The organism is Amycolatopsis kentuckyensis (genome assembly GCF_041679295.1).
GTDB classification, from domain to species: domain Bacteria; phylum Actinomycetota; class Actinomycetes; order Mycobacteriales; family Pseudonocardiaceae; genus Amycolatopsis; species Amycolatopsis kentuckyensis_A.
Map to the genome: position 1 here is coordinate 827,046 of NZ_JBGDMD010000002.1, position 57,671 is coordinate 884,716.

Here is a 57,671-nt window from a genome sequence, read left to right on the forward strand (position 1 = left end):
TGGCCGGCGCGCGCGGTGAGCTGGAGAAGCTCACCACGCACTACCGCACCGCGACGACCATGACCGGCGCCAAGGCCACCGTGAAGTCCGTGCTGCGCGCGATGGACGGCGCCAAGCTCGCCCACTTCGCCGCACACGGCGCGCACGAGCCGGAGAACGCGCTGTTCTCCCGGCTCGAACTCGCCGACGGCGCCCTCTTCGGGCACGAGATGGCCGGGCTGCGGCAACCGCCGCGGCAGGTCGTCTTCGCCGCGTGCGAGCTCGCGCTCAACCGGATCCGGCCCGGCGACGAAGCCCTCGGCTTCGCCAGCGCCCTGCTCGCCAGCGGCTCCCGCACGGTCATCGCGCCGCTGTCGCGCGTCGGCGACCTGGCCTCGGCGGCCGCGATGGACGACTACTACCGCGCGCTGGCCGTCCGGGACAGCCCCGCGCTGGCGCTGGCCGACGCGATCGCCGTGGACCCGTTCCGCCGCCCCTTCGTCTGCCTCGGCTCAGGCTGAGTACGCGGGAGGAGACCACACCAGCCGCGGGTCGGTCTGGACGAAGCTGCCGAGCAGGTGGTCGACGCGGGTCAGGACGTCGAGGTCCAGCCGGACGCCCGCGGCCTTCGCGTTCTCGGTGACCTGCTCCGGCGTGCTCGCGCCCACGACCGCCGACGCGACCGTCTCGTGCTGCAGCGTCCACGCCAGCGCGAGCTGCGCCATCGTCAGCCCGGCGTCGTCGGCGACGCCCCGCAGCATCTCGACCCGCTCGAGCAGCTCCGGCAGCAGCAGCGGCCGCGCGTGGGGCTTCCCGGCCGCGCGTGAGCCCGCCGGGACGCGCCCGTCCCGGTACTTGCCGGTCAGCACGCCCTGCGCCAGCGGCAGCGACGCGAACTGCCCGACGCCGATCCGCTCGCCCACCGGCATCACCTGCGCCTCGGGGACCCGCCACAGCATCGAGTAGTGCGGCTGGTTGCTGATCAGCGGGACGTCGTACCGCGCGGCCGCGTCGTGGGCCTGCAGCAGCTGCTCGGCCGTCCACTCCGCCGTGCCGACGTACCGGATCTTCCCCTGCCGCACCAGGTCCGAGAGCGCGAGGAACGTCTCCGCGACCGGTGTCCGGTAGTCGAAGCGCAGCAGCTGGTAGACGTCGACGTGGTCGGTGCGCAGCCGCCGCAACGAGCCTTCCAGTGACGCGATGACGTGCTTGCGGCTCAGCCCGGCGTCGTTCGGGCCGGGACCCTCGGGCCAGAACACGCCGGTGCACAGCACGAGCTCGTCGCGGCGGACGCCGGAAAACGCTTGCCCGAAAGCGGTTTCCGCCGCGCCGCCGTCCCACGCGGCCGCCGTGTGGAACGTCGTGACGCCGGCGTCCAGCGCCGCGGCGACGCAGCCGGGAGCGTCGTGCGTCAGCCAGTTTCCGTAGGCGATCTCGCTCACGGCGAGGCCGCTCGCGCCGATCCTGCGGTACTCCACTCCTCAGCCTCCCTGGACGGCCATTTCGTCGATCCACGCGTCGACCGCGCCGGCCTTGCGCAGGAACGCTTCCCGCACCGAAGCGTGCGGCAGGATCAGGAACTCCTCCTTGCCGAGCCCGGCGACGACCGCCTCGGCGACGTCTTCGGGTTCGAGCAGCGGCGCCGCCGCGGCGATCGCCAGCGCGGCCGGGTGACCGGCGGCGATGCCGGGTTCGAGCAGCGCCGTGCGGACGCCGAGCGGGCACAGCGCGCTGACCCGCACCCCGCGCGGCCGGTAGGTGATCGCCAGCCACTCGGCGAGGCCGACGGCCGCGTGCTTGGTGACCGAGTACGGCGCGTCGCCGGGCGTGCCGAGCAACCCGGCGCCGGACGCCGTGATCAGCAGGTACCCCTCGCCGCGCGCGAGCATCGCGGGCAGCACGACCTGCGCGGCGTGGACGTGCTGCATGACGTTGATCTCCCACGACTTCGCCCACTGCTCGTCCGCCGCGTGGACACCGGTGCCGAAGGCCGCGCCCGCGTTGGCGCAGAACAGGTCCACCTCGCCGAACTCGGCGCGCGCCGCCGCGACCAGCGTCTTGAGGTCCTTTTTGGACGTCGCGTCGGCGGTCACGGCGATCGCGCGCCCGCCCGCGCCGGCGATCTCGTCCGCCACCCGGCCGGCGCCGGCGGCGTCGAGGTCGGACACGACGACCCCCGCCGCGCCTTCCGCGGCGAAGCGGCGGGCCATCGCCGCCCCGATTCCGTGTGCCGCGCCGGTCAGCACGACGACCCGTCCGGTCAGTTCCACGTGGGCTCCCGTATTTTTCGAGCCATTGTTACGCAGGTGAGTGAATGGTATTTTCCGGTTAGAAGCCATATGATAAAAGTGCTGGTCAGGGCGGTGATCGTGCCGTGTTGCACACTTTCGCACCTTAGCACGAGTATTGCTTTTTCCGGCCCTGGTGCGTTATTCCTGTGATTGGTCTCGTGAAGATCACCCCACCCCGCACAGGAGGTCCGCCGATGGCCGAGCTCGTCCCGCCGTCGCACGCTCGACGGCTGCGGTGCCTCGGCATCGGCGACCCCGGCGCGGTGGCGGCCGTCGCGCGCGGCGGGGGCCTCGGGATCCTCGACGGCGCCGATCCGGCCGAGCTCCGGCTCGTGGCGGCGCGGGTCCGGGTGCCCTACGGTGTGCGCACGGACGGCCCAGTGCCCGAGGGGGCGGCCTTCGCCGTCCGCACGACGGCGCCGTGGACCGGCGCGCTTGCGGAGGTGTCCGACGTCGCCACGGCCGCGGAAGCCGTCGCGGGTGGTGCGCTGGGCCTTCTCGCCCGTGGGGGCGAGCTGAGCGACTTCGTTCTGCTGCAACAGCTTCTCGGCGCCTTCGACGTGCCGGTGTGGGGCCGCGTGGCCGGGCCGCGGACGGCGGTGGGAGCGTTCGCCGGGGGTGCGGCGGGGGTGCTCATCGAGTCCCCTGTTGAGTCGGACACAGTGGAAGCGGACGTCCGCCGGGTCGTCGGTGCCTCGGTCCCGGCGGTGCCGTCGTCGGATCGGCTGTGCCGGACGCTGGGCAGCGCGCTGCCGGTCGTCCAGGGGCCGATGACGCGGGTGAGCGACCAGCCCGGGTTCGCGGCCGCGGTCGCCGACGCGGGCGGGTTCCCGTTCGTCGCGGTGGCCACGTCGAACGGCACACGCACCACGGACTTGCTCACGCGCACCGCCGAGCGGCTCGGCGACCGGCCGTGGGGCGCGGGGATCCTCGGCTTCGTGCCCGACGACCTGCGTGCCGAGCAGCTCGCCGCGATCCGGGCCGTCCGGCCTCGGTGCGTGCTGATCGCGGGCGGAAAACCGGGACAGGTCAAGGCTTTGGAGGCCGACGGGATCGCGACGTTCGTGCACGTGCCGTCGCCGGTCCTGCTCGGCCAGTACCTCGAAGCCGGGGTCCGCCGGTTCGTCTTCGAGGGCGCCGAGTGTGGCGGGCACGTCGGCCCGCGGCCGAGTTTCGAGCTGTGGGAGGAACAACTGGCCGTGCTCGGCGCGGCCAAGGACGTCGAGGTGCTGTTCGCCGGCGGGATCCACGACGCGCGTTCCGCGGCGATGGTCACCGCGATGGCGGCGCCGCTCGACGCGGCCGGCGTCCTGATGGGCACCGCCTACCTGTTCACCGAGGAAGCCGTGGCGCACGGCGCGATCACCGGGCTGTTCCAGGACCGGGCGCTCGCCGCCGGCGCGACGGTCACCCTCGAAACCGCGCCGGGCCACCGCACGCGCTGCCTGCCGAGCCCGTACACGGCGGAGTTCGAGCAGGTCAAGGCCGGCTTGCGGGACGTGCCGGCGCAGGAAGCCTGGCAGCGGCTGGAAGAGCTGAACACCGGACGGCTGCGCGTCGCGAGCAAGGGCGTCCGCCGGGACGGCTCGCCGCTGGACGAAGAGACGCAGCTCGCCGAGGGGATGTTCATGGCCGGTGAGGTCGCGGTGCTGCGCGACCGCCGGACGACCATCGCCGAGCTGCACCGGGACGTCACGTCGGGGAAAACCTTTTCCCGGCAGGGGGAACCGGAGCCGCGGGAGAGCCGGGACATCGCCGTGATCGGGATGGCCTGCACGTTCCCCGGGGCGCCGGACCTGGAAGCGTTCTGGTCGAACGTCCTGCGCGGCGAAGACGCCGTCACCGAGGTGCCGCCGGAGCGGTGGGACCCTGCTGTCTACTTCGGACAGTCGACGTCGAAGTGGGGCGGGTTCCTGCCGCCGGTGTCGGTCGACCCCTTGGACTACGGCATCCCGCCGTCGGCGATGGGCAGCATCGACCCGGCGCAGCTGGTGTCGCTGGAGACCGCGCGGCGGGCGCTGGCCGACGCGGGGTACGCCGAGCGGGAGTTCGACCGCGAACGCACGAGCGTCGTGTTCGGCGCGGAGGCGGGCGGCGACCTCGCCAACGCGGGCACGGTGCGTTCCCTGCTCGACGGCTACCTCGACGAGGTGCCGCCCGAACTGCTCGCCCAGCTGCCGGAGCCGACCGAGGACACGTTCCCCGGCACGCTCGCGAACGTCATCTCCGGCCGGATCGCGAACCGGCTCGACCTCGGCGGCGCGAACTACACGGTGGACGCGGCGTGCGGTTCTTCCCTGGCCGCGCTGGACCTGGCTTTGAAGGAGCTGCGCGCCGGGACGAGCGAGCTGGTGCTGTGCGGCGCGGTCGACCTGCACAACGGCATCCACGACTACTTGATGTTCACATCGGCGGGCGCGTTGTCACCGACGGGCCGCTGCCGCCCGTTCGACGCGGCGGCCGACGGCATCGCGCTCGGCGAGGGGGTGGCGTGCCTGGTGCTGAAACGCCTGTCCGACGCCGAACGCGACGGCGACCGGATCTACGCGGTGGTCAAGGGCGTGGGCGCGGCGAGCGACGGCAAGGCGCTGGGGTTGACCGCGCCGCGGCCGGAGGGTCAGCACCGGGCGCTGGAACGGGCTTACCGGGACGCGGGTGTGTCCCCTGTGGACGTGGGACGGGTGGAGGCGCACGGAACGGGCACGGTGGTCGGCGACGCGACCGAGCTGCGCACGTTGACGGGGTTCTTCTCGTCGGCGGGGGCCGCGCCGGGATCGTGCGTGCTGGGGTCGGTGAAGAGCCAGATCGGCCACACGAAGTGCGCGGCGGGCCTGGCGGGGCTGATCAAGGCGGCGCTGGCGTTGTGGCACGAGGTGGTGCCGCCGACGCTGCACTTGACCGCGCCGAACGCGGCGTGGGACGCGGAGACGAGCCCGTTCACGTTCACGACAGCGGCGAGGCCGTGGGCGGAGCCGGCCCGGTTGGCGGGGGTGAGCGCGTTCGGCTTCGGCGGGACGAACTTCCACGCGGTGCTGGGCGCGGGCCCGGTGGCCCCGGACCGGCGGCACGGGTTGAGGGACTGGGCCCCGGAGGCGGAGGCGGCGCTGGAGGACCTGCGCCGCGTGCTGGCCGAGCGCCCGACGCGGCGCGCCGGCGGCGGCCCGGCCGGGTTCCGGCCGGCAGCTGCCGAACCCGGCAAGGTCGGCGCAGGACCGGCCGGCCCGGTCCGGTCCGGCGAGTTCGGCGCGGTGGAGCGGCCCGGGGTCCGCGGTGGCGAGGCTGGTGCCGGGCGGTCCGAGCCCGGCGATGCCGAGCCGGCCGGGTTCCGGCGGGCAGCTGCCGAACCCGGCAAGCTCGGCGCAGGACCAGCCCGCCCGGCCCGGTCCGGCGAGTTCGGCGCGGTGGAGCGGCCCGGGGTCCGCGGTGGCGAGGCTGGTGCCGGGCGGTCCGAGCCCGGCGACGCCGGGCCGGCCGGGTGCCGGCGGGCCGATATGGCCTCCGGCAAGGCCGGCGGAGGCGCGGCCGCCGCCGACCTTGGCAAGGTCGCCTTCCTCTTCCCCGGCCAAGGCAGCCAGCGCACCGGCATGCTCGCCGACCTCTTCGTCCACTTCCCGGAACTCGCCGACTACCTCCGGCTCGCCCCCGACGTCGCCGCGAAAGCGTTTCCACCGCACGCCTTCCACGCCGCCGACGCCCAAGAACGAGCCCTCACCGACACCCGCGTGGCTCAACCCGCGCTCGGGCTCGTCGAAACCGCCGTCGCCAAGCTCCTCGACCAAACCGGTGTCCGGCCGGACTTCCTCGCCGGGCACAGCTACGGCGAACTCGTCGCGCTCTCCGTCGCCGGGGCCTTCGACACCGAGACCCTCCTGCGCCTCAGCCGGGCCCGCGCGAACTCCATCGCCGACGTCGCCGAGCCCGGGACCATGGCCGCCGTCAAAGCACCTCGGGACCGGCTCACCCCCACCCTGATCGGCCCGGACGTCGTCGTCGCCAACCACAACGCACCCGAACAGGTCGTCCTCTCCGGACCGGTCGCCGCCGTCGAACGCGCGGTCCGGCGGCTGCGCGAGACCGGTGTCAGCGCCCAGCGGATCCCCGTCGCCTGCGCCTTCCACAGCCCGCTGGTCGCCAAAGCCGAGGACCTCTTCGCCTACGAACTCGCCCGGGAACCCATCCGCGATCCGCGGCTGCCGGTGTGGTCGAACCGCACCGCGAAACCGTACGCGGGCGACGTCAAAGGCGAACTCGCCGCGCAGATCGGCGCGCCCGTGCGGTTCCTCGACCAGATCGAGGCCATGTACGACGCCGGCGCGCGGACGTTCGTCGAGGTCGGCCCGGGACGCGTGCTCACCCGGCTCGTCAAGGACATTCTCGGCGACCGCCCGCACACCGTCGTCGCGTGCGGTCCCGATCTCACGGCCTTCCTGACCGCGCTGAAAACCCTCGCGCAAGCCGGGGTCGACGTCCGTCCCGAACGGCTGACCAGGAACAACCGCCCGGCACCGGCCCCGACCGCCTGGGCCGTCGACGGGCGGTCCGCCCGCGCTCCCGGCGCCGAAGCGCCCGCCCTGTCCCCGGCCCGACGAATCCGGAGTTCCGCCATGACCCAGCCCGCTTCCGGCCGCGACCAGGCCGTCGTCGACTTCCTGCGCACCACCCGCGAACTCGTCGCCGCGCAGCGGGAGGTCATGCTCGGCTACCTCGGCAGCGCACCCGCGCCCGTCGTGGTTCCCGAACCCGTCCGGATCCCGGAACCCCAGCCCGAACCACAGCCGGAACCCGAAGCCGACGTCCTCACCACCGTGATCGGCGTGATCAGCGAACGCACCGGCTACCCGGCCGAGATGATCGCCGGTGACCTCGATCTCGAAGCCGACCTCTCCATCGACTCCATCAAGCGCACCGAGATCGCCGGGACGCTGCTGGGCCGCCTCGGCCTCCCCGCCGACGACCGCACCGACCAGCTCAGCCGCGACCGCACCGCGAACGCCCTGACCGCGCACCTCGAGAGCTGGCTGAACCCGACGCCGGCCGCGGCCGCGCCGACGCGGTACCGGCTCGAGCGGGTGCCCGTGCCGCTCGACCCCGATCCCGGACGGCTGCGCGGCAAGTCCGTCGCGATCATCGGCGACGACGAGTCCGTGCGCGCCGCGTTCATCGGAGCGGGCGCCGAGATCGTCACCGAGAACGCCGGCATCACCGTCATCCTGGCTTCGGACGTCCCGGAAGTGTTCACCCACCTCAAGAACGCCAAGGGCACGGTGCTCGTCGCGGCGAAGCCGGGCACGCCGGGCCTGCGCGGCCTGGTCCGCTCGGCCGCGCTGGAACGCGACGGCGTGACGCGGCTCGTCGAGGTCAGGCAAGACGTCGCCAAAACCCTCGTCGACGAGGCCCTCAGCGACGGCCCCTCGGTCGTCGGCCACGACGAGACCGGCCGCTTCACGATCGAGCCGCGGCCGGCGGACCTCCCGTCGATCGCCTACTCCGGTGCCGGGCCGGGCGGCGGGGAGCTCGCGGCACTCGGCCTCGGGCCGGACTCCGTCGTCCTGCTGGTCGGCGGGGCGCGCGGGATCGCCGCCCGTGCGGCGATCGCGTTCGCCGCCTCCGGCTGCCGGCTCGAACTCGCGGGCCGGACGCCGTGGCCGGGCGAGCCGGACGACCTGCCGGCCGACCCGACGGCGATGCGCGCGGTGCTGGCCGGCCGCGGCGGCTCGGTCGCCGAGATCGAACACCGCGTGCGGACCGTCCTGGCCCAGCGCGAAATCGGCCGCACCCTCGACGAAATCCGCGCCGCGGGGGGAGAAGCCGGCTACACCTCGCTCGACGTACGCGACCCGGATGCCGTGCGACGCCTCGTCAAGAACCTGCCCAGCCGGCTCGACGGGGTCGTCTTCGCCGCCGGCGTCATCGACGACAAGCTCATGGCGGACAAGGACGAGGCGTCGTTCCGGACCGTGTACGAGACCAAAGTGGACGGCGCACAGGTCCTGCTCGACGCGCTCGACGCCGAACCCGGGTTCGTCACGTTCTTCGGCAGCATCGCCGCGGTGCTCGGCAACCGCGGCCAAACCGACTACGCCGCCGCGAACGACGCCTTGGAAGCACTCGCGACGAGCTGGCCGGGGCGCGCGGTGACCGTCCACTGGGGACCGTGGGCGCCCGCGGCCGACCACAGCGGCATGGTGTCGCCGGAACTCGCGCGCGAGTACGAGCGCCGGGACATCAGCCTGCTCGACGCGGACGCGGGCACCGCCGCCCTGCTTCGCGAACTCGCCTACGGCACCGACCGCGCGGTCCTCTACACGGCGTCGCTGTGGTGAGCCAGGAGCCGATCGCCATCGTCGGCATGGGCGTGTTCCTGCCCGGCGCGTCCACAGTGGACCAGTACTGGCGCAACCTCGTCGGCGGCGTCGACGCCGTCACCGAGATCCCCGCGCACCGCCGTGACCCGGCGTTCCACGGCCACGACGGCACCGCCCCGGACCGGACCCACGGCCGCCGTGGCGGGTTCGCCCCCGACCTCATCGAGTTCGACCCGGTCGCCCACGGCGTCCCGCCGACGTCCCTGGAAGGCACCGAGCCGGACCAGCTGACGGCGCTGGCCGTCGCCGTCGACGCCGTCGAGGACGCCGGTGGCCTCGGCCGGCTCGGCGATCCCGAACGGATCGGCGTCGTGCTCGGCCGCGGCGGCTACCTCTCGCCCGGGCTGCAGGGCTTCGACCAGCGGGTTCGCACCGTCCGGCAGATCACCCGCACGGTCGGCGAGCTGCTGCCGTCGGCCGGCCCGGACGTCCTCGACCGGCTGCGGACGGCGCTGCTCGAACCGCTCGGGGAGTTCCGGCCGGAGACCGCCGCCGGGCTGGTGCCGAACCTCGCCGCCGCCCGCGTCGCCAACCGGCTCGACCTCGGCGGCCCGGCGTACACAGTGGACGCCGCGTGCGCGTCTTCGCTGGTCGCGGTCGACCAGGCGATCGGCGAGCTGACCCGGCACCGCTGCGACGTCGTCCTGGCCGGCGGCGCGCACCAGACGCACGACGACACGCTCTGGTCGCTGTTCACGCAGCTCGGCGCGCTGTCGCCGAGCCAGCGGATCAGCCCGCTCTCCCGCGAAGCCGACGGCATGCTCATCGGCGAGGGCACCGCGCTCGTCGTGCTCAAGCGGCTGGCCGACGCCCGCCGCGCCGGCGACCGCGTGTACGCCGTGGTCCGCGGCAGCGGGACGTCGAGCGACGGGCGCGGCGCGAGCCTGCTCAGCCCGTCTGTCGCCGGCCAGACCCTCGCGCTGCGGCGAGCGTGGGACGGGCGGGACCCGGCGGAGATCGGCCTGCTGGAGGCCCACGGCACGGCCACGCCCGCCGGTGACGCCGCCGAGCTGACCACCGTCGCCGACGTCTTCGGCCAGGCCGACGGGACGCGGTCGGTGATCGGCTCGGTCAAGTCGATGATCGGGCACACGCTGCCGACGGCCGGGGTCGCCGGCCTGGTCAAGGTGGCGCTCGCGTTGCACCACGGGGTGCTGCCGCCGACGCTGCACTGCGCCGACCCGAACCCCCTGCTGGACAAGACCCGGTTCCGCGTGCTCGCCGAGGCGGAGGAGTGGGGCGCGCTGCCGCGGGTCGGCGCGGTCAACGCGTTCGGCTTCGGCGGCGTCAACGCGCACGTCGTGCTGGAGGCAGGGGACCCGGCACCGAAGCGGCGGGCCCGCGTCGACGAGCCGGAACGCGTGCTGCGGCTGGCCGCGAACACACCCGAGGAGCTGCTGGAGCGCCTCGACCGGCCCGGCGACGGCGAAGGCGACGGGCCCTGCCGGCTCGGGATCGCCGGCCCGGACGAGCGCAAGCTGGCCACGGCCCGCAAGGTGCTCGCCAAGGTGGCCGCCGAGGGCCGGTCGTGGCACGGCGGCGGCGACGTCTGGTGCTCGGTCGACCCGCTGCTCCCGTCCGGAAAGGTCGCGTTCGTCCACCCAGGACTGGAGGACGGCGCCGAACCGCGGATCGACGACGTCGCCCGGCACTTCGGGCTCGACCGTCCACAGTGGTCGACCGCAAGTGTGCTCGACCGCGCGGCCAGCGTGTCGGCGAGCGGGCTGCTGCTGGACCAAGCCCTGCGGCGGCTCGCGATCCGGCCGGACGCACTCGCCGGGCACAGCGTGGGCGAGTGGACCGCGATGCAGGCCGCCGGGATGTACCGGCCGGTGCCGGACCTGCTGGACCGGTACTGGCCCGGCGGTTTCGAGCTGCCGGACGCGGACTATCTCGTGCTGGGCTGCTCGGCCGGGCGCGTGGCCGACCTGCTGCCGGACGACCTGGTCGTCTCGCACGAGAACGCGGCGAAGCAGACGATCGTGTGCGGCCCGCCGGAGTCCGTCGCGAAGTTCGGCGAAACCTGCCGCGGCCTCGGGATCGTGGCCCGGACGCTGCCGTTCCGGTCGGGCTTCCACACCCCGCTGATGCGGCCGTACCTCGCGCCGTTCGCCCGGCTCGCCGCCGACCTGGACCTGCGGCAGCCCGCGCTGCCGGTGTGGTCGGCGACGACCGCGCGGCCCTACCCGGCCGAGCCGGACGCGGTCCGCGAGCTCTACCTCGTGCACCTGATCCGCCCGGTCCGGTTCCGGGCGCTGACCGAGGCGCTGCACGACGCCGGGTTCCGCGCGTTCGTGCAGATCGGCGCCGGGCAGCTCGGCTCGTACGTCACCGACACGCTCGGCGAGCGGCGGCACCTGGTCGTCGCCGCCGCGTCCGGCACCCGGTCCGGGCTCGCGCAGCTGCGCCGCGTCGCGACCGCGTGGTGGGTCGAAGGCGGCAGCCCGGACTTCGAAGCGCTCGAACCGCGGCGGATCCGGCTCCGCACCGGGAATTCCCTGCTGTCGCTGGGGGAATCGGCCCGCGGCCTGCTCGACGACCGCGCGGTGCCGGAGCTGCCGGCCGGGGTGCCGGACGCGATCGTCGCCGAGTTCACCGCGCTGCTCACCGAGACCCGGCAGACCGCGGCGGACGTCGTCGCGGCGGCCGCGCGGCGGCGCATCGAGTCCACAGTGGACGTCTCGCTGCCGGCGATGCCGTACCTGCGCGACCACCGGTTCTTCCGGCAACGGGACGATTGGCCCGACGAGTCCGACTTCCGGCCGGTGGTCCCGGCGACGACGCTGGTGGACCTCGCGTGCCGGACCGTCGAACGCACCTGGCCGGGCACGACAGCGGTCGCGGTGCGGGACGCGGTGTTCTCGCGGTGGCTCATCGCGTCCCCGGCGCAGCGGGTGCCGCTGGCGATGAGCCGCGAGGGCGACCGCGTGACCGTCGAAATCGGACCGTACGCGCTGATGACCGTCCATCTGGGACCGTACGCGCCACCGCCGTCCCGGATGCCGGTGCCCGGCCCGGAGACCGAGCCCCCGCTGAGCGCGGCCGAAATCTACGCGCGGCGCGAAATGTTCCACGGCCCGTCCTACCAAGGCTTGGCTCGGCTGACCGGGCTCGGCGAGCAGCACATCCGCGGCGAACTGGTCGTCCCGGAGGCGCCCGGCGGGCTGCTCGACAACGTCGGTCAGCTGCTCGGCTGCTGGCTGATGGCCACCCGCTCCGACGGTCTGCTCGCCTTCCCGCGGTCGATCGGCAGCCTGACCTGGCACGGCCCGGAACCCGCGCCCGGCACCCGGCTCGACTGCCTCGTGCGCGTCCGCCTGCCGCGGCCGGACGTCCTGGAAATGACCGCCGAGCTGGTGCGCGACGGCCGGGTGCTGGCGAGCGTCGAGGGCTGGCGGGACGTCCGGTTCCCCTGCGACCGCGCGGCCCACCGCGTCTACGCGTTCCCGGCGGAGAATCTCCTGGCCGAGCGGCGGGACGACGGCTCGGTGACGGTCACCGACCGCTGGCCGACGGTCGCCGCGCGGGACATCTACGCCGGGGTCTACCTCAGCGCCGAGGAACGCGCCGAGTTCGCCGCCGTGCCCCCACTCCGGGCTCGCGGGTGGCTGCTCGAACGCATCGCCGCGAAGGACGCCGTCCGGGCCCGGCTCGCCGAACCCGTCTACCCGGCGGAAATCCGCGTCCACCCCGACGGCCGGGTGTCCGGCCGCGGCCGCGCACTCCCGGACTTCGCCGTCACGGTCGAACTGGCCGGGGACACCGCCACCGCACGACTCAGGAGCACGCCATGACCATCGACCACGCGTCCGCCGTCTTCGACGTCGTCGCCGAGCTGCTGACCCAGCTCACCGGCGACACCGAGGTGCTCGGCATCGAAATCACGCCGAGCACGACGTTCCACGAGGACCTGCAGCTGGAGAGCATCGACCTGGTGACCTTCGCGAGCATCCTCGCCGAGCACTTCGGCGCGGAGGTCAACCTCGCCGAGTACCTGGCGGAGAAGGACCTCGACGACGTCATCGGGCTGACCGTCGGCGACATCGCCCGGTTCGTGGGGGAGCGCACGTGCCCACGATGACCGTGAACGGGCTGCGCACCAACGTGCAGCTCGTGTCCGCCGGCGGCACCGAGACCGTGGTGTTCCTGCACGGCATGGGCACCGACAGCCTGGCCAGCTTCTACCTGACGCTGGCCCCGCCGGTCGCGGCCGCCGGCATCGACGTGATCAGCTACGACCTGCGCGGGCACGGCAAGACCGAACGGCCGGAGCGCGGCTACACGCTCGGGGACTTCGTCGCCGACCTCGACGACCTGCTGCGGCAGCTCGGCGTCGATCGGCCGGTGCACCTGGTGGGCAACAGCTTCGGCGGGACGCTCGCCTACAGCTACGCCGTGGCCGCGCCGGATCGGGTCCGCAGCATCGTGTGCATCGAGTCCGAGCCCGCGACCGAGGTGTGGGCGGGCAAGATGGCCGAAATCCTCGCGCACACCGTGCGGTTCCTGCAGGTGGAGGAGAGCTTCGACTGGATCGAGGCGAACTTCAGCGCCCACCACCGGCGGCTCGCGCGGATGGCGGCCGAGCGGATCACGTCGACGAAGATGGCCGAAGAGGTACCGCTCGGGCCGCTGCTGACGTGGGAGCAGGTGGCGGCGATCGGCTGCCCCGTACTGTCCATTTTGGGCAGTCACGGCTACCAGGCCGACGACCTCGAAGCGCTGACGTCGATGCTGCCGCAGGGCGAGCTGCACGTGTTCGAAGGGCAGGGGCATTCAGTGCTGGTGGAACAGCATCGAGAGGTCCGCGAACTGGTGCTCAAGTGGGTCGAACGGCACGCGGCGTGAGGTTCCTGCTGGTCGTGCCACCGCTGGCCGGGCACGTGGCACCGTTGCGCGGAGTCGCTGCGGTGCTGTCTTCGCGTGGCCATCAGGTGGCTTGGTGCGGTCCGTGCCCGGAACTGTCCACTTTGGTCTCCGGCCCGGTGTTCCCGGCCGGGGACTCCGGGCCTTTTTCCTTGGCGTTGCGACCGCCTGAGCTGCGCGGGTTCGCCGCGTTGAAGTACCTGTGGGAGTCGTACCTGGTTCCCCTGGCCGACGCGATGGTGCCAGGGGTGGCCTCGGCGGTCGTGTCTTTTGCGCCGGATGTGGTCGTGGTGGACCAGCAGGCGATGGCGGGAGCGCTGGTGGCCGCGCGATGCGGCCTGCCGTGGGCGACGTCGGCGTCGACGTCGACCGAGCTGGCCGACCCGCTGGGCTCGCTGCCGAAGATCGCGTCCTGGGTGGGGGAGTTGCAGGCGGGGCTGCGCGCCCGCCACGGCGTGCTCCTCGGCGACCTGCGGTTCTCGCCGCACCTGGTGCTGGCGTTCACGACCCGGGCGCTGGCCGGTGAGTCCCGGCTGGCGGTACCGGTGTCGTACGTCGGCCCGGCGCTGCCCGCGGCTTCGGGCGAGTGGTCTCCTGGGGACGATCGACCGCTGGTCGTGGTGACGTTGGGGACGTCCAATGCTTCGGCGGGTGCGCGGTTCCTCGCCGAGAGCGTGGACGCGCTGGCCGGGATGCCTTCGGTGCGGGGGCTGGTCGTGGACCCTTCCGGTGGGCTGGTCAGCGAGAGCGTGCTGGTGGTCCGCCGGATCCCGCAGGTGGCGGTGTTCGAGCACGCGTCGGTGGTGGTTTGCCACGGCGGGCACAACACGGTGTGCGAGGCGCTGTCGGCGGGGGTACCGCTGGTGGTGGCCCCGATCCGCGACGACCAGTCGATGCTGGCCCAGCAGGTCACGACGGCCGGCGCGGGGGTGCGAGTCCGGTTCGACCGCGCCAAGGCGGCGGACATCCGCAAGGCGATCGAGTCAGCGGACGCGTTCCGGCCTGGCGCGGTCCGGATCCGGGAGTCGTTCGAGGCGGCCGGTGGTGCGGAGGAGGCGGCGACGCACCTGGAGGCGCTGGGCTAACCGCGGTTGCGGAACGTGCGGGCCGCCAAGAACGAGCCTGCCACCGCCGCCACCGCGGCGATCACCAACGCCGTCAACACCGACCAGCCGATCGGGCGGGCCAACGCCAACGCCCGCGTCGCGTCGATCGCGTACGTCAGCGGGTTCACCGCCGACACCGCGCGGACCCACGCCGGCATCGTGTCCAGGGGCATGTACGCGCTCGAGGAGAACATCAGCGGGAACATCACCACGAACGACGCCGCCTGCAGCGTCTCCGCCTTGCGCAGCCATGTCGTGATCGCCACGAACACCCAGCTCAGGCACCAGCCCACCACCAGCGTCAACACCAGCGCCAGCCCCAGGCCGAGCACTCCGCCCGCCGGGCGGAACCCCAGGAACACCACGCTCGCCAGCGCCGTCACCACCAGCTGGACGCCGAGCCGTGCGGCGTCCGCCAGTGTGCGGGCCACCAGTACCGAGAACAGCGAAATCGGGAGGCAGCGCAGTCGGCCGGTGAAGCCGCCGTAGATCTCGGCCAGCAGGCCCGCTCCCGAGCTCATCGCCGTCGTCATCGCGATGTTGACCAGCGTCGCCGGCACCAGGAAGTTCACGTAACCCTGGTACGCCGCCACCCCCGGCAGCGCTCCGACGCCGCTGAACACCTGGCTGAACAGCAGGAGCAGCACCACCGGCTGCAACAGTCCGAAGAAGACCAGCCGCCGGTCGCCGAACGCCGTGCGCAGCGACCGGGCCGCCAGTACGCGAACCTGTGTCCAGAAGCCGGATTCGGGCCACGCCGCGGGGTCGCCGAGCGCGGCCACGGCGGCGCGGTGGCGGGCCTGCGTCATGACGCGGTCCGGTGCAGCGACAGGTAGACGTCGTCGAGCGTCGGCTCGGTCACCGTGAGGTCGCGCAGCGGCGCACCGGCCGCGTCGAGTGCGCGCACCAGCACCGGGATGTCGCCGGGGCCACTCAGCGGCACCGACAGCACCAGCCCGGTGCGGCCGGCCGCCAAACCCAGGCGGGAGAGGGCGTCCACCGCGCGCCGCAGCGCCAGTTCGGTGCCGAACGTCAGTGTCGCCGTCCGGTTGCCGAGTCGCGCCTTGAGCTGCGACGGCGTCCCCGACACCGTGATGTGGCCGAGCCCGAGGACGACGACGTGGTCGGCCAGCCGGTCGGCCTCTTCGAGGTACTGGGTGGTCAGCACGACCGTCGTGCCCCGCGCGGCCAGGCCTTCGACGACCGACCACAGCCCGGACCGGCTGACCGGGTCGAGACCGGTCGTCGGCTCGTCGAGGAACAGCACCTGCGGCGCGCCGACGAGGCCCGCGGCCAGGTCCAGCCGCCGCCGCATCCCACCGGAGTAGGTGCCCGCCGGGCGGTCCGCCGCGTCCTCCAGGCCGAACGACGCGATCAGCTCGGCCGCCCGCGCCTGGGCCTGCCGCGGCTTCGCGCCCAGCAACCGGGCGATCAGCACGAGGTTCCCGCGCCCGGACAGGGCGTCGTCGACGGCGGCGAACTGCCCGGTCACCCCGATCCGCCGCCGGACCGCGCGTCCGCGCTGTACGACGTCGTAGCCGCACACGCGTGCGCTGCCGGCGCTCGGCCGGACGCGCGTGCTGAGGATGTCGATCAGCGTGGTCTTCCCGGCGCCGTTGTGGCCGAGGACCGCCAGCACCGCGCCACGGGCGACGGACAGGCTGATCCCGGCGAGCGCGGTGACTTCGCCGTAGGTCTTCGCGAGGTCCGTCACGGCGATGACCGGCTGGTTCATGGCCGCTCCTTTCCCTGCCCGCGAAAAGGTATCGGGAAACGGCCGATCCGGGCAAGAAGATCGCCGCCATTCGCCGGGTGCGTGACAATTTTCGTGACGCCGGATAGCACGCGCGTGACAAGGGCTGACCTGCGTGACCCTTCGCGGAGGTGGCGATCCCCTGCGCGTGACAAAGAATTCGGCGTCGCTTGTTAACCCGGTTTTACGGAGGTACTTTTCGCTGAAATTACCCCCATTCCCCGAGGTGACGATCCGTGAAGTTTTCGTGGAAGTCGAGAAAGCCCGCCTACGGCCTCGCCGTCGCGACCGTCGCGGGCGTCGCGGCGACCGTCGCGCTGGTCGGGGCCGGGCCGACCCAGGCCGCGCCGGTGAGCCTGACGCTGAACTACAACTGCCCGTTCCCGTTGATCGGCGACCAGGTCCTGTCGGTGAAGATCGACACGAACCTGCCGGACAACGCCGTCGCGGGCGCCTCGTCGACCCCGATCACCTTCGACGTCGACGTCACCGTGCCGGAGACCGCGACCGAGGGCCTGGCGCTGGTCGGTGCCACGTCGCTCGACGGCTCGGCGAAGGCCGCGGCCGTGCTCAAGTACCCGGTCGACAAGACGCTGAACCTGAACCTGCCGCTGACCATCGCCTCGACGCCGGTCCCGCCGTCGGGCGCGTTCCACGTCAAGAGCAGCGGCAAGGCGCCGGCCGTGACGTTCCCCAGCCCGGGCACCGCGTCGGTGACGGTCGGGAACTTCAGCACCACGATGACCCCGCGCACGGCGGACGGCCAGCCGACCGACCTCGGCACGTTCACCTCGGACTGCGTCGCTGTCCCGGGCCAGAACCAGCAGCTGGGCACGTTCGAGATCAAGCCGGCGGGCGGCACCACGACGCCGACCACCCCGACGACGCCGACCACGCCCACGACGCCGACGACCGAGCCGACCACGCCGACCACGGAGCCGACGACTCCGACGACCGAGCCGACCACGCCGACGACGGAGCCCACGACTCCGACGACGGAACCGACGACTCCCACCACGGAACCGACGACTCCCACGACGGAGCCGACGACCCCGACGACCGAGCCGACGACTCCCACGACGGAGCCGACCACGCCGACGACGGAGCCCACGACTCCGACCACGGAGCCGACGACCCCGACGACGGAGCCGACGACTCCGACCACGGAGCCGACCACGCCGACGACGGAGCCGACGACTCCGACCACGGAGCCGACCACCCCGACGACCGAGCCGACGACCCCGACCACCGAACCGACCACGCCGACGACCCAGCCGACCACCCCGCCGGGCGGTATCGAGGTCAAGTACACGGTCAAGGGCAAGTCGACGATCAAGCAGCTGCACGCCACCCTGCCGCTCGGCCCGGGCACCCTGGACGCCAAGCTCGACGCCGCGTCCGGCAAGTTCGGCGCCCGGCTCGCGCTGCCCAAGTCCGATGTGGACTTCCGGGTGCTCGGCTTCATCCCCGCGTCCGCGACGGTGAAGCTGAACCAGGTCGGCGCGATCAACGGCACCCTCACCGGCGGTGCGGTCAAGGCCAACGCGCAGGTGGACGTCCAGCTCACCAAGGTTCGCGTGTTCGGGTTCCCGATCCTGTCGTCGAACTCGTGCCACACGGTCAAGCCGGCCGACGTGCCGCTCGTCTCCGCGGCCGGGTTCGACCCGCTCAAGGGCGGCAAGCTGACGGCGACCTACGGCATCCCGCAGTTCACCGGCTGCGGCTTCCTGACCGGCCTGATCACCGGCATCACTTCCGGCCCGGGCAACAAGCTGGAAGTGAACCTGACCAAGAAGTGAAGTTGTGACGCGGCGCGGAAGAACCGCGCCGCGCACCACTGAGCGGTGTGACAAGAAATCGGGATTCCTTGTGTGACAACGGGAATCGTGAGTAACTACGAACCATGAGGAACTACGGATGTCAGTGCTGACACGCGCGGTGCCGCTCCTGCTCGTGCTGGCGCTGACCGCGTTCTCGCTCGGCGCCGCGGAAGCCGCGCCGGGCGAGACCGCGCCGTCCCAGGCTCAAGCGGCCACGCCGATCCCCTTCGGGTTCACGCTGGGGGACGCGCAGCAGCCGACCACGAGCCACGTGGCCAAGCTCGGTTCCGACATCGCCTTCCCTCCGGGCACCTTCGACGGCGCGCTGGGCGGCCTCACCAGCACCGTGCCGATCTCCGGCAAGCTCAGCATCCCGCCCACGAACGGCTACTTCGTCGCGTTCCGGTTCATGGCCACCACCGGCCGGGTCGAGATCATCCCCGACGGCGACGCCACCGGCACGGCCACCGTGAAGACCGGCAAGGACACCAACTGCAAGGCCACGCAGACGAACATCTGCGCCGACACCGACGTGACCGCAAAGGTGTTCATCAAGCTCTCAGACGCGAAAGTGGACGGTAAGACCCTCGACGTCGGCCCGAACTGCCGGACGGCACAGCCCGCATCGGTGAACATCAAGGCACTGGTGCCGATCTCGCTGCCGGCCCCGCCGGTGAAGGTGACCTCGACGTTCACCGCGCCGCCGTTCGCCGGGTGCGTCGGGCACGAGGACGTGAGCCGGTTGCTCACCGGCCTGGTTTCGGGGCCGGGCAACACGTTCGTCTCGAACCTCACGTTGCGGTGCTTCAGCAGCGGGTGCAAGGCATGACGATCCAGGTGCAGCAGCGGGCGGTCAACGGCCTGCGCGAATTCGGCCGCATGTGCGCGATGGGCCTCGACATCATCCTCGCGATGTTCCGCCGCCCGTACCAGGTCCGCGAGTTCATCCAGCAGTTCTGGTTCATCGCCAGCGTGTCCATCACGCCGGCGATCCTGGTCTCGATCCCGTTCGGCGCGGTGATCTCGCTGCAGCTCGGCTCGCTCACCAGCCAGATCGGCGCGCAGCAGTTCAACGGCGCGGCGAGCGTCCTGGCAGTCGTGCAGCAGGCCAGCCCGATCGTGACGACGCTGATCATCGCCGGCGCCGGCGGCAGCGCGATCTGCGCCGACCTCGGCGCGCGCAGCATCCGCGAGGAGATCGACGCGATGGAGGTGCTCGGCGTCTCGCCGATCCACCGGCTGATCGTGCCGCGGGTGCAGGCCGCCGTCGGCGTGTCCGTGCTGCTCAACGGGCTCGTCAGCGTGGTCGGCGTGCTCGGCGGCTACTTCTTCAACGTCATCATCCAGGGCGGCACGCCCGGCGCGTACCTGGCCAGCTTCAACGCCCTCGCCCAGCTGCCCGACCTCGTCGTCAGCTCGGTGAAGGCGGTGATCTTCGGCTACCTCGCCGGGGTGGTCGCCTCCTACCGCGGCCTCAACCCCAAGGGCGGGCCGAAGGGCGTCGGCGACGTCGTCAACCAGTCCGTCGTCATCACCTTCCTGCTGCTGTTCTTCGTCAACACCGTGCTGACCGCGCTGTACCTGCAGCTCGTCCCCGCGAAGGGAACCTGAGTGGCCATCCTCGGCAAACCCGGCGACCGGCTGTTCGACCTCGGCGACCAGCTGCTCTTCTACGTCCGCGCGATCGCGGCCGTCCCGCTCGCCGTGACGCGCTACTTCCGCGAAGTCGTCCGGCTGCTGGCCGAGGTGACGTTCGGCAGCGGCGCGCTCGCGGTGATCGGCGGCACCATCGGCGTGATGGTCGGGCTGTGCGTGTTCACCGGCGTCACCGTCGGCCTGCAGGGCTTCAGCGCGCTGAACCAGATCAACATCTCGGCGATGACGGGGTTCCTCACCGCGTACTTCAACACCCGCGAGATCGCGCCGCTCGTGGCCGGGCTCGCCCTGTCGTCCACAGTGGGCAGCGGGTTCACCGCCCAGCTCGGCGCGATGCGGATCTCCGAGGAGATCGATGCCCTGGAGGTGATGGCCGTGCGGAGCATGCCGTACCTGGTCACCACCCGGATCGTCGCCGGGTTCATCGCGATCGTCCCGCTGTACGTCATCGGGCTGCTGATCTCCTACCTCGGCTCGCGGCTCACCACGGTCGTCTTCTTCGGACAGTCCGGCGGCACCTACGACCACTACTTCACGTTGTTCCTGCCGCCCGGCGACGTGCTGTGGTCGTTCGGCAAGGTGCTCGTCTTCAGCGTCGGCGTGATCCTGACGCACTGCTTCTACGGCTACCGGGCCAGCGGCGGGCCGGCCGGGGTCGGCGTCGCGGTCGGCCGGGCCGTGCGGACCTCGATCGTGCTGATCAGCGTCCTCGACCTGTTCCTGTCCCTGGCCATCTGGGGCGCGACGACGACGGTGAAGGTGTCGGGATGAGCCGGTTCGGCACGCAGCTCGCCGGGGTCGCGTTCCTCGGCGTGCTCGTCCTGCTCGGCTACCTCGCGGTCGCCATCTACGACAAGGACTTCGACGACTCCGAGCTGGTGACGCTGCGCGCGGACCGGGTCGGCAACCAGCTCGCGCCGACCGCCGAGGTGAAGGTCAAGGGCGTCCCGTTCGGCGAGGTCCGGGCGGTGCGCAGCACGCGCACCGGCGCCGAGATCGACCTCGCGCTCGACCCGGCGAAGATCGGCCTGCTGCCCGGGAACGTCTCCGCGCGGCTCCTGCCGAAGACCGTGTTCGGCGAGCGGTACGTCAACCTCGTGCTGCCGGACCGTCCACAGGGGAGGCTCGCCGCGGGAGACGTCATCGGGCAGGACAAGTCCGCCAACGCGATCGAGCTGGAACGCGTGCTCGGCGACCTGCTGCCGCTGCTGCGCGCGGTCCAGCCGCAGAAACTGAACAGCTCGCTCGGCGCGATCTCGCAAGCCCTCGACAACCGTGGTCAGCCGATCGGCGACAGCATCGTCAAGCTGCAGGACCTCCTCGGCCAGGTGAACCCGCTGATGCCGCAGTTCAAGGCGGACATCACCGGGCTGGCCAACGCCGCCGACGTCTACACGACCGCGGCGCCGGACATCCTGCAGGCGCTGACCGACCTGTCGACGACCGCGAAAACCATTGTGGACACCCGCGCGGACCTCGACAGCCTGTACTCGAGCGTCACGAGCGCGACCGGGCACCTCAACGACTTCCTGCGCAAGAACAAGGACAACATCATCGGCGTCTCGGCGGCGAGCCGGCCGTCGCTGGAACTGCTGTCGCGGTACTCGCCCGAGTTCCCGTGCCTGTTCGACGCCGTCAACCGGCTCAAGCCGCTGATGGAGAAGGCCCTCGGCAAGGGGACGAACGAGCCGGGCCTGCACGTGACGCTCACCGTGCAGGACCCGCGCGAGAAGTACGTGCCCGGCCGCGACAACCCGCGTTACGACGCGACCGGCGGCCCGAAGTGCTACGGCGGCGGGTCCGCGTCTTCGGGCGCTACGGACGGCGACCTCGGCCCGGCCAACTCGCCGGGGGAACGGCAGCTCGTCGCCGAGATCCTGAAACCCGCGCTGGGGGACATGCCGGACTGGAGCAGTGTCCTCATCGGACCGGCGCTGCGCGGAACGGAGGTGAGCGTCCGATGAGGAGCGTGGTGGCTCCCGCGGTCAAGGGGCTGGTCTTCTTCCTGGTGACCGCCGTCGCGACCGGGATCCTCGCGATCACGATCGCCAACTCCAGCGTCGGCGCGACGATCGGGTACACGGCCCGGTTCACCGACGCGACCTCGGTCAACCCCGGCGACGAAGTCCGGATGGCCGGTGTCCGGATCGGCCAGGTCGACGACGTGAAGGTGGTCGACCACCGGCTCGCCGACGTCGGCTTCTCCGTCGACCGCGCGCACCGGCTGACGGCGTCGGCCGCGATCACCATCCGCTACCGCAACCTCGTCGGCCAGCGGTACCTCTCGGTCGACCCGGGCGCCACGGACACCTCGCCGACCCTCGCCGAAGGTGCGCAGATCCCGTTGGAGCGGACCAAACCGGCGCTCGACCTGACCGCGTTGTTCAACGGCTTCAAGCCGCTCTTCCAGGCGCTGTCACCGAACGACGTCAACCAGCTGTCGTTCGAGATCATCCAGGTGCTGCAGGGCGAAGGCAGCACGATCGAAAGCCTGCTCCAGCACACCGCCTCGCTGACGTCCACTTTGGCCGGCAAGGACGCCGTGATCGGCCAGGTCATCGGCAACCTCAACACCGTCCTCGACACCGTGAACGCCCAGGGCGACCAGTTCGACGCGCTCGTCGACACGACCGCGCAGCTCGTCACCGGCCTCGCCGCGGACGCCAAGCCGATCGGGCAGGCCATCGGCGGGCTCGGGGAGCTGACCACCGCCACCGCCGAGCTGCTGCAGCAAGGACGTCAGCCGCTCAAGGACAGCATCACCGCGCTCGGCGACCTGTCGAAGAACCTGGCCGACAACACCCCGGTGTTCCAGCAGTTCATCGACAACCTGCCGAAGAAGCTCGACCGGATCGGCACGCTCTTCTCCTACGGCTCGTGGGCGAACTTCTACCTGTGCGCGGTCGACTCCGACGCGAAGCCGGCGCCCGGCGGTCCGCCGCCCGGCATCCCCGTGACCGCTGCGAGGTGCCGGTGAAACCCCCTCGGATCAAGCCGTTCCGCAGCCGGAACCCGATCGTCGTGGGCGCGGTGACCGCGCTGGTCATGGCCCTGATCGGCGGTGCGACGTTCTTCTCGGACGACCTGCCGATCGTCGGCGGCGGCACGACCTACAAGGCCGAGTTCCACGAGGCCGCCGGGCTGAAGCCGAACGACGAGGTCCGCGTCGCCGGCGTGAAGGTCGGCGAGGTCACCGACGTGCGGCTGGCCGGCGACCACGTCGAGGTGCTGTTCCGGGTCAAGGACACCTGGATCGGCAACCGGACGACCGCGGCCATCAAGATCAAGACGCTGCTGGGCCAGAAGAACCTCGTCCTCGACCCGGTCGGCAACGGCGAGCTGAACCCCGGCCAGCCGATCCCGGCCGAGCGCACCAGCTCGCCCTACGACGTCACCGAGGTGTTCAACGACCTCGCGAGCACCGTCGGCGCGATCGACACGAACCAGCTCGCACAGGCGTTCCGGGTGCTGTCGGACACGCTCGGGGCTTCGGCGCCGCAGGACGTCCGGACGGCGTTCGACGGCATCGCCGCCCTGTCGCAAACGCTTGCGTCCCGGGACGACGAGCTGGTGAAGCTGTTCCAGAACACCAATCAGGTGTCGAAGACGCTCGGCGAACGCTCCGACCAGATCCAGGCGCTGATCCGCGACGGCAACACGCTGCTCACCGAGCTCAACGCCCGCAAGGACGCCATCGCACAGCTGTTCACCGGCATCAAGAACCTGTCGATCCAGCTGCGCGGGCTCGTCGCCGACAACCAGAAGACGCTCGGCCCGGCACTCGACCAGCTCGACCGCGTGGCGACCGTGCTGCAGCAGAACCAGGGCAAGCTCGAGGACAGCCTGCGCCTGGCCGGCCCGTTCTACCGGCTGCTCGGCAACGCCGTCGGCAACGGCCGGTGGATCGACACCTACATCTGCGGGCTCATCCCCACCGGCACCACGCCGGGCAGCTGCCTGCCACCCAAGAACGGGGGACGCTGATGGCCCACCAGCTCATCGACCTGGGAGCCCAGGCGCGCCGGCGCGCGAGAATGCGGGCTCTCACCCTCGGCGTGCTCCTCGCACTGGTGGTCTCGGCGGCCTGGCCGATTGCCACCGCGCCGGCCGAACGCACCTTGACCGCTTACTTCGCGGCCGCCGTCGGCATCTACCCGAACTCGGACGTCCGCGTCCTCGGCGTCGCCATCGGCTCGGTGTCCAAAGTGGAACCGAACGGCACCGACGTCAAGGTGACGATGACCCTGAAGCCCGACGTCCAGCTGCCGGCCGAAGCCGGCGCCGTCGTCATCACGCCCAGCCTGGTCGCCGACCGGTACGTGCAGATCACGCCCGTCTACCACGGCGGCCCGCAGCTGGCCGACGGCGCGTCGATCCCGCGAGAGCGCACCGCGACCCCGGTCGAGGTCGACGACCTCCTGCACAGCCTGAACCAGCTGATGACCGCACTGGGTCCGCAGGGCGCCAACCGGGACGGCGCGGTCAGCGAGGTGCTGACCAAGTCGGCCGAGTACCTGAACGGCAACGGGCAGACCATCGGCACGGCGATCAAGAACCTCGGCGAGTTCGCCCGCGCCGCGAGCGACTCCAAGGACGACCTCTTCGGCTCCGTCGACAACATCAGCAAGTTCACCGCGATGCTCGCCGCGAACGACGGGCAGGTCAAGCAGGCCATCTCGCAGATCGCTTCGCTCAGCAAGGTCCTGGCCGACCAGCGCGACCAGTTCTCCGGCGCGCTGACCGAGCTGACCCAGGCCCTGACCGTCGTGCAGGGGTTCATCAAGGACAACCGCGGCAAGGTCCAGTCCGATGTGGACAAGCTCGCCGACGTCACGAAGGTGCTCGTGAACCAGAAGGACTCCCTCGCCGAAGCGCTCAGCGCGGCCCCGAACGCGCTCACGAACCTGCTGGGCGCCTACGACCAGGCCAACGGCACCATCGACGGCCGCGGCAACCTCCTCGAGTTCGCGGAGCCGAAATGAAGTCCCTGGTCAAGCTGGCCGCGGTGGTGACGCTGGCGCTGGTCACCACCGGCTGCGGGCGCGGGGTAAGCGTCTACGACATCCCGCTGCCCGGCGGCGCCGCGCTCGGCGACCACCCGATCCACGTCACCGCGAGCTTCACCAACGTCCTCGACCTCGTGCCGCAGTCCGGGGTCAAGGTCAACGACGTCCCGGTCGGGCAGGTCGTCAAGGTCGAACTGGCGCCGGACGGGCACAGCGCCGTCGTGGACCTGCTGCTCAACGGCGACGTCGACCTGCCGGGCAACGCCGTCGCGCGGCTGCGGCAGGCCAGCATCCTCGGCGAGAAGTTCGTCGAGCTGGCCCCGCCGGACGACGCGACGCCGTCCGGCCGGCTCCTCGACGGCGCGGCCATCCCGCTGGACCGGTCGACCCTGACGCCGGAGATCGAGGAGGTCTTCGGCGCGTTGTCGCTGCTGCTCAACGGCGGTGGCGTCGCTCAGGTCCAGAACATCAGCCACCAGCTCAACGAGGCCCTCGGCGGTCGCGAAACCGCCGCGCGCAGCCTGCTGTCCAGTTTGGACGCCTTCGTGAAGGGCCTCGACGAGCACCGCACCGAGATCACCCGCGCGATCGAGAGCGTCAACAAGCTCGCGCAGACGTTGAACGCGCACACCGACCAGATCACCACGACACTCAACGGCCTGACTCCGGGCATCGGCGTCCTCAACCAGCAGCGGGAAGCGCTGGTCGGCATGCTCAAATCCCTCGACGGCCTCACTTCGGTCGCCGTCGACACGGTGAACCGCAGCAAGGACGACCTCGTCGCCGACTTGAAGGCCCTGGAACCGTTGTTGCGGCGGTTGGCCGACTCCGGCGACAAGCTGCCCAAGGCGATGGAGATGATCTTCACCTTCCCGTTCCCGGACGCCGCCCTCGACACGATCCGCGGCGACTACCTCAACGGGTTCCTGAAGGTGGGCCACTGATGCTGACCCGGTTCGTGCGCGTCCAGGTGACGATCTTCGTCGTCGTCGCGGTCCTCGGCGTCGCCTACGTCGGGGCCACCTACGCCGGGCTCGACAAGGTGTTCTTCGACCGCGGGTACACCGTGAAAGCCCAGTTCCCGACCGGTGGCGGCATCTTCACCAACGCCGAGGTCACCTATCGGGGCGTGCCGATCGGCCGCGTCGGCGAGCTGCGGCTGACCCCGGCCGGGATGGAAGCCGACCTCGAGATCGACTCCGGGACCGCGCCCGTCCCGGCCGACACCGAAGCCGTCGTCGCCGACCGCTCGGCCGTCGGCGAGCAGTACGTCGACCTGCGGCCGCGCACCGACGGCGGGCCGAAGCTGCACGACGGGTCCGTGATCACCCAAGCGGACACGAAGATCCCGCTGCCGGTCGACGTCGTCTTGTCGACAGTGGACTCGTTCGCCAACTCGGTGCCGAAGCCCGCGTTGCGCACGGTCGTCGACGAGCTGTACAACGCGACGACCGACGCCGGCCCGGCGCTGGACCAGCTCGTCGGCCGCGGCATCGAGTTCGTGCAGGCCGCGAGCGCTCAGGTTGCGCCGCTGACCAGGTTCGTCACCGACGCGCACACGGTGCTCGACACGCAGGTGCAGCAGGCCGACGCGATCCGCGAGTTCGGCGTGAACGCGAAGCTGCTCGCGTCGACGCTGAAGCAGTCCGACGGCGACCTGCGCACGCTCATCCCGGCCGTGCCCGCCGCGGCGAACGAGGTCGGCGCGCTCATCCGCGACTCCGGACCCCAGCTGGGCGTACTGCTGGCCAACCTGCTGACCACGGCGGACATCCTCGAAGCCCGCCAGGACGGGCTGCGGCAGCTGCTGATCACCGCGCCGCAGGCGGTCGCCGCGGGCAGCGCCGTGATCCGGCCGGACGGTGCGCACTTCGGGCTGTCGCTGACGTTCTTCGACCCGCCGCCGTGCACCACCGGGTACCCGACGCCGTACCGCAACGGCCTCGACACGTCGACCCGCCCGCTGAACACGGCCGCGCGGTGCGCGCTGCCGAAGGGGAATCCGACGAACGTGCGGGGTTCGCAGAACGCACCGGGAGGACGGCCGTGAGGATTGTCGTGTGGGTGCTGGCGGTCCTGGCGACCGCCGCGTCCGGGTGGTCGGGGTACGCCTGGTGGCAGGCGGCGCACGACGACGGCGTCGCACGCGCGGTCGTCCGCGAGGACGCGCTCGCGGCGGGCCGGGCGGCCGTCGCCGGACTGACCACTTTGGACTACCGGCAGGCGGCGCCCGGCTACCAGCACTGGCTGGACCTTTCGGGTGGCGCGCTGCACGACGAGCTGGCCGCCGATCGGCAAGGCAGTCTCGACCGGATCGCGCAGGCGAAGACCGTCACCACCGGAAAGGTGACCGACGCGGCGGTGACCGAAGTGGACACCGGCGCGGGGACGGCGAAGCTGATCGCGTCGGTCGAGCTGGTGGTGGCGCCCGAAGGCGGCGACGCCGTGACGAAACGCAACCGGTTCCAGGCCGACCTGACGCGCGGGCCCGACGGCTGGCGGGTCACCGGGCTGGGCCAGGTCCCGACGGGGGAGACGCCATGACCGTGCCGACGAAGAAGCGAACGGTGAAGGTCGCCGGGCGGCACCACGAACCCGCGCCGGAGCCCGAAACGCCGGTTGTGGAACCGCGCCGCCGAGTGCCGTGGGTGGTCGTCGCGCTCGCCGTCGTGATGGCCGGGCTGGCGGTGTGGTTCACGCTCGAAGCGCGGAGCACGAACGCCGTCGTCGCGCACAACACCGCGCTTTCCGACGTCGCGGGCACGGCGGAAGCCGGCAAGCAGATCAGCGCCGCGCTCGGCACGCTGTTCTCCTACCGCTACGACGACCCGGCCAAGAACGAGCAGGCGGCGAAGGACCTCCTCGCCGGTCCCGCGCTCGCGCAGTACGACCAGCTCTTCGGCCAGGTCCGCAAGCTGGCCGCGGACCAGAAGCTCGTGGTGACGTCGACCGCCGTCGCGTCCGGCGTGAAGCTGCTCGACGGCGACCGCGCGGCGCTGCTGGTGTTCCTCGACCAGACCGGCACCCGCGGCGACGGGCAGCGGAGCACCGGGGCGGCCCAGCTGAGCGTCACGGCCGAGCGCGTGGCCGGGAAGTGGCGCGTCACCGGGATGTCCGCCGCGTGATTGTCACGTTGACAACAGGCGTTGCCCGCGTCGCAGTGAACGGAATGACAAAGTATTTCCGCGCATTCCCGGTTCGTTGACACGGATTCAACGCGGGAAATACGGTGAATCACCGATCCGCCGCGAGAAATGCGCGAGGAATCCATGCTCACGAGTTCTGAACGGGTCTTCGGTGGCCGCGTCGCCGAAGCCGGGGCCACGACGCTTTCCACCCTGCTGGCCGGCCGGGCCGCGGTGGCGGGCGACGAGCCGGCGCTGACGTGGCTCGGGACCACGTGGACGTGGGCGGCGCTGAACCGCCGCGTGACCGCCGTCGCGGCGGCGTTGCGCCAGGTCACCGAACCGCGGCAGCGGGCCGCGATCCTCGTCGCGCGGCCCGTGGACCACGTCGTCGCGTTCCTCGGCGCGATCCGGGCCGGTCTCGTCGCGATCCCCCTGGCCGCCGGGAACCGGGCGGCCTTCGCCGACGCCGAACCTTCGATCGTGCTGGCGACGGCGGACACCGTGGCCGCCACCCGGCGATTCCTTTCCGGTTTGGACACCTGCGGGCACCGCGTGCTGGCCGTCGATATCGTCGAAGAAGCGGGCGAATTCACCGAAGATCCGGTGGCCGCGGAAGACGTCGCGTATCTGCAGTACCCGGCCGGTGTGCTGGTCACGCACGCGAACATCCTGGCCAACGCGCGGCAGGTGGCCGGCGTGCTCCCGGGCCGGACGATCGCGAGCTGGCTGCCGCCGTGTGATCCGCTCGGGTTGCTGCTCGCGGTCGCGCTGCCGGTCACCACCGGACGGCCCGTGGTGCTCTTCGACCGGCGGGAGCCGCTTTCCTCCTTGCCGCTCGACGCCGGCACGTTGGCGAGTGCCGCCGATCCGGACCTGGCGCGGTTCCGGGAGGCGTTCGCCGCGGGCGCGGTGCGGGTGTGCCACGTCCTGGCCGAAGCGACGGCAGTGGTCAGCGTCGAGGGAACGCCCGCGGGGCAGCGGATCGCGATCGTCGACTCCGGCGGCCGGCGGCGACCCCGGGGGGAGGTCGGCGAGATCTGGGTGAGCGGCCCGAACGTCGGCCGCGGCTATTGGAACCGGCCGGAGGAGTCCGCGCGCGTCTTCTGCGCCCTGCTCGCCGAGGACGACGAGCCGCGGTGGTGGTTGCGGACCGGGGACCTTGGGTTCCTGGCCGAGTCGGGCGCGCTTTCGGTGCTCGGCCGGGTCGTCGGCGGGCACGACCCCCGGGACCTCGAAGGAACGGTGCGGGGGGCGCATGCGGCGGTGCGCGCGGCGGCCGCGTTCGGTGGGGAGCGGGTGGTGGTCGTCGTCGAACTGCGGCCGGGGGAGGTGCCGCCGCGCGGGGAGGTCGAGCGGGCCGTGCGGGCCGCGTTGTCGGCCGGGCACGGGCTGACGCCGCGAAGGGTCGTCGTGCTGCCCTCGGGCGCGGCGCTCGGTGGCCTGCGGTGAACGACCCCGACGAGCTGCGGCGGTGGCTCACCGAGCGGATCGCCGCGCTGGCCGGCCTCACGCCGGAGCTGGTCGACGCGGGGGTACCGCTGGCCGAGCTGGGACTGTCGTCGCGGGACGCGGCGACGATCGCGGCCGAGCTGGGGGAGCTGCTCGGCCGCGAACCGGACTTGGGGCTGCTGGGGAGGTACCCGTCGATCACGGCGTTGGTGGCGGCGCTCGACGTCCGGCCGCGGCCCCGGGCGGGCGAACCGGTGGCGGTGCTCGGCATCGGGTGCCGGCTGCCGGGGATCGAGTCGCCCGAGGGGTACTGGCGGGCGTTGAATTCGGGTGCGGTCGTGCCCGGCGCTTCGCACGCGGAGTTCGACCCGGCGTTCTTCGGCATCGACGTGGCCGAGGCGGCGGAGCTGGACCCGCGGGAGCGCCTGTTGCTGGAGACGACGTGGGCGGCGTTCGAGCACGCGGGCCTGGCACCGGGCACACTGCGCGGCAGCCGGACGGGGGTGTTCGCGGGGGTTTCGGCCGGGGCGTCGGCGATCGCGAGCGGGGTGTCGGACTGGTTCGACTTGCGCGGTCCGAGTGTTTCGGTGGACGCGGAGGGATCGGCCTCGTTGACGGCGGTCCATCAGGCGGTGCGCGCTTTGGCGGCGGGGGAAGCCGAGGTGATGGTCGCCGCCGGGGTGGCGGGGCTGGTGGCCGGGGTGGTAGTGCTGAAGCGCTTGGCCGATGCCCGCCGTGACGGTGACCGGGTGCTGGCGGTGATCCGCGGCAGCGCGGTCGGTGCGGCCGGTCGGGCGGGTGGCTTGCCGGCGCAGGTCCTGGCTGACGCGCATGCGGTGGCGGGTTCGGATCCGGCCACTGTGGACTATGTCGAGACGCAGGGGTCGCTGGTGGAGGGCCAGGCGCTGGAGGTGGTGCTCGGCCGCAACCGGGACGGTCGCCGGCCGCTGTTGTTCGGTTCGCCGGGATTCGGTGATTTCGATGAGGTGGCGGGGATTCTCGGGTTGATCAAGGTGGTGCTCGCGTTGTGGCACAACCGGATCCCGCCCTCGTCGGGCCTCGCCGGGCCGAGCCCGGCTCGGCTGTCGGGGGCGGGCGAGCCGGCGGACCGGTCTGCGCGCCCGGACCTCGCTCGGCTTTCCGGTGCGGCTGAGCCGGCGGGTCGGCCCGCGCCGCCGGACCCGCAGTCCGGGCGGCAGTCGCCGGCGCGGCGGTCCGGCACGCCTCGGTTGTCCCTGGTGGACAGCCCCACTGACTGGCCGCGCTATGGCGGGACCGCTCGCGCCGGGGTCTCGGCCTTCGGGCGGGCCGGTGCGCACGTCGTTCTCGAAGAATGGCCGAAACCCCTCATCCCCGCCGCGCCGGGCTCACGCTGGAGTGGGCGGCCGCAGATCTTCGCCTTGTCCGCCCACTCGGAATCTGCCCTTCGCCGCCGGGCCGGTGACCTCGCCGACTGGCTTGCCGGGCCGGGCCGGTCCACCGCGCCCGGTGATCTTGCTGCCGCACTCGGCCGGCGGCGGGAGCACCTGCCTCTGCGGGCCGCCGTTGTCACCTCGTCCCGGGCCGCCCTCCTCGACGGCCTGCGGGCCCTCGCCGAGGGGCGGACTACCGCCGATCTGGTACGGGGCACCGCCGGGCGCGAACTCCCGCGGCCGGTCTTCGTCTTCTCCGGTGCCGGGTCGCAGTGGCCCGCGATGGGGCGGCGCATGCTCGGGGCCGAGCCTGAATTCCGGGCCGCCGTTGCCGCTCTCGAGCCGGTCTTCCTCGCCAAAGCCGGGTTTTCGCTGCGAGGTGCGCTGCGCCGGCCGCTCGGCGACCCCGCCGTCGTGGCGCCGCTCGTGTTCGGCACTCAGGTCGCCCTCGCGAACTGGTGGCGGGCCCACGGTGTCGAGCCCGCCGCCGTGCTCGGGCACTCGACCGGTGAGGTCGCCGCGGCTGTTGTCGCCGGGGCGCTCGATGTCGGGGACGGTCTCGACGTCGTCGTCACCGCCGCGAATCTCCTCGCGGAACTTCCGCCGAGCGCGATGGCCGTCGTCGAGCTGCCGGGCGATGAGGTGCACGAGCCGGGCCTCACCGTTGTCGAGTACACCTCGCCGACGCAGTGCACCGTCGCCGGCCGCGAGGAGCACATCGCCGCCCTCGTGTCCCGGGTGGACGGTCTCGGCCGGCTCGCGCGACGGCTCGACGGCACCGGGCACACGGCCGCCGTCGAGCCGGTTCTCGGCCGGTTCCGCGCCGCGCTCGGGCACCTGCGGCCCCGGCCGCCGGTGACCACTTGCTATTCCAGCGCGGTGGAAAGCCCGGTGTTCGATGTGGACCACTGGGTCGCTACCCTCCGGCGGCCGGTCCGGTTCACCCAGGCGGTCGCCGCCGCCGTCGCCGACGGGCACCGCTGGTTCGCCGAGATCTCGCCGCACCCCATCGCCTTGCCCGCTGTCGAGCAGACCGCCGCCGGTGTGCGGACGCTGGCCAGCCTGAGCCGCCGCGACGGTGAAGAAAACGCTTTCGCGCGCTCGCTCGCCGAACTCCACACCGCCGGCCACCCGGCGGTGCTCGATCGCCGCTACCCGGAGGCACCCGTGCTCGACCTGCCCCCGCCGCCGTGGGACCACCGCACGTTCCGCCTGCCACGGCGGCCTGCGGACCACCCGCTGCTCGGCACCCGTGTCGAGGTTCCGGGCGAGGACCGGCACCTCTGGCAGGCGACGATCGCCCCGGACGCCCCCGCCTGGCTGGGCGAACACCGCACGCACGACGTCCCGGTGTTCCCGGCGACCGGATTCCTCGAGCTGTTCCTGGCTGGCGCGCGGGAGCTGTTCGGCACCCGCCGCGTCCGCGTCGACGGCCTCGAGGTGCACCGGGTGCTCGCGGTGACCGGGGAGACGTTGCTCAGCACGGAAATCCGCGTCGACGGCACCGCCGTGGTGCGGGCGAAAGCGGGCGCGGGCTGGGTGCGGCACGCGACCGCGTGGGTTGCGGCCGACACCGATCCGGCGCCGACCCCGCTGTCCGAAGTGGACAGGACGGTGAACCCCTCGCCGCCGGGGTACGCCTTGCACCCGGTTCTCGCCGGCGCCTGCCTGGGGCCCGGCGAGCCCGCCGGGTTCGGCCGGGTCCGGCTGCTCGGCGACCCGGGCCGAGGCGTCCGGTGCCGCAAAGACGGAACCGGAGCGGTCCAGCTCGTCACCGAAGACGGCGAGGTCGTCGCCGACTTCGCCGACGTCCGCTTCCGGGCACCCGGCGACGTGCCGCTCGCCGCCCGCGCCTTCGGGACGACGTGGCCGGAAGCGCCGCTGACCGGGCCGGGCGAACCGGGTTCGTGGCTGCTGCTGACGGACGAGCACCCGGCCGCCCTGGGCCGGGCCGTCGGCCTCGCTCTCGCGCTGGCCGCGGCCGGCGACGAGGCGCTTTCCCTGCCGCAGGACGACCTCGACGAGCTGCCGGGCTTCCTCACCGAACGGCCGGTGCGCGGCGTCGTCTTCCTCGCCGGCGCGCCGCACGCCTACCACGACCCCGAGGACGCCCGGGACCTGCTGCACACCGTCCGCTCGGTGGTCGCGCGCCTCGGCCCGGACGTCCGGTTCCACCTCGTCACGCAGTCCAGCGGCGAGCCGGGGCTCGTGTTCCTGCGGGGGCTCGTGCGCGTGCTCGCCTTCGACCGGCCGGAACTACGGGCGACGCTCGTCGACTGCGACGCCCGGTCCGATGTGGACTGTCTCGCACGCGAGCTGCGTTCGGACGCCCCCGACGACGAAGTACGCTGGCGCCACGACGTCCGGTACGCGGCGCGGCTGACCCGCGTCCCGCTCGTCGACGGTGGGGCGATCGGACCGGGCGCCTACGTGGTCACCGGCGGGTTCGGCGCGCTGGGCTCGGCCACCGCGCGCTGGCTGGCGAGCGGTGGGGCGACCCGCATAGTCCTCTGTGGACTCGACGAGATCGAACTCCCCGGGGTGGACGTCGTGGTCGTCGACGGCGACATCGCGGCGCCCGGCGTCGCGGAACGGCTCGTCGCGGCGGCCACCGAGGACGGTTTGCCACTGCGGGGAATCGTGCACGCGGCGAGCGCGCCCGGCGACGACGTCGCGGCCGTGTGGCGCCCGAAGGTGCTCGGGGCGCGGCGACTGCACGAAGCGACCGCCGACGCGCCACCGGACTGGTGGCTGACGTACGCCTCGACCGCGGCGCTGTTCGGCGAGCCCGGCCGCACGGCCCACGCGACGGCGGACGCGTGGCTGGACGCGTTCGCGACCTGGCGCCGCTCGCGCGGCCTGCCCACGACGACGGTGCACTGGGGCGCGCTGCCGGAAGCCGTCGAAGCCCTGCCGGCCGTGCTGGCGGCCGACCGGCCGTCGGTCGGGATCGCGCGACCGGACGCGAGCCGCGACTTCGTCCGGCGGCCGTACTTCCCCGCCGGCGCTCCCGCGGCCGCCACGCCGCGCGACCGGCTCACGGCCGTCGTCGCGGAAATTCTCGGCCGCGAGGTAACGCCGGACGTGCCGCTGGTCGAGCTGGGCCTGGACTCCCTGACGGCGATGCGCGCGCGGGCCGCGGTCGAGCGGGAGTTCGGCGTCGCGCTGCCGGTACCGCTGCTGCTGGGCGGGGCGCGCCTCGACGACCTCGCCGGCTACGTGACGGGCACGCCGGTCCCCGTACGGGCCCGGCGCTCGGGCACACCGCTGGTGCTGTTCGGCGACCCCGAGGTGTACCGGCCGCTCCTCGACTACCTCGAGGACGTGCCGTGCCACGTCCTCGACGTGTCCGATGTGGACGCCGGCGTCGAGAAGCTGCGGGAGGTGCGGCCGGCCGGGCCGTACCGGCTGGGCGGCTGGGCGAGCGGCGGCGTGCTGGCCTTCGAAACCGCACGACGGCTGACCGCACTGGGCGATCAGGTCGACGTCGTGGTGCTGTTCGAGGCCGAAGCCCCACAACCGGCCGAGCCGTACGCGGGCCGGGTCGTGCTCTACCTGACGGCGGCCGCGGCCGCGGCCGGTTGGGCGGCCTGCTGCCCGGACCTGCACGTGGAGGTGGTGCCGGGAGACCACCGGTCGATGCTGGAGCCGCCGCACGTCAGCCACCTCGCCGCCGAACTGGCCGGCCGCACCAGCCCGGGCATCACGCCGGTCTAGGTCAGCGTCGCGCGCAAAGCGAGGATCATCTCGAAGCGGTCGTCCGGGTCCCGCAGGTGGTCGGCGAACAACGCCTCCAGCTCCTGGGCGCGGGCGCGGACCGTCTGCGGGTGGATCGCCAGCCGGTCCGCCACCTCGCGGACGTTGCCGCACGTCTCCAGCCACGCCAGCAACGTCCCCGCCAGCCGGTTGTACTGCTTCGGGTTCAACGCCGTCAGCGGCGCCAGCCGGCGCCGGGACACCTCCGTCGCCAGGAACGGTTCCTTGCGCAGCCACAGCGTCGCCAGGTGGTCTTCGCACCAGGTCAGCGGCTCGTCCGGCAGGACGTCGGGGATCAGCCGCAACGCCTCCTGCGCCGTCGCCAGCGAGCGGCCCGCCTGCCGCGGCGGCACCGGCGGGCCGACGGCGGCCCGGTGCCCCGACAGCGCGGCCGTCAACGCGGCACGGTCCGACGGCGCCGGCAGGAGAAGCCGCGGTGTCCCGTCTTCGAAGTCCTCCAGCGCGCCCAATCCGGCGACGTCCGCGGGTCCGTCCAGCGCCACCGCGACCAGCCGGTGCGGCAACGGCCAGTCCGCCGCCGTCGCCGCTTCCTGGACCGTCCGCGACGGTGACGGCGGGTCCGCGAGCAGCAGGTCCAGCAGGCGGCGACGCCGTCGTTCGAGCGCGCCGGCGGCCCGGGCCTGCGCCGCCGCGTGCCCTTCGATCGACAGCGCCGACAGCTCGTCGATGTAGGCGAAGATCGCTTCGGCGAGCAGGCACAGCGTCGCCGACGGGACGCCCGCCCGCGTCCCCACCTCGGCCATCCGCCGCCACGTGACGCGCGCCCCGACCCGGTAGGCCGCCTGCAGGACGTCGAGGTTGCGGCCCTGCGCGAGCTCGTGCACCCCGAGCCCGACGAACACCTTCCGCCGCGAGTCCGGGATCGGCCCGGACGCGGCGATCCGGTCGATGAACTGCAGGATCGCCGCCTGCACGCCCGCCCGCAGCGCCTTGCCGAAGGCGCCGTCGAGCGGCCGGGCGTAGTCCGGGATGGTCCGCTGGATCTCGCGCAGCACCTCGTCGGCGACGTCGAGCAGGCGCGGCCGGAACACCGCGGCCAGCTCGCGGGGGAGCATGGCCCACAGCTGTCCCGGCCGGCCGTCGCCGCCGAGCATCGGCCCGTACGTCGTTTCGCCGGACGGTCCCGTCATGGCCCACCTCGTCGTTGAAGGGGAGTCAGGAGCCGAGCAGGGCCTCCGCCCGCAGCGCGATCTCCATGTCGAGCCGGTCGTCGGCGTTGTTCAGCCGGTCGCCGAACAGGTCGATGAGCTGGTGCATGCGGTAGCGCACGGTCTGCGGGTGCACCTTGAGCTTCTTCGCGATCTCGGGCGCGCTGCCGCGGGACTGCAGCCAGATCAGCAGCGTCTCGCCGAGGCGCGCCCGCTGCTTCGGGGTGAGGTCGTTGAACGGCTCCAGGCTGCGCGAACACAGCTCGCGGACCAGGAACTCGTCGGCGAGCAGCCACAGCGTGGACAGGTGGTCGGTGCAGCGGGTGACCGGCGCGTCCGGCAGCACGCCGCGCTGGACGAGCTTGAGCGTCCGGCGCGCCCACAGCAGCGACCGCGGCGCGTCGGTGAGCCGCACGGTCGGGCCGATCACCGCGCGCCAGCCCTGCAGTCGCTCGCCGAGGTTCTTCAGGTGCTTTTCCGCGTCCCCGGTGACCAGGCACGGCTCGCCGCCCTCGAGGTCGACGAGGACGTCGGAGTGCAGGTCCGGCGCGGCGAGGCTGTGCTGGTCGGCGCGCGGTTCGAGGGCGACGACCGTGACTTCCGCCGGCAGCGCCCACTGCGCGGTCGTGGCCTGCGCGCTGATGGTCTGCGGCGCCGACGGCGGGTCGGCGAGCAGGAGTTCGAGCAGCCGTCTCCGGCGCCTCGCCCGGGTGCCGGCCGCGCGGGTCTGCGCCGCCGTGTAGCCCTCGATCGAGAGCGCGGAGATCTCGTCGACGTAGGCGAAGATCGCCTCGGCCGAAGTGCAGAGCGTGTCCGCGGCGACGCCGGCGGCCTGCCCGAACTCCGAAATGTGGCGCCACGCGACGCGTCCGCCGACCCGGTAGGCCGTTTGGAGGCAGTCGAGGCTGCGGCCCTCGTTGAACTCGATCTTGCCGAGGTTGCGGAACACGGTCGTCCACGTTTCGAGTGGCACGGCACCGGGGGTGCCGACACTGTCGAGGCACTGGATGATCGCCTGCCGGACACCCTGCGTGATGATGTGCCCGAACGCGCCTTCGAGGGGCTGGCGGTACTCGGGCACCGCCCGCTGGACCTCCTGCAGGATGGCGCGGGCCAGCGGGTCGACCCGCGGCTTGAAGCGGATCGCCAGCTCACGGGGCAGCGAAGCCCACAGCCCGATGGCGCCGGAAGCGCGCACGGGCCGGGGTTCCGCCGGGGCCCGGGGAGCGGGCGGGTAGGCGGTCCGGGGCCGGTCGGCCGACACGGACTGGTGCCGGTAAGCCGGTCCGGAAGGGCGTTCTCCGGGGTTCGGCCGTCCCGCGCGCAGGGCGGGGGCGGCGAACCCGGTGTCCACGTCGGTCATGTGTTTTATCCTTGCTGGCAACAAAACCGGCCTCTTCGTCGTCGAAGCCGGTCCGGATTTTGTGGCTCAGGCAACATAATTTCGCGCGAACCGCAGTGTCAACGGGTTCTCCGCTGACTTTGCGGTAACCCGTCCGGACTACACCCGAACGGGTGGAACGGCGCGATGTGAGGTGACACTTCCGCTTCGGGCGGATGGTGCGCGGGTGACAACTTTTCCGCGGGGTGTTTCCGCGGGCTCACCACCCGGCCGTCAGGCGTGCGACGACGTCGTCGAGCGTGAGCCGCGCGGGTTCGGTCGTTGTCACGAACTCGTGCAGGAGCAGGCGGAACCCGTCCGGATCGGCCACGTGCGGAAAGTGTTTCATGTTTTCTCGTACGGTCAAGCGGCTGTTCGGCAGCAGCTCGGCGGCCCGGCGGCCGTGCGCGGCGGGGATGAGCGGGTCGCGCGCGCCCCAGACCAGCAGCACCGGCACGGCTTCGGCCAGGTAGAGCTTCTCCAGCGCCGTCGCACGCTGGCCGCGCAGGTCGATCAGGCTGCGCGCGATGGAGAAGAACGCCCGCCGCCGCGCCGGGTCGGCGAGCGAGCCGAAATGCCTTGCCAGCTCACGTGTTTCAGTTTTCAACGATCCGCCGAGCCGGCGCCCGAGCCGAGCGGCGGCGCGCGCGATCGCGAGCGTGCCCCGGTTGACCGCGCAGGCCACGACGGCCCGGGCGCCCGGCAACGCCGTCGCGCGCAGCACCGGGCTCACCTCCGGGCCGAGCCCGGCACTGGCGACCAGGACGAGCCGGTCGCACATTTCCGGGAACTGGTAGGCGAACTGCAGCGCGACGCCGCCGCCGAGCGAGTGGCCGACGACGGTCGCGTGCCGCACGCCGGACACCGCGAGCACATCCCGCACGGTGCTCGCCAGCGCGCCGAGACCGTAATCCGCGCGCGGCGCCTCGGATTCGCCGTGGCCGGGCAGGTCGAGTGCCAGCACGCGCTTGCCGAGTGCCCCGCATCGCGCCAGCACCGGTGTCCAGGTTTCGGCGCTGCCCGCGATCCCGTGCAGCAGCACGATCGCTTCGTCGCGCGCACCCGTCGTGGGCAAGTGCTCGTGCAGCCGGAGCCGGCGGCCGTGGAGGGTCAGCGTGTGCGTCTCGAGTGTCATCGGGAGCCCTTTCTCGCGGACCCGAAAATAGGGCATCCGACCACTCGCGCCGGATGTGTCGCACGCCACTTCCCGGGAATGCGGGTGCGGGTGACAAGAACGGCCGCCGAAAGGCGATCGGGGGTGCGGGTTTTCCCGGTTCACCCGGTAATGCGTATCGACATTCCGCCGGTATCCGCGTATTCCTCGAAGGCATGGTCGCAATGACGCACCGGACGCGCTGATGTCCTGCCGCGCGAGTTTCCACCCCTGTTCGCGAGAGCCTCGGCCCCCGCGGCCGGTGCGGCGCCCGTGGCGGCGCGTGCTGCCGGTGCCGGTGCGCGTGCTCGACCGCGCCCTCAGCGCTCCCGCTCACCGTCCGGCCGGTGCGCGCGCATGAGCCGCTGAGCCCGCAGCGCCAGCTGCATGCCGAGGCGGTCGTCGGCGTCCTTCAGCCGATCGCCGAACAGCTCCTCCAGCTGCCGCAGCCGGTTGCGCACGGTCTGCGGGTGGACGCCGAGGCGCTGCGCGATCTCCGGCGCCCCGCCGCGCGTCTCCAGCCAGGCCAGCAGGGTCTCGCCGAGCCGGTCGCGCTGCTTTTCGCTGAGGGAGGCGAACGGGTCGAGGCTCTGCCGCGCCAGCTCGGCGGCCAGGAAGTCCTCCGCGAGCAGCCAGAGCGTGGCCAGGTGGTCGCGGCACCAGATGATCGGGCCGGGCACGTCGGGCCCGGACAGCAGCAGCGCCCGGCGGGCGGTGCGCAGCGCGGCCGGGGCGTCGGCGAGCGGCACGGTGGGCGACACGGCGGCCCGCCAGCCGTCGAGCTTGGCTTCCAGCGGCGCGAGGTCGGCGTCCGGGTCGCGGGTCAGCAAGTACGGCTCGGGGCCGTCGAGGTCGGCCAGGACGCCGTCGCCGAGCAGGTCGGCGGGGAAGCCGGCGGCGTCGGGGCCGCGTTCGAGGGCGACCATCGCGGCGGTCTCGGGCAGCGGCCAGCCCGCGCCCCCGGCCAGCTCGGCGATGCTGCTCGCCGCGCCTTCCGGGGCTTGCACGATCAGCTCGAGCAGGCGCCGCCGCCGGACCGGGACGGCGCCTTCGGCGTCCGCCTGCGCCTGCTGGTAGCCCTCGATCGCGGTCGCGCAGAGCTCGTCGACGTAGGCGAAGATGGCCTCCGCGGCGACCGAGATGACGGCCGGGTCGACGCCGGCGGCCACGACGCCGGGGTGCATCGCCCGCCAGGCCACCCGGGCCCCGAGGGTGGCGCTGTCCTGCAGCGCGTCGAGCGTGCGACCTTCGGTGAACTCGATGCGGCCGCGGCCGCGGTAGAAGTCGATCCAGTGGTCGTGGGCCAGCTCCGGCTCGCCCATCGAGTCGACGCAGTGCTGGACGGCGTACTCGACGCTCTTGACCAGCACCTTCCCGAACACGCCCTTGAGCGGTTGGCTGTACGCCGGGACCGTGCGCTGGACCTCCTGGATCATCGCGGCCGCGGCGCGTCCTACATGCGGGCGCAGGCCCGCGCCCAGCGCGCGCGGCAGCGAGGCCAGCAGGCGGAAGCTGCGGTACTCGACCACCGATCCCCCTTCGAGTCGGTCCGGGCGGAGCAGAGCGTATCCGACGGTTGTGTCACTGAAAAATCAACGAGGTGTTCCCGGAAAGGGTGACGGGATGACGTCCTTTTGACACGGACGGGTGGGCGTCCTACGCTCCGTGTCAGATGGTGGGGGCTATTTCCGAGTGTCGATTAATCCGGTGGAGGACCGAATTCCCCATGCGCGGTTCTCCCGCTTCGGACGGCTCGGTGTGGGCGCGGCTGCCCCACGAGCTCGGCGACGCCGTGCGCCCGCGGATCCCGGAGATCGCGCGGGCCTGCGTCGACGGCATCGCCGCCGAGATTCCGGAATATTCCGGGAGTTTCGGCCGCGGCCCCACGCGCGTCGCGGCGATCGAGCAGGCGCGGCGCGGGATCGAGCGGGACATCGACCGCGTCGGCACGCCCGCGATGTGGCAGGCCGACCGGCTGGCGGAGTTCCGCGGGCACGGGCGTGAGGCGTTCCACAATGGCCTGAGCCGCGAGGCGGTGCAGGCGGCCGTGCGCGTGTCGAGCCGGGTGACGTGGCGCTGGATCGCCGACATCGCCCGGGAAGCGGGCCTGTCCGGCGACGTCCTGTACGGCGCGGCCGAGGGCATGTTCGCCGACGTGGAGACGTCGATGGCGGCGGTCGCCGAGGGCTACCGCGCGGCGGAAGCGGCGATGTCCGGCACGGGCGAGCGCCACCGCCGCCTGCTGCACGCGCTGCTCGGCGGCCGCACACCGGCCGAAGTGGACGGTCTGATCGCGGCGTCGGGGCTGCCGGTGCCGTCGTGCGTGGCGGCGGTGGCGTTCCGCGCGCTGCCGGGCGCACCGGAGTTCCCCGCGGGGTTGCTGCCGGAGCACGTCCCGGCGGACCCGTCGGGCGACCCGCCGGCGGCGCTGACCCCGGCCCCGGACACGGATCTGGCGGGACTGGCCGGATTGCCGGCGGGCTGGACGGCAGCGGTCGGCCCACTGGTCCCCCCGGCGGCGGCGCCTGAATCGTTCCGGGTGGCCCGCCGCGCGCTGGAGTTGTCGGCGCGCGGGTTGCTGGACGCGCCGGGGCCGGTGGTGTGGTGCCGCGACCACTTGACGACGTTGCTGCTGCTGGCGGACGAGTTCCTGGTGTCCCAGCTGGCGTCGACGACGTTGGCGCCGTTGACGGGCTTGCCGGAGCGGCGGCGGGAGCAGCTGGCGGAGACGTTGCTGGCGCTGGTCCAGACCCGCGGGAGCGCGCCCGAGCTGGGGCGGGTGCTGGAGCTGCACCCGCAGACGGTCCGGGCGCGGTTGAAGAAGCTGGGTGAGTTGTTCGGGGCGCGGTTGGATGATCCGGGGGAGCGGCTGCGGTTGGAGCTGGCGCTGCTGGCGGAACGGGCGCTGCCGGGCGGGGAGTGAGTTGGCGGGGTGGCTTTGGCGGGGCTTTGGTGTCGCGGTTGGTCGCTCGTGGTGCTGGCCTGGCGGGGTTGCCAGGTATGGAGTGAGGTGGCGGGGCTGCCGGGGTTGCGAATGGCTCATTCGCCGCGCTGGGCTGGTGGGGTGGGCGTTGCCGGGCGGGGAGTGAGCCGGCTGGGCAAGCCGCAGCCGGGGTTGCGAACGGCTCGTTCGCCGCGCTGGGCTGGTGGGGTGGGGGTTGCCGGGCGGGGAGTGAGTCGGCTGGGCAAGCCGCAGCCGGGGTTGCGAATGGCTCGTTCGGGACCTCTGGCGTCGCCAATGGGTCCTTCGCGGCACACGGCCGACGTGGGGCGGTGTTGCCCGGCGGGGAGTGAGCCCGCGGGAGGCTCGGCAAAGCCGGCGCCCGGCGGGATGGTTCGGTGGGCGCAGGTCGGCGGCCTCGCCGGCGGTTGTCTTGAATGAGTCATTCAGGGCGTGCGAGGTCCTGAATGACTCATTCAAGACGTCTGCCAAAGCGCTGCACCCGCCGCTCGGCCAGGACCCGAGCTGTCCACATTTGCCCGAAGCTGTGGACAAAGCCAAAGTGGCCTGGTCCCGACCGCCCGGATTGGCTCTACGGGAAGGTCCAATCCACCCCTAAGCTGCCCGACATGACCGGATTGCTCACCGAGCGCCTTCAGCAGGCCTCCGACAACGCCGTCGCCATGTGGACCACCTTGGCGACCGTCCGCGGTGACCGCGTCCGGGAACACCCCACCTTCACCGTCGTCGAGGGCCGCCGAGTCCGGATCATGGTGCGGACCGACACCCCCGACGAAGCCGAGATCACCGCACGAACCGACGAATACCGGCGAAACGGCCGGACCGTCGTCGTCGAGGATCCCTTCCGGACGGTCGGACTGACCGGGATCGGGATGGCAGTCCGTCTGCTGCCCGTCATGGCGCGAGAGCCCGGCCCTACCCCGGACGAACCCGCCGTCACCCGCGTCGAAACCCCCGCTGAACTGCGCGAAGCCGAAGACGTCATCGTCCGCGGCTTCCCGCTCGAGGAGTACCAGCCCCTGGACCCCGGCAAGGTCTTCCCGGGCGCACTCCTCACCCAAGCCTTCTTCCGCAAAGGAACCGAAGGAGCCTGCTTCACCATGGCCCACGGCGGCGTCGGCGGCGCCTACTGGGTCACCACGATGCCCGAACACCGCTCGAAAGGCGTCGGGCGCGCCCTCATGCACGCCGTGCTACGGCACTTCGGCGACCGTCCCGTCACGCTGACCGCCTCGCGGGCCGGGAAGCCGCTCTACGACAAGCTCGGGTTCACCACCCTGGGTGACTCCCATTGGTGGCGCTGACGTCGGGAACACCCACCGGCGGTAACCGAACCAGCGGAACGCCGTCCCGGACAACGTCCCGAGCACCATCCCCGCCACGAAGTCCGCGATCTCCTGCGCCACGAAGCTCACGTGCGGGACCGACAGGTGCAGCACGTACCGCGACACCAGCGGCGGCACCAGGTTCACCGCCACCGCACCCGCGTTGACCACGAAGAACAGCGTCGCCTCGCGGACGCGGTGGTGGCCGCCGCGGCCGGCGAACGACCAGCGGCGGGACAGCAGGTACGCGAACGCCGTCGAGGCCACCGTCGCGCAGAAAAGCGCCGTCACCGGTTTCTCGCGGAACACGGTGAGCTTCAGGCTGTAGTCGCCCAGTAGGGTGACCCCGTACGCGGCCAGGCCGACGACGGCGAAGCGGAGCAGCTCTCGCGGCATGGTTCCTCCGGGGTGACGCCGACAGGGTGGAGGTCTTTCGATGGCACGCACGGGCGGTGAGGGTGACATCCCCTCGGTCGCCGAGCTGGTGAACCTTTCGCAGACGAAACCGCTGATGATCCGCGGTGACCTCGACGCGATGCTCAGCGCGGCGGAACCCGAGCCGGAACCCAAGCCCGACCCGCTGGCCATCCTCGACGCCGAGCTCGCGGCCCCGGAGCCCGAGGACGAGCGCCCGCTCGAGGCGCCGCCCGCCGAGTCGCGCCGCACCAAGCCGTACGTCCTCGCCGCCGGTGCCGCCGTCGCGCTCGGGCTGGCCGCCGTCGTGCTCTTCCAGCCGCAGCAGGTCGGCGGGACGGCCACGCCGCCGCCGGGCGCGACCGTCCCCGCCGCGCCGCCGGCCTCGAGCGACGCGGTGGAGACGATGAGCGCCTCGGCGGCGCCGCCGCCGCTCACCGCGGAGGTGCACGACTCGCCGGTCCGGACCACCAACCCGCCCGCCGCCGCGGGGCGCAAGCCCGCGCGCCCCTCGACGACGGCGCCGCCCGCCGAAGACCAGTGGCAGCAGTACGTGAGCTCGGTGATCAGCTCGTGGCAGCAGCACCCGCACGGCAGGCCGAACCGCTGATCAGCAGTTCGGCGTCGCCGGCTTCCCGGCGATCCGGTCCTTGACGAACGCCAGCACGTCGGCGTTGCCGGTGTAGACCAGCGTGATGTGGTCGGTGTCGTAGGTCTTCCACGTCACCGCCACCCCGGCCGCGCAGTACGCCTTGTGCAAGGCGTCGGCCTGCGCGAACTGCACCAGCTGGTCGCCGGTGGCGTGGTACTGGAACACCGGGACGCGCGGCGGGGTGCCGCCGAGCTTGTTCTCGTTCAGCCGCGCGACCCACGCGGGCTTGATGTAGCCCGGGCCGGTCGTGTAGTCCGCGATCTTCTGGTTCGCGTACGTCGTGAGCAGCTCGAACGTGCACGCGCTCTGCTTCATTTCGGCCAGCTTCGCGCGGCCGTTGTCGCTCAGGAACGAGTCCAGCTGCAGCTCGGGGTACGCCTGGTCGAGGCCGAGCAGGGCGTAGGCGAACACGCCGAACCCGAACTTGCCGTCGAGCTGCAGCGTCACCTGGACGAGGTCGGCGGGCACGCCGCCGGCCGCGATCCCGACGAGGTTCAGCTCCGGCGCGTACGCCGGCTGCAGCTCCCCGGCCCACGCCGCGGCGCCGCCACCCTGGGAGTAGCCGCGGAAGACGACCTTCGCCGTCGAGGACAGCCCGGCCGCGGGGAGCCGCTGGGCCGCGCGGACCCCGTCGATCACCGCCGGGCCTTCGGAACGGCCCACGACGTACGTGGTCTTCGGCGCGCTCTGGTAGCCCTCGTAGTCCGGGACCGTGACGGCGTACCCCGCGTCCAGGAGGTCGTCGAGGCCGGGCTGCTCGTAGAACGCGCCGATGTCGATCATCTTCGACGGCGTGCAGCCGAACGCCGGCCCGTGCGTACCGGGGTCGAACGAGACGATCGGCGCCGTCGCGCGGTCGGCGTTCTTCGGCACCAGCACGGTTCCGGTGACGGCGTCGGGCTGCCCGAGCGCGTTCGTGGACAGGTACATCACCTGCCACGCGTCGACGGAAGCCTTGCGCGGACCGGCGTTCGACGGCCGCCAGCGGAGGACGTCGCCCGGTTTGCCCGCGGGCAGCGGCGACGGCGGCGTGTAGAACGAGTCGCCGGCCGGACCGGGTTCCGGGACCGCCGCCGACGCCGTGGGCGCGACCCCGGCGGCGAGCAGCAGCGCCACGCAGACGGCGAGCACGCGGCGGGCGGTCACGAGCCCGTCCCGTAGACGCGCTTGCAGGTCGCGGACTCGCTGAAGGCCAGGTTCAGCTCGGGGTTCGCCTTGAGGTCCTTGATCGGGCCCTCCGGGTCGGCGAGCTGGCCCATGGTGGCGTCGGCGTCGGAGATGACCTTGCGCAGGCTCGGCTGGTCGGTCACCTTCGCCTGCTCCATCTTGGCCTTCGTCTCGGCGAGCTTGGTCTTCGTCTCGGTCAGGTTGCCGGTCGCCTTGTCCACAGCGGACTGTCCATCCGGGACGGGCGGGACGCCGGCGGTGCGCAGGCCGCCCGCCATGTCGTCGAGGGCCGAACCCAGACGGCCCAGGAAGTCGACCATCGCGTCCCGGGTCTTCACCGGGTCGGCGTCGTCGACGGCGGGCGGCTGCGACAGCTTCGCCGAGCCCGCCGCCACCCCGGTGCACACCTTGTCGACCCAGGCGAGCGCCGCGGGATCGGCGTGCCGGCCGGGGTCGGCGGGGGTGTCCGACCCGCACGCGGAGCACGACAGAAGCGCGGCCGCCGCCATTGCGAGCACCGCGCTGTGCATTCTTTTCATGGGTTTCGAAGCTACGCGGCGCGGTTGCGCACGAGCAAGGCGGGAATGGCCGATTGGCACGTGCGTCAACATTTTGTGAGCGGGGATTGTCACGCTCGTCAGCGCTTCGGCGATGGCTCTGCGCTGGGGAAACCTTCCCCGGCCTGCTAGGAACCCGGGCCGGGTGACGTGCCGGGGTGACAATTTGCGGGGTCCGGGTTGCCTTTTCACCGAAAGCCCTTGATCGGCGCCATCCGTGCTCGTTAGCTTACGTTCCGGTCGCGATTCTCGAATAGCGCGGGCCGTTTCGTATCACTGTTGATACACGGAAGGACCATCGTGAGTCACCCAAGAGGCAAGAAGAAGACGGTCGCGGCCGCCGCGGCCGTGGGCGCGGTGGGGCTCGTCGCCACCGCGCTGGTCGTCGGGGCGCAGGCCAGCGCCGCCGACCCGATCTCGCTGACGCTGAACTACCACTGCACGCTCCCGCTGGTGGGGTCCCAGTCGCTGAAGGTGGTGATCAACACCGACCTGCCGACCACGGTGAACACCGGGCAGCCGACCGGCGCGTTCGACATCCGTGCGGTGTCCACGATCAACGCGGACACCGTCGCCGGCCTGAGCCTGATCGGGGCCACCACGATCGAGGGCACCGCGACCGCCGCCGCGACGGTGGCCGCGCCGAGCCTCAACCTGCCGGTCAACGTCCCGATCACGCTCGAGAAGACGAACATCCCGGCGTCGGGTGAGCTGAACATCAACGCGTCGGGCAAGACGCCGTCGCTGACGTTCACCCAGGCCGGCCAGGCGAAGATCACCGTCGGCGACCTGAACCTCAAGGTCACCCCGCGCAAGGCCGACGGCTCGGTCACCGGCATCACGCCGGACGGCACGATCGACGCGCCCTGCACGCAGGACGCCGGCCAGAACAACACCCTGGCCACGATCACCATCGCCGGCGGTGGCGGCACGACGACGCCGCCCACCACCACCCCGCCGACGACGACCCCGCCGACGACGACCCCGCCGACCACCACGCCGCCGACGACCACCCCGCCCACCACGACCCCGCCGGGCGGCGGCATCAAGTACTCCTTCGGCATCACCGGCCAGACGGCGCTGAAGTCCCTCGGCAGCACCGCGCCGATCACGGGCTCGTTCGACGCCGACGTCAACCTGTCGGCCAAGACGTTCACCGGCAACCTGCAGCTGAACCCGACGCACACCGACTTCAAGCTGTTCGGCTTCCTCCAGGGCAGCTCGGACGTCAAGGTCGTGCAGAACGGCCCGCAGACCGGTGAGCTCGTGGGCACCGGCTTCAAGGCGCACATCAAGTTCGACACGTTCCTCACCACGGTCAACCTGTTCGGCATCCCGATCAGCACCGACCCGAAGTGCGGCACGGTCAGCTCTTCGACGAGCGAGATGACCACCGGCGCCGACTTCGACCTGCTCAAGGGTGGGAAGCTGTCGGGCACCTACTCGCTGTCCGCGCTGCAGAACTGCGGCTCGTTCAACGACATCATCAGCGCGTTCGCCAAGAGTGACGGCAACACGCTGGACCTCGTGCTCGCCAAGAAGTGACCTGAACTGCCGGCCCCCGCCGCGCGCCGAGTGCCGCGGCGGGGGCCGGTGCCACGCGCCGAGAAACTCGAGAAAGGGGAGCGCCCGTGCGGATCGCCCGGTCGTTGCTCGCCGCCTGCGTGCTCGCTCTCGCCGTCGCCACGCCCGCGTCGGCGTCGACCCCGATCGACAAGAAGCTGAGCTTCACCTGCCCGTTCCCGTTGATCGGGCTGCAGAAGCTGGACGTTCAGGTCAAGGCGTCGTTCGAGGTGCCGGCCGCGCCCGGCGGCACGTTCACGACGGACGGTCTCGCGGTGGCGGTGACCGTGCCGGACAAGTCCACCCGCGGCCTGGCCCTGGTCGGCGCGGCGAGCATCGAGGGGACGGCGTCCGCAGGGGTGACGCTGGCCAACGGTCCGCTGACGCTGCCGCTCGCCCTGCCGCTGACGGTGGCCAAGACGGCGGTGCCGGCGTCGGGGCCGTTCACCACCAACGCGTCCGGTTCGGTCCCGCCGGTGCAGCTGCCGAACGCGGGCAAGACGACGTTGACGATCGGCGGCTTCAGCGCCCGGCTCACGCCGAAGAAGGCCGACGGCTCGTTCACCGGGCTCGGCTCGTTCACCTCGGACTGCACGCTCGACCCGGGGCAGGACCCGGTGCTGCTGAGCTTCGACCTGGGTGCCCCGGCGTCCCGCGACTACCGCGTCACGGGGACGACGACGCTGAAGACGCTGGGAGCGACCGCGCCGCTCACCGGGTCGTTCACGGGATTCAGCCCGGCGTTCGACCGGACACGGGCGGAGTTCAAGGTGTTCGGGTTCGTCCCCGGGACGGCCGACCTGCTGTTCGGCCCGGATGGCCCGCAAACCGGGGAAATCAAGGGTGACGACTTCGTCGCGCACGCGAAGCTGGCGCTGTCCTTGCCGCAGGTGACGTTGTTCGGGCTGCCGGTCGCGGACGCGGGCTGCCGGGCGAGCGCGTCGATCCCGGTCGACCTGCGGTCCGGCGGCGGCTTCACCCCGGCAACGGGCGGCCCGGTGACGGGCACGTTCACGATCCCGGCGCTGACCGGCTGCGGCACGTTCACCGCGTACCTCAGCTCTCTGGTCCAGGGGGAAGGCAACGCGTTCACATTGTCGATTTCGCCGTTCCCCGCGTGACGGAGTAGGAAAGGACCGACGACCAGGAGGAACGGACATGGCGCAGTACGCGGTGCTGATCTACGAGCGGGTGCCCGCCGAAGACCTGCCGAAGGAGATCATGGACCGGCACATCGGCCTGCCGGAGCTGATCGCCTCGAAGGGCGGCAAGGTGACCGCCGGGCTGGCCCTGCAGCCCAACGAGACCGCCACCGCCATCCGCGGCGACCTCGTCACCGACGGGCCGTTCGTGGAGACCAAGGAGGTGCTCGCCGGCGTGTACGTGCTCGAGGCCCGCGACCTCGACCACGCCCTCGCCTGCGCGAAGCTGACGCCGGTCGTCGACGGCGGCGTCGAGGTCCGGCCGCTCGTCGACTTCCAGGTCGTGGCGGACTGACCGCGGTCGCCGACGCCGTCGCCGAAGCGCACCGTCGCGAGTGGGCCTACGTGCTCGCCGCGACGGTGCGGGTCACCCGCGACCTCGACGAAGCCGAAGAGGCCGTCCAGGACGCCTACCTCCAGGCCCTGAAGCGCTGGGCCGATGACGGCGTCCCGGACCGGCCCGGCGCCTGGCTGACCACGGTCGCGCGCCGGACCGCGCTCAACGGCGTCCGGCACCGGGAAGTGCTGCGGCGCAAGCTGCCGCTGCTCGTCGAACCGGACGTCGCCGAGCCGCCCGAGCCCGCCGGGCCGATCCCCGACGACCGGCTCCGGCTCGTCTTCACCTGCTGCCACCCCGCGCTCGCGCAGGAAGCCCAGATCGCGTTGACGCTGCGGCTCGTCTGCGGCGTCGCGACGGCCGACATCGCGCACGCCTTCCTGGTGCCCGAGCCGACGATGGCCGCCCGGCTCACCCGCGCCAAGAAGAAGATCGCCGCCGCGCGGATCCCGTACGCGGTACCCGCGGCCGAGGAGCTGCCCGCGCGCGTATCCGTCGTGCTGACCGTGCTGCACCTGCTCTACGCGGCGGGCCACACCGCGCCGTCCGGGGACGACCTGGTGCGTGACGAGCTGACCGGCCGCGCGCTGGACCTGGCGCGGATGCTGCGCGCCCTGCTGCCCGCCGACACCGAGGTCGCCGGGCTGCTCGCGCTCCTGCTCGTCCAGCAGGCCCGTCGGGCCACCCGGACCGACGCCGCCGGGCGCCTGCTGCGGCTCGAAGACCAGGACCGCACCCGCTGGGACACCGCGATGATCGCCGAGGCCGACCGGCTCGTCGTCGAGGCGCTGAAGACCGGCCCGCCCGGGCGGTTCAGCGTCCAGGCCGCGATCGCCGCCCTGCACGCCCAGGCCCCCGGCTACGGCGAGACGGACTGGCCGCAGATCCTCACCCTCTACGACGTGCTGCTGCGCCTGTGGCCCTCGCCCGTGGTGGCGCTCAACCGCGCGGTCGCGCTCGCGATGGTGCACGGGCCCGAAGCCGCTCTCGACGAGATCGCCCGCCTGGAGGCCGACGGCCGGCTCGCCGGCTACCGCTACCTGCCCGCCGCCAAGGCCGACCTCCTGCACCGCCTCGGGCGCGACGCCGAAGCGGCCGACGCGTACCGCGCCGCGCTGGCGTTGAGCGAAAACGCCGTCGAGCAGGAATTCCTCGCCGCTCGGCTCAGCGGCGCCTGACGAAGTACGGCGCGGTGCCGTCCCGGTACATCAGGACGAAACCGGTGATCGACAGGCCCAGCGCGGCCAGGAAGAACCCCAGGTGCGCGACATCGCCGCCGAGCATCGGGTCCGCGGTCGCCAGCCAGAGCAGCTGGAACACCACGTTGAAGATGCCCAGCACGCCGGCGATCGCCAGCACCTTGCGCGCCCAGCCGGCGCCGCGGTACATCCCGTACACCAGCAGCGCCCACAGCGCGCCCGGCAGCAGGAACGTGAGCACCGCGATGTCCACCGGGAGCGGGCCCGGCGCCATCCTCGTGCTGTCCAGCAGCTGGCTGAGCAGCGAGCCGAGGAACCAGCACGCGACCCCGCCCCACCAGGCGAACGCGGCGCGCCGGACCGGCTCCGGCCGGGCGGGCTGGTGGGCGTACGGCGGCGCCGCCGGGAAGTGACCGTACGGATTCGAACCCGGCGAAAACCCTTCGCCGTCCCCCTGGGTTTCGGACATGCGCGCAGGGTAGTGCGGGATCTTCCGGTTCCGGCACGGTCACGACCCGAACCGTTACCGGCCCGGTGTCACACCGGAGTGCTATAAAACGCTACCTCCGTGGGACCGGTTTCGCGGCCGTATGCGGCTGCCGCCGGGGCCGCTAGGGTGATCGTCTGGATGTGCTGGGCTCGCGAGCAGCCGAACGGGAGAAGCCGGTGACCGCCGCGCACGACTCATCGTGGGACTCCGGCACCCGCTTGCGCGTGCTGCTGATCGAGGACGACGACGGCGACGCGCTGCTCGTCGAAGAAATGCTGGCGGACACGTCCGTGCCGTTCTCCCTCGAACGCGTCGAAACGCTCGCGGCCGCACTGGCCGGTCCGCTCACCGCCGACTGCGTCGTGCTCGACCTGCAGCTGCCCGACGCCATGGGCCTGAGCGGGCTGACGAAGCTCGGCCAGCACGCGCCCTTCGTCGCGGTCGTCGTCCTGACCGGGCAGCACGACCAGGCCACCGGCGTCGCCGCGGTCGCCGCCGGCGCCCAGGACTACCTCGTCAAGGACCAGGTGGACGGGCCGCTGCTGGTGAAGGCCCTGCGCTTCGCCCGCGAACGCAAGCGCGCCGAGCAGGTCGAGCAGCAGTTCCTGCAGCAGCAGCTGCTGGCGCGGGAGAACGCGCGGCTGGAACGCGGCCTGCTGCCCGTCCCGCTGCTGCGCGACCCGCACCTCGAGCTCGCCTCCCGCTACCGCCCGGGCCGCAACGGTTCCCTGCTGGGCGGCGACTTCTACGACGCCATCGAGCTCGCCGACGGCACCGTGCACATGATGATCGGCGACGTCTGCGGCCACGGCCCGGACGAGGCCGCGCTCGGCGTCGCGCTGCGGATCGCGTGGCGCTCGCTGGTGATGGCCGGCCTGCCGATGGCCGACGTGCTGAGCATGGTCGAGCGGGTCATGGTGCACGAGCGGATCGAGCCGCTGTTCGCCACCGTCTGCATGGTCGTCGTCGCGCCGGACCGGAAGTCCCTGCGCCTGTCGCTGGCCGGGCACCTGCCGCCGCTGCTGCTCACCCCCGGCGACGGGCACCTCCTGTCCGGCGAACGCCTCGGCGTCCCGCTCGGCGTCGTCGAAGGCACGAAGTGGGAGGCCCTCGAGGTGCCGCTCGAACCGGGCTGGTCCCTGCTGCTCTACACCGACGGCGTGTTCGAGGGCCGCGTCGGCGCCGGGGCCGAGCGGCTCGGCCACGAACGGATGGCCGCCATCGTCCTGGAGATCCAGCACGAGACCGGACTGGCCGGCACCGAACTGCTCGACGAGCTGATCGCCCGCGCCGAACGGCTCAACTCCGGCCCGCTCGACGACGACGTCGCCCTCGCCCTGCTCAGCCACGACCCGACAGGAACCGGTTGATGAGCACTGAAGCGCGCGGCTGGACGATCCGCCGCTGGCTGAGCCTGTTCGCCGTCGTCGAAGCCGTCCTGCTGCTCGCCGCGGTGGCCGGCGGCGTGATCGCGCTGAACAACCTGACCGAGGCCCGCAACAGCCTCCTCGACGTCATCGGGCCGCAGCGGCTGGCCGCGACGCAGCTGTCGACGGCGCTGCTGAACCAGGAGACCGGCATCCGGGGCTACCAGCTGGGCCGGCAGCCGGACTTCCTCGCGCCCTACACCCAGGGCCGACAGGCGGAGGGCGACGCGGTCAGCCAGCTGCGCCAGCTCGGCGCCGTCCCCGGCACCCAGGCCGGCGACGACCTGGAGGCCGTCGTGCGGGCGGCCACCGCCTGGCAGGCCGTGGCCGCCCCCGCCGTCGAACCCGGCGCGGGCCCGATGACCCCGGCGCAGATCGAGCGCGGCCGGGCCCTGTTCGACGGCGTGCGCCAGGCCCTGGACACCCAGTTCGACCACCTCACCGCCGTGCGCGACACCGGCCGGGCCGACCTCGACGGCGCGGCAACCTTCCTGACCGCCATGCTCGTCGCCATCGGCGTGCTGGTCGTGCTGCTCTGCGCGGTGCTCTTCCTCGGCCTGCGCCGGGTCATCACCCGGCCGATCCTGCGGCTGGCGGGTGAGGTCCGCCAGACCGCGGACCGGGACATCCGCCACCCGGTGCACGGGAGCGGACCGCGCGAGATCGCCCAGCTCGGCGCCGACGTCGAAGCCATGCGTCAGCGCATCCTCGACGAGGTCGCCGAGCTCGAGCGGGCCCACACGCTGCTGGACCGCCGCACGCACGAGCTGGAGCGGTCGAACGCCGACCTGGAGCAGTTCGCCTACGTCGCTTCGCACGACCTGCAGGAACCGCTGCGGAAGGTGGCGAGCTTCTGCCAGCTGCTCCAGCGGCGCTACGAAGGCCTGCTCGACGAGCGCGGCGAGCAGTACATCGAGTACGCCGTCGACGGCGCGAAACGCATGCAGGTCCTGATCAACGACCTCCTGGCGTTCTCCCGGGTCGGCCGCAAGCCGGCCGAGCACGTCGTGGTCGACGCGGGCCGGCTGGTCGACGACGCGCTGGCGAACCTGGAGGTCGCGCTCTCGCTCAGCGGCGGCAAGGTCGACCGCGGCGAGCTGCCCGAGGTGCGCGTCGAGCCGGCGCTGATGACGGCGGTGTTCCAGAACCTGATCGGCAACGCGCTGAAGTTCAAGGGCGAGACCCCGCCCGAGGTGCGGGTCGCCGCGGACCGCGACAGCGACGATTGGGTGTTCACCGTGTCGGACAACGGGATCGGCATCGACGCGGAGTACGCCGAACGGGTCTTCGCGCTGTTCCAGCGGCTGCACACCCGCAGCGCCTACCCGGGCACCGGGATCGGCCTGGCCCTGTGCCGCCGGATCGTCGAGCACCACGGCGGCCGGATCTGGCTCGACACCGAAGCCGAGAACACCACCTTCCGCTTCACGCTGCCGGCGGCGACCGAGGACGGTGAGGACGCATGACGGGGGCGCACTTCCCGATCGACATCCTGCTCGTCGAGGACGACCCGGGTGACGTGCTGATGACCCGGGAAGCCTTCGAGCACCACAAGATCCGCAACGCGCTGCACGTCGCGAGCGACGGCGTCGAGGCCCTCGAGTTCCTGAACCGGAGGGGCCGGTTCGCCGGGGCGCCGCGGCCGGGGCTGATCCTGCTCGACCTCAACCTGCCCCGCAAGGACGGCCGCGAGCTGCTCGGCGAGATCAAGCAGGACCCGGAGCTGCGCACCATCCCGGTGGTCGTGCTGACGACGTCCGAAGCGGAGGAGGACATCGTCCGCAGCTACGACCTGCACGCCAACGCCTACGTCACCAAGCCGGTCGACTTCGAGAAGTTCGTCGAGGTGGTCCGGAAGATCGACGACTTCTGGGTCACGGTGGTCAAGCTGCCGCACCGCTGAGGGCCGTCGTTGGCGCGGCGGCGGCGATTGGGGCACCATAAAGCGCCGTGACCTCATCATCCCGGGATCTTCCCGCCGTCGAGCTGGCGGTCACGCTCGACTGGCGGGACACGGCCGCGGTGCTGCGCGTGGCGGGGGAGATCGACCTGCTGAGCGCGCCGGAGTTCGAGGAAGTCGTCGACACCGTGCTGGCGGACGAGCCGCGGACGCTGGTGGTCGACCTGCGTGCGGTGACGTTCTTCAGCTCCGCGGGCCTGCAGGTGCTCGCGGCGGCGCACCGCAGGCTGCCCGAGCGCGCGCTGCGGGTGGTGAGCGACTCGGTGGTGACGTCGGGACCGCTGAAGACGACCGGCCTCGACACGTGGATCGGCATCCACGCGACGGTCGACGAAGCGCTGAGCCAGTGACGGGCCCGGAAAGGCGACCGATGGACGAACCCCCGGGACCGTTCCGCTGCCACGGTGTGGAGGCGGCACCCGAAGCCCTGCGCCGGGTGCGGCACGAACTGATGGCGTGGGTCCTCGCGGCGGGCGTCGACGAAGCCCGCGCGCAGGACATCGTGCTGGCGAGCTACGAGGCGCTGGCGAACGTCGCCGACCACGCCTACGACGGCGCAGGCCCCGGCGTGGTCGACATCGACGCGGCGGTGCACCCGGACCGGATCGAGGTGGTCATCGGCGACCACGGCCGGTGGCGCACCCCGGTGGTCGACCCGCGCCCGGTTTCCCTGCGGGGGCGGGGATTGCTGCTGCTGCGGGCGAGCGCCGACCGCGCGGACATCGCGTCCGGCGAGTCGGGGACCGTGGTGACCCTGGCGTGGGACCTGGCGCCGGTCCGGCCCTGAGCGGCGGCACCGAAAACCGGTTGGGTGCCCCGGTGGCCGGCTGGTAGCGTGCCGTCGACCGTGACCCACCCGAGGAGGTGAGACCCGTGAACGTTCAGCGCACGTGGGTGCTCCCCCTCGCCGTCATGGTCGGGCGATAGGCCAGGGGAGCGCCTCGAAACTCCCGAAAGGCACTCCCCATGGATTCGTTGTGTTTCACGTCCGAAACCTCGTCGGACGGGGTGGTCGAGCGCGGCTTCACCGTCGGCGACGTCCCCGGTGTCCTGTGGTCACCCGCGGCCGGCCCGGCGGCCGCGCCCCTGGTCCTGATGGGGCACGGCGGCGGCCTGCACAAGAAGACGCCGGCTCAGGCGGCCCGCGCCCGCGAAGCCGTCACCAGGCAGGGTTTCTCCGTCGTCGCCATCGACGCGCCCGGGCACGGCGAGCGCCCGCGCACGGCCGAAGACGAGCAGGTCCGCGCCGATTTCCGGGAGGCGCACGCGACGGGTGACCGCGAACGCTTCCGGTCGGTCAGCATCGCCTACGCGCTTTCCCTGGCCGAGCGGGCCGTCCCGGAATGGCAGGCCACGCTGGACGCCCTGCAGCAGGTGCCCGAAATCGGCCGTGACGCACCGATCGGCTACGGCGGCGGGATCTCGCTGGGCACCGCGATCGGGATCCCGCTGACCGCGGCCGATCCGCGGATCTCCGCGGCGATCTTCGGCGGCGGGTTCTTCGTGTACGACGAGCTGCTCGCGGCCGCGCGGCGGATCACCGTGCCGGTCCAGTTCCTGCTGCCGTGGGACGACGAGCACGTCGACCGCCAGTCGTGCTTCGAGCTCTTCGACGCCTTCGCGACCGCCGAAAAGACGTTGCACGCCAACCCGGGTGACCACCGCACGATCCGCTGGACCGGGGTCGACGAGGGCTTCCTCGCGCGGCACCTGACCTGACGGAACGGGCCCGTGGCGACAGCCGCCACGGGCCCGTCCTCCACTGTGGGCTAACTGTGCACGACCGCCCCGGTCTTCGGGTCGAGCGTGACCTTCTTCGCTTCGGGCCACCAGAAGTCGAACAGGCCGTTCAGCGAGCCCGCGCGGGAGTCGAAAGACGAGTCGCCGACACGGCCGGTGAACCAGTTGTCCTCGATGAACTTCAGCACCGAGGTCTGGTCCGTCTGCGTGTGGTCGACGTGGTTCACCTTGCTGTACGGCGAAACCACCAGCAGCGGCAGCCGGGGGCCGTAGCCGCAGCGGTCGGCGTAGCCGCCCACCTTCGTCGGCTTGGCCGTGCAGACCGCCTGGTCCTGCGCGGCGTCGTGCGAGCCGTTGACGATCGGCGAGGAGGCGTGGTCGTACCAGCCGTCGGAGTCGTCGTAGGCCAGCACGATCGCCGTCGACTTCCACTCCGGCGACTGCTGGATCTTGTTGATCTCGTTGACGACGAACTGCTGCTCGTCCAGCGGGTCCGAGTAGCCGGCGTGGCCGTCCTGGTACTCCGGGGCCTTCAGGAAGCTCACCGCGGGCATCGAGCCGGCGCCCAGCGAGTCGTTGAAGTCCGAGATGTCGTACTGGTGGTTCGCGCGGTCGGTCTGGCCGATCGCCCGCACCGACGACGGCGCGAGGTGCTTCGGGTTCGCCGTCGACGGGTAGTACTGGAACGGCTCGTGGTGCGGGCTGTAGTCGACGACCGCGTTGCCACCGACGTTGGTGTGGGTCTGGCCGCAGACCGCGTACCCGTTGGCTTCGCCGGTCGGGCGGAAGCCGCCCTGGAACCAGCCCCACGTCACGTGGCGCTGGTTGAGCAGGTCACCGATGTTGCGGCCCTGCATGGTGGCCAGGTTGTCCTTGCTCGTGTGGTTCTTGTCCGAGCAGTCGTCCCAGGCCGGGTCCGGGTCGTTGATCACCGTGCCGACGCCGTTCGCGTCCGGGGACACGACCGCGTAGGCGTCGCTGACCGGCTGGTGCGTCACCGGGTCGACCGCCTGGGCGCCGTGCGTCTGCCCCGAAATCAGGTTGAGCGCCCCCGGCGTCGACGGGCCGAACACCGTGTTGAAGGAGTTGTCGCTCATCGCGTAGTGCTGGGCGTAGTTCCACATGCCCGTGACGGTGTTGCCGTCGAAGTAGTCCATGACCAGGCCAGGCTCGCCGAACAGCACCGGCTGGCCGGTGCACTTGTCCGTCTCGGTCTTCTCGACGAACTTGTCCATCTTGCCGCCGTTGAAGGCGGCCTGCTCGGCGCCGTAGTTGTGGTTCTGGTCGCAGGTCAGCGCCTGCTGGGGCGTCAGCCGCTTCGGGTTGTACGCGTTCGGGTTGTCCGTCAGCAGCTTCTTGTCGAGGCCGTTGACCTTCGGGGTGTTGCGCGCGGCGGTGAACGGGGTGCCGTCGGTGTTGGCCGCCTTCGGGTAGGTGCCGAAGTAGTGGTCGAACGAGATGTTCTCGCCGAAGATGACCACGACGTGCTTGATCGGCGTCGCCGTCGGGATCCCGTGCGCGGGGAAGAGGTTCAGCGGCTGGGCGTCCGCGGCGCTCGACGCGGAGCCGGTGACGACGGCCAGCGCGGCCACCGAGGCGAGGGCCCCGGCGCCGAGCAGGCCGCGCCGTCGCCGGCGGGTTCTCTTGTCCACAGTGGATGGTTTCCTTTCGTGGTGGGTTCGCCGGTTCAGGCGAGCAATGCGCGGCCGAAGTGGTCGTCCGGCCCGGTGACGCCCGGCAGCGCGAAGAAGTAGCCGCCGCCGAACGGGGAGATGTAGTCGGTCAGGGGTTCGCCGGCCAGCCGCGTCTGGACCGCCTCGAACTGGCGCTCCAGGTCCTGCTGGTAGCAGACGAAGACCAGGCCCATGTCGAGGTTGCCGTTGCTGTCGAGACCGCGGTCGTAGTTCACCGCGCGGCGCAGGATCCGGCTGGCGTCGGTCTCCGGCGTGCGCGGGTTGGCCTTGCGGATGTGGCTGGTCAACGGGATGACGGTGCCGATCGGGTCGTCGGCGTAGCGAGGGACGTCGGTTTCCTCGGTACCGTCGAGCGGCGCGCCGGTGTCGCGGCGGCGGCCGAACATGTTCTCCTGCTCGGCCAGCGAGACCCGGTCCCAGAACTCGACCAGCATCCGGATCAGCCGGACCACCTGGTAGCTGCCGCCGGCGTTCCACGCGGGATCGCCGGGTGTCCACACGAGACGGTCGAAGTCGGCTTCTTCCGGGTTGGCGGTGCCGTCCTTGAAGCCCATCAGGTTCCGCGGCGTCCCGGCCGGCCGCGGCGGCGAGCTGAAGCCGTTGATCTTCCACCGCGGTTGCATGGCCCCGCGAGTCGCGCGGGCGATGTCGCGCAGCGCGTGCAGGACGGTGTCGGTGGAGTTCGCCGACAGCGT

General features: G+C 72.2%; 47 protein-coding genes (2 of these 47 cut by a window edge). 33 read left to right on the forward strand and 14 right to left on the reverse strand.

Annotated elements, in window-relative coordinates:
• On the forward strand, positions 1–500 hold the 3' portion of the coding sequence (locus ACERZO_RS10150; RefSeq protein ID WP_372664606.1) for a CHAT domain-containing protein. The gene continues 1,993 nt to the left of window position 1, outside the view; 500 of the gene's 2,493 nt are visible here — the last part of the coding sequence; its start codon lies off the left edge, out of view; its stop codon occupies positions 498–500.
• Here ACERZO_RS10150 and ACERZO_RS10155 read toward each other — a convergent pair.
• A complete protein-coding gene (locus ACERZO_RS10155) occupies positions 492–1,457 on the reverse strand; it encodes an aldo/keto reductase (RefSeq protein WP_372664276.1) in 966 nt (321 codons plus the stop codon). The genes ACERZO_RS10150 and ACERZO_RS10155 overlap by 9 nt on opposite strands.
• A 3-nt stretch (positions 1,458–1,460) precedes the next feature.
• Positions 1,461–2,249 carry an SDR family oxidoreductase gene (locus ACERZO_RS10160; protein ID WP_372664277.1) on the reverse strand — a complete coding sequence of 263 codons (789 nt, stop codon included), beginning with the start codon at positions 2,247–2,249 and terminating at the stop codon, positions 1,461–1,463.
• A gap of 215 nt (positions 2,250–2,464) precedes the next feature.
• On the opposite strand from ACERZO_RS10160, the gene ACERZO_RS10165 reads away from it, so the two are divergent.
• The 5 genes from ACERZO_RS10165 to ACERZO_RS10185 are packed head-to-tail and all read left to right on the forward strand — an operon-like array spanning position 2,465 to position 14,583.
• A complete protein-coding gene (locus ACERZO_RS10165) occupies positions 2,465–8,593 on the forward strand; it encodes an SDR family NAD(P)-dependent oxidoreductase (protein WP_372664278.1) in 6,129 nt (2,042 codons plus the stop codon).
• On the forward strand, positions 8,587–12,429 hold the full coding sequence (locus ACERZO_RS10170) for a beta-ketoacyl synthase N-terminal-like domain-containing protein (protein ID WP_372664279.1): 3,843 nt from the start codon (positions 8,587–8,589) through the stop codon (positions 12,427–12,429). Before ACERZO_RS10165 ends, ACERZO_RS10170 begins: the two co-directional genes overlap by 7 nt.
• Entirely contained in the window at positions 12,426–12,716 is a 291-nt protein-coding gene (locus ACERZO_RS10175) for an acyl carrier protein (protein WP_372664280.1), read from the forward strand. Before ACERZO_RS10170 ends, ACERZO_RS10175 begins: the two co-directional genes overlap by 4 nt.
• Entirely contained in the window at positions 12,704–13,480 is a 777-nt protein-coding gene (locus ACERZO_RS10180; protein ID WP_372664281.1) for an alpha/beta fold hydrolase, read from the forward strand. Before ACERZO_RS10175 ends, ACERZO_RS10180 begins: the two co-directional genes overlap by 13 nt.
• A complete protein-coding gene (locus tag ACERZO_RS10185) occupies positions 13,477–14,583 on the forward strand; it encodes a glycosyltransferase (RefSeq protein ID WP_372664282.1) in 1,107 nt (368 codons plus the stop codon). The genes ACERZO_RS10180 and ACERZO_RS10185 overlap by 4 nt, the downstream gene beginning before the upstream one ends.
• On the opposite strand, the gene ACERZO_RS10190 is transcribed toward ACERZO_RS10185, so the two are convergent.
• Together ACERZO_RS10190 and ACERZO_RS10195 are read right to left on the reverse strand one after the other, a co-directional pair.
• Complete coding sequence (locus ACERZO_RS10190) at positions 14,580–15,413, reverse strand: ABC transporter permease (RefSeq protein ID WP_372664283.1); 834 nt, start codon at positions 15,411–15,413, stop codon at positions 14,580–14,582. The genes ACERZO_RS10185 and ACERZO_RS10190 overlap by 4 nt on opposite strands.
• On the reverse strand, positions 15,410–16,339 hold the full coding sequence (locus tag ACERZO_RS10195; protein ID WP_372664284.1) for an ATP-binding cassette domain-containing protein: 930 nt from the start codon (positions 16,337–16,339) through the stop codon (positions 15,410–15,412). Before ACERZO_RS10195 ends, ACERZO_RS10190 begins: the two co-directional genes overlap by 4 nt.
• Before the next feature lie 254 nt (positions 16,340–16,593).
• Between ACERZO_RS10195 and ACERZO_RS10200 the strand changes: the two genes are divergently transcribed.
• The 14 genes from ACERZO_RS10200 to ACERZO_RS10265 all read left to right on the forward strand — a co-directional run bounded on the left by ACERZO_RS10200 (position 16,594) and on the right by ACERZO_RS10265 (position 34,545).
• Positions 16,594–18,156: a DUF6801 domain-containing protein gene (locus ACERZO_RS10200; RefSeq protein ID WP_372664285.1), complete on the forward strand. Its 1,563-nt coding sequence runs from the start codon at positions 16,594–16,596 to the stop codon at positions 18,154–18,156.
• A 118-nt stretch (positions 18,157–18,274) separates the two neighbouring features.
• Complete coding sequence (locus ACERZO_RS10205; protein ID WP_372664286.1) at positions 18,275–19,006, forward strand: hypothetical protein; 732 nt, start codon at positions 18,275–18,277, stop codon at positions 19,004–19,006.
• A complete protein-coding gene (locus ACERZO_RS10210; RefSeq protein WP_372664287.1) occupies positions 19,003–19,788 on the forward strand; it encodes an MlaE family ABC transporter permease in 786 nt (261 codons plus the stop codon). Before ACERZO_RS10205 ends, ACERZO_RS10210 begins: the two co-directional genes overlap by 4 nt.
• Positions 19,789–20,604, forward strand: a complete 816-nt coding sequence (locus ACERZO_RS10215; protein ID WP_372664288.1) for an MlaE family ABC transporter permease — start codon at positions 19,789–19,791, stop codon at positions 20,602–20,604.
• Positions 20,601–21,797 (forward strand): MCE family protein, encoded by a 1,197-nt coding sequence (locus ACERZO_RS10220; RefSeq protein ID WP_372664289.1) that lies wholly within the window; start codon positions 20,601–20,603, stop codon positions 21,795–21,797. Before ACERZO_RS10215 ends, ACERZO_RS10220 begins: the two co-directional genes overlap by 4 nt.
• Positions 21,794–22,810, forward strand: coding sequence for an MCE family protein (locus ACERZO_RS10225; RefSeq protein WP_372664290.1), 1,017 nt, complete (start codon positions 21,794–21,796; stop codon positions 22,808–22,810). Before ACERZO_RS10220 ends, ACERZO_RS10225 begins: the two co-directional genes overlap by 4 nt.
• A complete protein-coding gene (locus ACERZO_RS10230) occupies positions 22,807–23,817 on the forward strand; it encodes an MCE family protein (RefSeq protein ID WP_372664291.1) in 1,011 nt (336 codons plus the stop codon). Before ACERZO_RS10225 ends, ACERZO_RS10230 begins: the two co-directional genes overlap by 4 nt.
• Positions 23,817–24,815: an MCE family protein gene (locus ACERZO_RS10235; protein ID WP_372664292.1), complete on the forward strand. Its 999-nt coding sequence runs from the start codon at positions 23,817–23,819 to the stop codon at positions 24,813–24,815. Before ACERZO_RS10230 ends, ACERZO_RS10235 begins: the two co-directional genes overlap by 1 nt.
• Positions 24,812–25,783, forward strand: coding sequence for an MCE family protein (locus ACERZO_RS10240; RefSeq protein ID WP_372664293.1), 972 nt, complete (start codon positions 24,812–24,814; stop codon positions 25,781–25,783). Before ACERZO_RS10235 ends, ACERZO_RS10240 begins: the two co-directional genes overlap by 4 nt.
• Positions 25,783–26,889, forward strand: a complete 1,107-nt coding sequence (locus ACERZO_RS10245; RefSeq protein WP_372664294.1) for an MlaD family protein — start codon at positions 25,783–25,785, stop codon at positions 26,887–26,889. The genes ACERZO_RS10240 and ACERZO_RS10245 overlap by 1 nt, the downstream gene beginning before the upstream one ends.
• Entirely contained in the window at positions 26,886–27,383 is a 498-nt protein-coding gene (locus tag ACERZO_RS10250; protein ID WP_372664295.1) for a hypothetical protein, read from the forward strand. The genes ACERZO_RS10245 and ACERZO_RS10250 overlap by 4 nt, the downstream gene beginning before the upstream one ends.
• On the forward strand, positions 27,380–27,964 hold the full coding sequence (locus tag ACERZO_RS10255) for a hypothetical protein (RefSeq protein WP_372664296.1): 585 nt from the start codon (positions 27,380–27,382) through the stop codon (positions 27,962–27,964). The genes ACERZO_RS10250 and ACERZO_RS10255 overlap by 4 nt, the downstream gene beginning before the upstream one ends.
• Before the next feature lie 144 nt (positions 27,965–28,108).
• Positions 28,109–29,416 (forward strand): AMP-binding protein, encoded by a 1,308-nt coding sequence (locus ACERZO_RS10260; protein WP_372664297.1) that lies wholly within the window; start codon positions 28,109–28,111, stop codon positions 29,414–29,416.
• Positions 29,413–34,545 (forward strand): acyltransferase domain-containing protein, encoded by a 5,133-nt coding sequence (locus ACERZO_RS10265; RefSeq protein ID WP_372664298.1) that lies wholly within the window; start codon positions 29,413–29,415, stop codon positions 34,543–34,545. The genes ACERZO_RS10260 and ACERZO_RS10265 overlap by 4 nt, the downstream gene beginning before the upstream one ends.
• Here ACERZO_RS10265 and ACERZO_RS10270 read toward each other — a convergent pair.
• The 4 genes from ACERZO_RS10270 to ACERZO_RS10285 form a co-directional block, all read right to left on the reverse strand.
• Entirely contained in the window at positions 34,542–35,735 is a 1,194-nt protein-coding gene (locus ACERZO_RS10270) for a PucR family transcriptional regulator (RefSeq protein ID WP_372664299.1), read from the reverse strand. The genes ACERZO_RS10265 and ACERZO_RS10270 overlap by 4 nt on opposite strands.
• A 25-nt stretch (positions 35,736–35,760) precedes the next feature.
• Positions 35,761–36,951, reverse strand: coding sequence for a helix-turn-helix domain-containing protein (locus ACERZO_RS10275; protein WP_372664607.1), 1,191 nt, complete (start codon positions 36,949–36,951; stop codon positions 35,761–35,763).
• A 403-nt stretch (positions 36,952–37,354) separates the two neighbouring features.
• A complete protein-coding gene (locus ACERZO_RS10280; protein ID WP_372664300.1) occupies positions 37,355–38,269 on the reverse strand; it encodes an alpha/beta fold hydrolase in 915 nt (304 codons plus the stop codon).
• Between the two features lie 338 nt (positions 38,270–38,607).
• Positions 38,608–39,816 carry a PucR family transcriptional regulator gene (locus tag ACERZO_RS10285; protein ID WP_372664301.1) on the reverse strand — a complete coding sequence of 403 codons (1,209 nt, stop codon included), beginning with the start codon at positions 39,814–39,816 and terminating at the stop codon, positions 38,608–38,610.
• Positions 39,817–40,013: 197 nt separating this feature from the next.
• On the opposite strand from ACERZO_RS10285, the gene ACERZO_RS10290 reads away from it, so the two are divergent.
• Together ACERZO_RS10290 and ACERZO_RS10295 are read left to right on the forward strand one after the other, a co-directional pair.
• Positions 40,014–41,210 (forward strand): helix-turn-helix domain-containing protein, encoded by a 1,197-nt coding sequence (locus tag ACERZO_RS10290; protein WP_372664302.1) that lies wholly within the window; start codon positions 40,014–40,016, stop codon positions 41,208–41,210.
• Positions 41,211–41,857: 647 nt separating this feature from the next.
• Positions 41,858–42,553 (forward strand): GNAT family N-acetyltransferase, encoded by a 696-nt coding sequence (locus ACERZO_RS10295; RefSeq protein WP_372664303.1) that lies wholly within the window; start codon positions 41,858–41,860, stop codon positions 42,551–42,553.
• Here the strand turns inward: ACERZO_RS10295 and ACERZO_RS10300 are convergent.
• On the reverse strand, positions 42,443–42,970 hold the full coding sequence (locus ACERZO_RS10300; RefSeq protein WP_372664304.1) for a GtrA family protein: 528 nt from the start codon (positions 42,968–42,970) through the stop codon (positions 42,443–42,445). The genes ACERZO_RS10295 and ACERZO_RS10300 overlap by 111 nt on opposite strands.
• A gap of 40 nt (positions 42,971–43,010) precedes the next feature.
• Between ACERZO_RS10300 and ACERZO_RS10305 the strand changes: the two genes are divergently transcribed.
• A complete protein-coding gene (locus ACERZO_RS10305; protein ID WP_372664305.1) occupies positions 43,011–43,598 on the forward strand; it encodes a hypothetical protein in 588 nt (195 codons plus the stop codon).
• On the opposite strand, the gene ACERZO_RS10310 is transcribed toward ACERZO_RS10305, so the two are convergent.
• Both ACERZO_RS10310 and ACERZO_RS10315 read right to left on the reverse strand, forming a co-directional pair.
• A complete protein-coding gene (locus ACERZO_RS10310; RefSeq protein ID WP_372664306.1) occupies positions 43,599–44,786 on the reverse strand; it encodes a lipase family protein in 1,188 nt (395 codons plus the stop codon).
• Positions 44,783–45,346 (reverse strand): hypothetical protein, encoded by a 564-nt coding sequence (locus tag ACERZO_RS10315; protein WP_372664307.1) that lies wholly within the window; start codon positions 45,344–45,346, stop codon positions 44,783–44,785. The genes ACERZO_RS10310 and ACERZO_RS10315 overlap by 4 nt, the downstream gene beginning before the upstream one ends.
• A 318-nt stretch (positions 45,347–45,664) precedes the next feature.
• On the opposite strand from ACERZO_RS10315, the gene ACERZO_RS10320 reads away from it, so the two are divergent.
• The 4 genes from ACERZO_RS10320 (at position 45,665) to ACERZO_RS10335 (ending at position 49,644) form a co-directional block, all read left to right on the forward strand.
• A complete protein-coding gene (locus tag ACERZO_RS10320; protein ID WP_372664308.1) occupies positions 45,665–46,909 on the forward strand; it encodes a DUF6801 domain-containing protein in 1,245 nt (414 codons plus the stop codon).
• Between the two features lie 86 nt (positions 46,910–46,995).
• Positions 46,996–48,048 (forward strand): DUF6801 domain-containing protein, encoded by a 1,053-nt coding sequence (locus tag ACERZO_RS10325; RefSeq protein ID WP_372664309.1) that lies wholly within the window; start codon positions 46,996–46,998, stop codon positions 48,046–48,048.
• Between the two features lie 37 nt (positions 48,049–48,085).
• The gene (locus ACERZO_RS10330; protein ID WP_372664310.1) at positions 48,086–48,424 is read left to right on the forward strand and encodes a YciI family protein; all 339 of its coding nucleotides are present in this window, start codon (positions 48,086–48,088) and stop codon (positions 48,422–48,424) included.
• A gap of 50 nt (positions 48,425–48,474) precedes the next feature.
• Entirely contained in the window at positions 48,475–49,644 is a 1,170-nt protein-coding gene (locus ACERZO_RS10335; protein ID WP_372664311.1) for an RNA polymerase sigma factor, read from the forward strand.
• Here the strand turns inward: ACERZO_RS10335 and ACERZO_RS10340 are convergent.
• A complete protein-coding gene (locus ACERZO_RS10340; RefSeq protein WP_372664312.1) occupies positions 49,631–50,134 on the reverse strand; it encodes a hypothetical protein in 504 nt (167 codons plus the stop codon). The two genes, ACERZO_RS10335 and ACERZO_RS10340, sit on opposite strands and share 14 nt — an antisense overlap.
• Positions 50,135–50,331: 197 nt before the next feature.
• Between ACERZO_RS10340 and ACERZO_RS10345 the strand changes: the two genes are divergently transcribed.
• The 6 genes from ACERZO_RS10345 (at position 50,332) to ACERZO_RS10370 (ending at position 55,261) form a co-directional block, all read left to right on the forward strand.
• On the forward strand, positions 50,332–51,525 hold the full coding sequence (locus tag ACERZO_RS10345) for a PP2C family protein-serine/threonine phosphatase (protein WP_372664313.1): 1,194 nt from the start codon (positions 50,332–50,334) through the stop codon (positions 51,523–51,525).
• Positions 51,525–53,048: a sensor histidine kinase gene (locus ACERZO_RS10350; protein WP_372664314.1), complete on the forward strand. Its 1,524-nt coding sequence runs from the start codon at positions 51,525–51,527 to the stop codon at positions 53,046–53,048. The genes ACERZO_RS10345 and ACERZO_RS10350 overlap by 1 nt, the downstream gene beginning before the upstream one ends.
• Positions 53,045–53,485, forward strand: coding sequence for a response regulator (locus ACERZO_RS10355; protein WP_372664315.1), 441 nt, complete (start codon positions 53,045–53,047; stop codon positions 53,483–53,485). The genes ACERZO_RS10350 and ACERZO_RS10355 overlap by 4 nt, the downstream gene beginning before the upstream one ends.
• A gap of 47 nt (positions 53,486–53,532) precedes the next feature.
• Positions 53,533–53,892 carry an STAS domain-containing protein gene (locus tag ACERZO_RS10360; protein ID WP_372664316.1) on the forward strand — a complete coding sequence of 120 codons (360 nt, stop codon included), beginning with the start codon at positions 53,533–53,535 and terminating at the stop codon, positions 53,890–53,892.
• A gap of 20 nt (positions 53,893–53,912) precedes the next feature.
• On the forward strand, positions 53,913–54,329 hold the full coding sequence (locus ACERZO_RS10365; RefSeq protein ID WP_372664317.1) for an ATP-binding protein: 417 nt from the start codon (positions 53,913–53,915) through the stop codon (positions 54,327–54,329).
• 179 nt (positions 54,330–54,508) lie between these two features.
• On the forward strand, positions 54,509–55,261 hold the full coding sequence (locus ACERZO_RS10370; RefSeq protein WP_372664318.1) for a dienelactone hydrolase family protein: 753 nt from the start codon (positions 54,509–54,511) through the stop codon (positions 55,259–55,261).
• A 50-nt stretch (positions 55,262–55,311) separates the two neighbouring features.
• Here ACERZO_RS10370 and ACERZO_RS10375 read toward each other — a convergent pair whose 3' ends face one another.
• Entirely contained in the window at positions 55,312–56,934 is a 1,623-nt protein-coding gene (locus tag ACERZO_RS10375; protein ID WP_372664319.1) for a phospholipase C, read from the reverse strand.
• A gap of 35 nt (positions 56,935–56,969) precedes the next feature.
• Positions 56,970–57,671 carry the 3' portion of a Dyp-type peroxidase gene (locus ACERZO_RS10380; protein WP_372664608.1) on the reverse strand. The gene runs 450 nt beyond the window's last position, so 702 of the gene's 1,152 nt are visible here — the last part of the coding sequence; its start codon lies off the right edge, out of view — the gene reads right to left on this strand; the stop codon is at positions 56,970–56,972.

Excerpts from the sequence above, each read along its gene's own strand:
- ACERZO_RS10245 (WP_372664294.1), top strand. The coding sequence starts at position 25,783 with ATGCTGACCCGGTTCGTGCGCGTCCAGGTGACGATCTTCGTCGTCGTC.
- ACERZO_RS10165 (WP_372664278.1), top strand. The coding sequence starts at position 2,465 with ATGGCCGAGCTCGTCCCGCCGTCGCACGCTCGACGGCTGCGGTGCCTC.
- ACERZO_RS10240 (WP_372664293.1), top strand. The coding sequence starts at position 24,812 with ATGAAGTCCCTGGTCAAGCTGGCCGCGGTGGTGACGCTGGCGCTGGTC.
- ACERZO_RS10255 (WP_372664296.1), top strand. The coding sequence starts at position 27,380 with ATGACCGTGCCGACGAAGAAGCGAACGGTGAAGGTCGCCGGGCGGCAC.
- ACERZO_RS10205 (WP_372664286.1), top strand. The coding sequence starts at position 18,275 with ATGTCAGTGCTGACACGCGCGGTGCCGCTCCTGCTCGTGCTGGCGCTG.
- ACERZO_RS10295 (WP_372664303.1), top strand. The coding sequence starts at position 41,858 with ATGACCGGATTGCTCACCGAGCGCCTTCAGCAGGCCTCCGACAACGCC.
- ACERZO_RS10220 (WP_372664289.1), top strand. The coding sequence starts at position 20,601 with ATGAGCCGGTTCGGCACGCAGCTCGCCGGGGTCGCGTTCCTCGGCGTG.
- ACERZO_RS10300 (WP_372664304.1), bottom strand. The coding sequence starts at position 42,970 with ATGCCGCGAGAGCTGCTCCGCTTCGCCGTCGTCGGCCTGGCCGCGTAC.
- ACERZO_RS10195 (WP_372664284.1), bottom strand. The coding sequence starts at position 16,339 with ATGAACCAGCCGGTCATCGCCGTGACGGACCTCGCGAAGACCTACGGC.
- ACERZO_RS10355 (WP_372664315.1), top strand. The coding sequence starts at position 53,045 with ATGACGGGGGCGCACTTCCCGATCGACATCCTGCTCGTCGAGGACGAC.
- ACERZO_RS10330 (WP_372664310.1), top strand. The coding sequence starts at position 48,086 with ATGGCGCAGTACGCGGTGCTGATCTACGAGCGGGTGCCCGCCGAAGAC.
- ACERZO_RS10235 (WP_372664292.1), top strand. The coding sequence starts at position 23,817 with ATGGCCCACCAGCTCATCGACCTGGGAGCCCAGGCGCGCCGGCGCGCG.
- ACERZO_RS10190 (WP_372664283.1), bottom strand. The coding sequence starts at position 15,413 with ATGACGCAGGCCCGCCACCGCGCCGCCGTGGCCGCGCTCGGCGACCCC.
- ACERZO_RS10280 (WP_372664300.1), bottom strand. The coding sequence starts at position 38,269 with ATGACACTCGAGACGCACACGCTGACCCTCCACGGCCGCCGGCTCCGG.
- ACERZO_RS10225 (WP_372664290.1), top strand. The coding sequence starts at position 21,794 with ATGAGGAGCGTGGTGGCTCCCGCGGTCAAGGGGCTGGTCTTCTTCCTG.
- ACERZO_RS10210 (WP_372664287.1), top strand. The coding sequence starts at position 19,003 with ATGACGATCCAGGTGCAGCAGCGGGCGGTCAACGGCCTGCGCGAATTC.
- ACERZO_RS10340 (WP_372664312.1), bottom strand. The coding sequence starts at position 50,134 with ATGTCCGAAACCCAGGGGGACGGCGAAGGGTTTTCGCCGGGTTCGAAT.
- ACERZO_RS10305 (WP_372664305.1), top strand. The coding sequence starts at position 43,011 with ATGGCACGCACGGGCGGTGAGGGTGACATCCCCTCGGTCGCCGAGCTG.
- ACERZO_RS10175 (WP_372664280.1), top strand. The coding sequence starts at position 12,426 with ATGACCATCGACCACGCGTCCGCCGTCTTCGACGTCGTCGCCGAGCTG.
- ACERZO_RS10270 (WP_372664299.1), bottom strand. The coding sequence starts at position 35,735 with ATGACGGGACCGTCCGGCGAAACGACGTACGGGCCGATGCTCGGCGGC.
- ACERZO_RS10315 (WP_372664307.1), bottom strand. The coding sequence starts at position 45,346 with ATGAAAAGAATGCACAGCGCGGTGCTCGCAATGGCGGCGGCCGCGCTT.
- ACERZO_RS10290 (WP_372664302.1), top strand. The coding sequence starts at position 40,014 with ATGCGCGGTTCTCCCGCTTCGGACGGCTCGGTGTGGGCGCGGCTGCCC.
- ACERZO_RS10350 (WP_372664314.1), top strand. The coding sequence starts at position 51,525 with ATGAGCACTGAAGCGCGCGGCTGGACGATCCGCCGCTGGCTGAGCCTG.
- ACERZO_RS10370 (WP_372664318.1), top strand. The coding sequence starts at position 54,509 with ATGGATTCGTTGTGTTTCACGTCCGAAACCTCGTCGGACGGGGTGGTC.
- ACERZO_RS10260 (WP_372664297.1), top strand. The coding sequence starts at position 28,109 with ATGCTCACGAGTTCTGAACGGGTCTTCGGTGGCCGCGTCGCCGAAGCC.
- ACERZO_RS10365 (WP_372664317.1), top strand. The coding sequence starts at position 53,913 with ATGGACGAACCCCCGGGACCGTTCCGCTGCCACGGTGTGGAGGCGGCA.